Source organism: Enterococcus sp. C76 (assembly GCF_040886985.1).
GTDB classification, from domain to species: Bacteria; Bacillota; Bacilli; order Lactobacillales; family Enterococcaceae; genus Enterococcus_B; species Enterococcus_B lactis.
The window spans coordinates 115,343-173,013 of the sequence record NZ_JBFOEY010000006.1; the positions used below are offsets into that span (position 1 = coordinate 115,343).

53 protein-coding genes, 1 riboswitch and 1 other annotated feature (2 of these 55 running past the window's edge) are annotated in these 57,671 nt (G+C 39.8%); of the genes, 43 read left to right on the plus strand and 10 right to left on the minus strand.

Annotated features, from left to right (window positions below; genetic code table 11):
* Nucleotides 1-849, plus strand: partial view of an SDR family oxidoreductase gene (locus tag AB3I00_RS09400; RefSeq protein WP_368025110.1) — the 3' portion only. It extends 3 nt beyond the left edge of the window; only the last 849 of its 852 coding nucleotides appear in the window; its start codon lies off the left edge, out of view; it ends in the stop codon at nt 847-849.
* 335 nt (nt 850-1,184) lie between these two features.
* Here the strand turns inward: AB3I00_RS09400 and nagE are convergent, their stop codons facing one another.
* Nucleotides 1,185-3,143, minus strand: a complete 1,959-nt coding sequence (gene nagE, locus AB3I00_RS09405; protein WP_368025111.1) for an N-acetylglucosamine-specific PTS transporter subunit IIBC — start codon at nt 3,141-3,143, stop codon at nt 1,185-1,187.
* A complete protein-coding gene (locus AB3I00_RS09410; RefSeq protein WP_002310480.1) occupies nt 3,140-4,012 on the minus strand; it encodes a PRD domain-containing protein in 873 nt (290 codons plus the stop codon). The genes nagE and AB3I00_RS09410 overlap by 4 nt, the downstream gene beginning before the upstream one ends.
* Before the next feature lie 353 nt (nt 4,013-4,365).
* Between AB3I00_RS09410 and AB3I00_RS09415 the strand changes: the two genes are divergently transcribed.
* Entirely contained in the window at nt 4,366-5,634 is a 1,269-nt protein-coding gene (locus tag AB3I00_RS09415; RefSeq protein ID WP_002343128.1) for a glycoside hydrolase family 73 protein, read from the plus strand.
* A 539-nt stretch (nt 5,635-6,173) separates the two neighbouring features.
* Here the strand turns inward: AB3I00_RS09415 and AB3I00_RS09420 are convergent.
* A complete protein-coding gene (locus AB3I00_RS09420; protein WP_368025112.1) occupies nt 6,174-9,302 on the minus strand; it encodes a glucosaminidase domain-containing protein in 3,129 nt (1,042 codons plus the stop codon).
* A 148-nt stretch (nt 9,303-9,450) separates the two neighbouring features.
* Between AB3I00_RS09420 and AB3I00_RS09425 the strand changes: the two genes are divergently transcribed.
* The 4 genes from AB3I00_RS09425 to AB3I00_RS09440 all read left to right on the plus strand — a co-directional run bounded on the left by AB3I00_RS09425 (nt 9,451) and on the right by AB3I00_RS09440 (nt 12,853).
* The gene (locus AB3I00_RS09425) at nt 9,451-9,915 is read left to right on the plus strand and encodes a MarR family winged helix-turn-helix transcriptional regulator (protein WP_002315865.1); all 465 of its coding nucleotides are present in this window, start codon (nt 9,451-9,453) and stop codon (nt 9,913-9,915) included.
* Nucleotides 9,899-10,528, plus strand: coding sequence for a nitroreductase family protein (locus tag AB3I00_RS09430; RefSeq protein WP_368025113.1), 630 nt, complete (start codon nt 9,899-9,901; stop codon nt 10,526-10,528). The genes AB3I00_RS09425 and AB3I00_RS09430 overlap by 17 nt, the downstream gene beginning before the upstream one ends.
* A 353-nt stretch (nt 10,529-10,881) precedes the next feature.
* Entirely contained in the window at nt 10,882-12,360 is a 1,479-nt protein-coding gene (gene msr(C) / locus AB3I00_RS09435; RefSeq protein ID WP_368025114.1) for an ABC-F type ribosomal protection protein Msr(C), read from the plus strand.
* Nucleotides 12,361-12,406: 46 nt separating this feature from the next.
* Nucleotides 12,407-12,853, plus strand: a complete 447-nt coding sequence (locus tag AB3I00_RS09440) for a DUF2798 domain-containing protein (RefSeq protein ID WP_002310470.1) — start codon at nt 12,407-12,409, stop codon at nt 12,851-12,853.
* 200 nt (nt 12,854-13,053) lie between these two features.
* Here AB3I00_RS09440 and AB3I00_RS09445 read toward each other — a convergent pair whose 3' ends face one another.
* On the minus strand, nt 13,054-13,569 hold the full coding sequence (locus tag AB3I00_RS09445) for a PadR family transcriptional regulator (RefSeq protein ID WP_002310468.1): 516 nt from the start codon (nt 13,567-13,569) through the stop codon (nt 13,054-13,056).
* A 116-nt stretch (nt 13,570-13,685) separates the two neighbouring features.
* On the opposite strand from AB3I00_RS09445, the gene AB3I00_RS09450 reads away from it, so the two are divergent.
* Nucleotides 13,686-14,888, plus strand: coding sequence for an MFS transporter (locus AB3I00_RS09450; RefSeq protein WP_368025115.1), 1,203 nt, complete (start codon nt 13,686-13,688; stop codon nt 14,886-14,888).
* Between the two features lie 494 nt (nt 14,889-15,382).
* The gene (locus AB3I00_RS09455) at nt 15,383-15,709 is read left to right on the plus strand and encodes a hypothetical protein (RefSeq protein ID WP_368025116.1); all 327 of its coding nucleotides are present in this window, start codon (nt 15,383-15,385) and stop codon (nt 15,707-15,709) included.
* A 115-nt stretch (nt 15,710-15,824) separates the two neighbouring features.
* Here the strand turns inward: AB3I00_RS09455 and AB3I00_RS09460 are convergent, their stop codons facing one another.
* The 3 genes from AB3I00_RS09460 to proB all read right to left on the minus strand — a co-directional run bounded on the left by AB3I00_RS09460 (nt 15,825) and on the right by proB (nt 18,295).
* Nucleotides 15,825-16,169, minus strand: coding sequence for a hypothetical protein (locus AB3I00_RS09460; RefSeq protein ID WP_368025117.1), 345 nt, complete (start codon nt 16,167-16,169; stop codon nt 15,825-15,827).
* 75 nt (nt 16,170-16,244) lie between these two features.
* On the minus strand, nt 16,245-17,492 hold the full coding sequence (locus AB3I00_RS09465) for a glutamate-5-semialdehyde dehydrogenase (protein ID WP_002329828.1): 1,248 nt from the start codon (nt 17,490-17,492) through the stop codon (nt 16,245-16,247).
* Complete coding sequence (gene proB / locus AB3I00_RS09470; RefSeq protein ID WP_002287451.1) at nt 17,489-18,295, minus strand: glutamate 5-kinase; 807 nt, start codon at nt 18,293-18,295, stop codon at nt 17,489-17,491. The genes AB3I00_RS09465 and proB overlap by 4 nt, the downstream gene beginning before the upstream one ends.
* A gap of 229 nt (nt 18,296-18,524) precedes the next feature.
* Here proB and AB3I00_RS09475 point away from each other — a divergent pair, with 229 nt between their 5' ends.
* The 12 genes from AB3I00_RS09475 (at nt 18,525) to AB3I00_RS09530 (ending at nt 28,907) form a co-directional block, all read left to right on the plus strand.
* A complete protein-coding gene (locus AB3I00_RS09475) occupies nt 18,525-19,052 on the plus strand; it encodes a dUTP diphosphatase (RefSeq protein ID WP_002315871.1) in 528 nt (175 codons plus the stop codon).
* A 62-nt stretch (nt 19,053-19,114) separates the two neighbouring features.
* Nucleotides 19,115-20,485, plus strand: a complete 1,371-nt coding sequence (gene radA, locus AB3I00_RS09480) for a DNA repair protein RadA (protein ID WP_002293096.1) — start codon at nt 19,115-19,117, stop codon at nt 20,483-20,485.
* 33 nt (nt 20,486-20,518) lie between these two features.
* Nucleotides 20,519-21,676 (plus strand): PIN/TRAM domain-containing protein, encoded by a 1,158-nt coding sequence (locus AB3I00_RS09485; protein ID WP_002287448.1) that lies wholly within the window; start codon nt 20,519-20,521, stop codon nt 21,674-21,676.
* A gap of 169 nt (nt 21,677-21,845) precedes the next feature.
* Entirely contained in the window at nt 21,846-23,306 is a 1,461-nt protein-coding gene (gltX, locus tag AB3I00_RS09490) for a glutamate--tRNA ligase (RefSeq protein WP_368025118.1), read from the plus strand.
* Nucleotides 23,303-23,543: a binding site (T-box leader), on the plus strand. It overlaps the preceding gene by 4 nt.
* 85 nt (nt 23,544-23,628) lie before the next feature.
* Nucleotides 23,629-24,165 carry a serine O-acetyltransferase EpsC gene (gene epsC, locus AB3I00_RS09495; RefSeq protein ID WP_002293094.1) on the plus strand — a complete coding sequence of 179 codons (537 nt, stop codon included), beginning with the start codon at nt 23,629-23,631 and terminating at the stop codon, nt 24,163-24,165.
* Nucleotides 24,162-25,574, plus strand: a complete 1,413-nt coding sequence (gene cysS, locus AB3I00_RS09500; protein ID WP_368025119.1) for a cysteine--tRNA ligase — start codon at nt 24,162-24,164, stop codon at nt 25,572-25,574. The genes epsC and cysS overlap by 4 nt, the downstream gene beginning before the upstream one ends.
* On the plus strand, nt 25,571-25,966 hold the full coding sequence (locus AB3I00_RS09505; RefSeq protein ID WP_002293091.1) for a Mini-ribonuclease 3: 396 nt from the start codon (nt 25,571-25,573) through the stop codon (nt 25,964-25,966). Before cysS ends, AB3I00_RS09505 begins: the two co-directional genes overlap by 4 nt.
* The gene (gene rlmB / locus AB3I00_RS09510) at nt 25,959-26,819 is read left to right on the plus strand and encodes a 23S rRNA (guanosine(2251)-2'-O)-methyltransferase RlmB (RefSeq protein ID WP_002314322.1); all 861 of its coding nucleotides are present in this window, start codon (nt 25,959-25,961) and stop codon (nt 26,817-26,819) included. The genes AB3I00_RS09505 and rlmB overlap by 8 nt, the downstream gene beginning before the upstream one ends.
* Before the next feature lie 3 nt (nt 26,820-26,822).
* On the plus strand, nt 26,823-27,353 hold the full coding sequence (locus AB3I00_RS09515; protein ID WP_002293089.1) for an NYN domain-containing protein: 531 nt from the start codon (nt 26,823-26,825) through the stop codon (nt 27,351-27,353).
* A gap of 76 nt (nt 27,354-27,429) precedes the next feature.
* Nucleotides 27,430-28,008, plus strand: coding sequence for a sigma-70 family RNA polymerase sigma factor (locus tag AB3I00_RS09520; RefSeq protein ID WP_002293088.1), 579 nt, complete (start codon nt 27,430-27,432; stop codon nt 28,006-28,008).
* A 114-nt stretch (nt 28,009-28,122) separates the two neighbouring features.
* Nucleotides 28,123-28,368, plus strand: coding sequence for a Veg family protein (locus AB3I00_RS09525; RefSeq protein WP_002287434.1), 246 nt, complete (start codon nt 28,123-28,125; stop codon nt 28,366-28,368).
* Between the two features lie 92 nt (nt 28,369-28,460).
* Nucleotides 28,461-28,907 carry a GNAT family N-acetyltransferase gene (locus tag AB3I00_RS09530; RefSeq protein WP_002315876.1) on the plus strand — a complete coding sequence of 149 codons (447 nt, stop codon included), beginning with the start codon at nt 28,461-28,463 and terminating at the stop codon, nt 28,905-28,907.
* 59 nt (nt 28,908-28,966) lie between these two features.
* Here the strand turns inward: AB3I00_RS09530 and mscL are convergent, their stop codons facing one another.
* On the minus strand, nt 28,967-29,428 hold the full coding sequence (gene mscL / locus AB3I00_RS09535) for a large conductance mechanosensitive channel protein MscL (protein WP_010733126.1): 462 nt from the start codon (nt 29,426-29,428) through the stop codon (nt 28,967-28,969).
* 250 nt (nt 29,429-29,678) lie between these two features.
* Between mscL and AB3I00_RS09540 the strand changes: the two genes are divergently transcribed.
* The 7 genes from AB3I00_RS09540 to rny all read left to right on the plus strand — a co-directional run bounded on the left by AB3I00_RS09540 (nt 29,679) and on the right by rny (nt 38,850).
* Nucleotides 29,679-30,947, plus strand: coding sequence for a M16 family metallopeptidase (locus tag AB3I00_RS09540; RefSeq protein ID WP_368025120.1), 1,269 nt, complete (start codon nt 29,679-29,681; stop codon nt 30,945-30,947).
* The gene (locus tag AB3I00_RS09545) at nt 30,940-32,226 is read left to right on the plus strand and encodes a pitrilysin family protein (RefSeq protein WP_010733128.1); all 1,287 of its coding nucleotides are present in this window, start codon (nt 30,940-30,942) and stop codon (nt 32,224-32,226) included. Before AB3I00_RS09540 ends, AB3I00_RS09545 begins: the two co-directional genes overlap by 8 nt.
* Nucleotides 32,227-32,594: 368 nt before the next feature.
* On the plus strand, nt 32,595-33,518 hold the full coding sequence (locus AB3I00_RS09550) for a RodZ domain-containing protein (RefSeq protein WP_368025121.1): 924 nt from the start codon (nt 32,595-32,597) through the stop codon (nt 33,516-33,518).
* A 208-nt stretch (nt 33,519-33,726) separates the two neighbouring features.
* Nucleotides 33,727-34,305, plus strand: a complete 579-nt coding sequence (gene pgsA, locus AB3I00_RS09555; protein ID WP_002293081.1) for a CDP-diacylglycerol--glycerol-3-phosphate 3-phosphatidyltransferase — start codon at nt 33,727-33,729, stop codon at nt 34,303-34,305.
* Between the two features lie 170 nt (nt 34,306-34,475).
* Nucleotides 34,476-35,717 carry a competence/damage-inducible protein A gene (locus AB3I00_RS09560; protein WP_368025122.1) on the plus strand — a complete coding sequence of 414 codons (1,242 nt, stop codon included), beginning with the start codon at nt 34,476-34,478 and terminating at the stop codon, nt 35,715-35,717.
* Nucleotides 35,718-35,825: 108 nt separating this feature from the next.
* Nucleotides 35,826-36,875 carry a recombinase RecA gene (gene recA / locus AB3I00_RS09565; RefSeq protein WP_002293077.1) on the plus strand — a complete coding sequence of 350 codons (1,050 nt, stop codon included), beginning with the start codon at nt 35,826-35,828 and terminating at the stop codon, nt 36,873-36,875.
* A gap of 418 nt (nt 36,876-37,293) precedes the next feature.
* Entirely contained in the window at nt 37,294-38,850 is a 1,557-nt protein-coding gene (gene rny / locus AB3I00_RS09570; RefSeq protein WP_002287336.1) for a ribonuclease Y, read from the plus strand.
* A gap of 81 nt (nt 38,851-38,931) precedes the next feature.
* On the opposite strand, the gene proC is transcribed toward rny, so the two are convergent.
* Nucleotides 38,932-39,735, minus strand: a complete 804-nt coding sequence (gene proC / locus AB3I00_RS09575; RefSeq protein ID WP_002341381.1) for a pyrroline-5-carboxylate reductase — start codon at nt 39,733-39,735, stop codon at nt 38,932-38,934.
* Between the two features lie 140 nt (nt 39,736-39,875).
* Between proC and mprF the strand changes: the two genes are divergently transcribed.
* The 9 genes from mprF (at nt 39,876) to thiT (ending at nt 50,687) form a co-directional block, all read left to right on the plus strand.
* Nucleotides 39,876-42,449, plus strand: coding sequence for a bifunctional lysylphosphatidylglycerol flippase/synthetase MprF (gene mprF, locus AB3I00_RS09580; RefSeq protein WP_368025123.1), 2,574 nt, complete (start codon nt 39,876-39,878; stop codon nt 42,447-42,449).
* A gap of 153 nt (nt 42,450-42,602) precedes the next feature.
* A complete protein-coding gene (gene ispE, locus AB3I00_RS09585) occupies nt 42,603-43,454 on the plus strand; it encodes a 4-(cytidine 5'-diphospho)-2-C-methyl-D-erythritol kinase (RefSeq protein ID WP_002293073.1) in 852 nt (283 codons plus the stop codon).
* 246 nt (nt 43,455-43,700) lie between these two features.
* On the plus strand, nt 43,701-44,639 hold the full coding sequence (locus AB3I00_RS09590; RefSeq protein WP_368025124.1) for a metal ABC transporter substrate-binding protein: 939 nt from the start codon (nt 43,701-43,703) through the stop codon (nt 44,637-44,639).
* A 21-nt stretch (nt 44,640-44,660) separates the two neighbouring features.
* Nucleotides 44,661-45,341 carry a metal ABC transporter ATP-binding protein gene (locus tag AB3I00_RS09595; protein ID WP_002315885.1) on the plus strand — a complete coding sequence of 227 codons (681 nt, stop codon included), beginning with the start codon at nt 44,661-44,663 and terminating at the stop codon, nt 45,339-45,341.
* A complete protein-coding gene (locus AB3I00_RS09600) occupies nt 45,314-46,138 on the plus strand; it encodes a metal ABC transporter permease (protein WP_002287344.1) in 825 nt (274 codons plus the stop codon). Before AB3I00_RS09595 ends, AB3I00_RS09600 begins: the two co-directional genes overlap by 28 nt.
* Nucleotides 46,139-46,304: 166 nt before the next feature.
* Nucleotides 46,305-47,123, plus strand: coding sequence for a pur operon repressor (gene purR, locus AB3I00_RS09605; protein WP_002287345.1), 819 nt, complete (start codon nt 46,305-46,307; stop codon nt 47,121-47,123).
* A gap of 382 nt (nt 47,124-47,505) precedes the next feature.
* On the plus strand, nt 47,506-48,879 hold the full coding sequence (gene glmU / locus AB3I00_RS09610; RefSeq protein WP_002315886.1) for a bifunctional UDP-N-acetylglucosamine diphosphorylase/glucosamine-1-phosphate N-acetyltransferase GlmU: 1,374 nt from the start codon (nt 47,506-47,508) through the stop codon (nt 48,877-48,879).
* 93 nt (nt 48,880-48,972) lie between these two features.
* Nucleotides 48,973-49,944: a ribose-phosphate diphosphokinase gene (locus AB3I00_RS09615; protein WP_002287347.1), complete on the plus strand. Its 972-nt coding sequence runs from the start codon at nt 48,973-48,975 to the stop codon at nt 49,942-49,944.
* Between the two features lie 5 nt (nt 49,945-49,949).
* A riboswitch (TPP riboswitch) is annotated at nt 49,950-50,052 on the plus strand.
* Between the two features lie 65 nt (nt 50,053-50,117).
* The gene (gene thiT, locus AB3I00_RS09620) at nt 50,118-50,687 is read left to right on the plus strand and encodes an energy-coupled thiamine transporter ThiT (RefSeq protein WP_368025125.1); all 570 of its coding nucleotides are present in this window, start codon (nt 50,118-50,120) and stop codon (nt 50,685-50,687) included.
* 82 nt (nt 50,688-50,769) lie between these two features.
* Here thiT and AB3I00_RS09625 read toward each other — a convergent pair whose 3' ends face one another.
* The gene (locus AB3I00_RS09625) at nt 50,770-51,543 is read right to left on the minus strand and encodes a hypothetical protein (protein WP_002293067.1); all 774 of its coding nucleotides are present in this window, start codon (nt 51,541-51,543) and stop codon (nt 50,770-50,772) included.
* A 256-nt stretch (nt 51,544-51,799) separates the two neighbouring features.
* On the opposite strand from AB3I00_RS09625, the gene AB3I00_RS09630 reads away from it, so the two are divergent.
* From AB3I00_RS09630 to priA, 7 genes are all read left to right on the plus strand, one after another.
* Entirely contained in the window at nt 51,800-53,500 is a 1,701-nt protein-coding gene (locus AB3I00_RS09630) for a patatin-like phospholipase family protein (RefSeq protein ID WP_368025126.1), read from the plus strand.
* Nucleotides 53,470-53,688 carry a YdbC family protein gene (locus AB3I00_RS09635; protein WP_002293064.1) on the plus strand — a complete coding sequence of 73 codons (219 nt, stop codon included), beginning with the start codon at nt 53,470-53,472 and terminating at the stop codon, nt 53,686-53,688. The genes AB3I00_RS09630 and AB3I00_RS09635 overlap by 31 nt, the downstream gene beginning before the upstream one ends.
* 19 nt (nt 53,689-53,707) lie before the next feature.
* Entirely contained in the window at nt 53,708-54,598 is an 891-nt protein-coding gene (locus AB3I00_RS09640; protein WP_002315890.1) for a YicC/YloC family endoribonuclease, read from the plus strand.
* A gap of 17 nt (nt 54,599-54,615) precedes the next feature.
* Nucleotides 54,616-54,900, plus strand: coding sequence for a hypothetical protein (locus tag AB3I00_RS09645; RefSeq protein ID WP_033650092.1), 285 nt, complete (start codon nt 54,616-54,618; stop codon nt 54,898-54,900).
* Nucleotides 54,901-55,235: 335 nt separating this feature from the next.
* Entirely contained in the window at nt 55,236-55,850 is a 615-nt protein-coding gene (gene gmk / locus AB3I00_RS09650) for a guanylate kinase (protein WP_002293062.1), read from the plus strand.
* Nucleotides 55,851-55,854: 4 nt separating this feature from the next.
* On the plus strand, nt 55,855-56,160 hold the full coding sequence (gene rpoZ, locus AB3I00_RS09655; protein WP_002287365.1) for a DNA-directed RNA polymerase subunit omega: 306 nt from the start codon (nt 55,855-55,857) through the stop codon (nt 56,158-56,160).
* A gap of 252 nt (nt 56,161-56,412) precedes the next feature.
* Nucleotides 56,413-57,671, plus strand: the 5' portion of a protein-coding gene (gene priA / locus AB3I00_RS09660) for a primosomal protein N' (RefSeq protein WP_368025127.1). It continues 1,150 nt past the right edge of the window; only the first 1,259 of its 2,409 coding nucleotides appear in the window; the start codon lies at nt 56,413-56,415; the stop codon falls past the right edge of the window.

Below are 57,671 nucleotides of genomic sequence, written 5' to 3' on the forward strand. Positions count from 1 at the left end.
CATTATTTAGTAACAGGAGCAACTGGAGGTTTTGGTGGTTATGCGCTGGAATTCTTAAAAAAGATGGTTCCACAAAATGAAATCTATGCACTAGTACGTAGTGAAGAAAAAGGAGAAGCACTGAAAGAAGCTGGATTTAACATACGTATTGGTGATTATGATGATTTAGATTCAATGAAAGAAGCGTTGAAAGGAATAGATCGATTGCTTTTTGTCTCTGGCGTTCCAGGAAATCGCCAAGCCGAACATGAGAATGTAGTGAAAGCAGCGCAAGCAGCCGGGGTATCTTATATCGCTTATACAAGTTTTGCAGATGCCGATCACTCAATCAGTGTATTAGCGCCAGATCACCAATTCACTGAAAAAACGATTAAGGATTCAGGTATTCCCCATACATTTTTACGGAACAATTGGTATGTAGAGAATGAATTACCTATCATTGGGCAAGCTTTAAAAACTGGTCAATTCGTTTATGCTGCAGGAAATGGAAAAACAGGTTGGGCATTGAAACGGGAATATGCAGAAGCCGCAGCAAAAGTACTAGTAGAGAATGACTCCCCAGAAATCTTAGAATTATCCGGCCATCTAACTGACTATGAAGAATTAGCCAAGGCATTAGAGCGTGCGACAGGTAAAGAGTTAGAAATTATTGAAGCAAGTGATGCAGCGTTTGTCGAAAATCTAAAAGAAGCCGGATTCCCTCAAGAAGCAGCTGACATGTTTTTAGCGATCCAACATGATATCAAAAAGGGTCAGTTAGCTGTTTCTTCTGATGATTTAGAAAAAGTTTTGGAAAAACCATTAATCTCTCTTGAAGCAGCATTGAAAGAAATATTGGATCAGGAATAATGGATGATATAAAGAGGTTGTGAAAAAGCCGCTTAGTTTTGAGTATGAAGAAAAATTTTATGAAAATGGCTTTCCACATTTTTGCATAAATTTGACTTCATGCCGATAAACTGGTTTTTGAACACCGTTTACCAGAGGTTGTAAAAAAGCTGTTCTGCATCAAGTAATAAGAAGAGTCAAATAAAAAATAGCTCTTCATATGTTTCGTTTGGCTGGACTTATTACCGCGGAGTTGGCAGGAGAACGCCGTTTTTATTCAGAAAAAGAAGCTGAGACAAGATTTTTGTCTCAGCTTCTTTTGTTTATCGATAAAAAAGTCTGGGGAAGACGATGGCTCAGGCTTTGTTGGAAACAGAGCCGATTTTATCATTTGCTTTTACATCACGTGCGGGTTTAATTTCTAGGTTTTGGACTTTGTCGCCATTTGTGAATACAACGACCATATCCGTGTTTTTGCCTGCAGATTGAATAGCAGCAAGATCAACTAAAGCAATCAATTGACCTCTTGCGACTTTTTGACCTTCTTCTACATATAAAGTGAATGGTTCGCCTTTTAAGTCAACAGTGTTGATGCCCATATGAAGCAAGACTTCGATACCAGAATCAGTTTGGATACCAACGGCATGTTTCGTTGGGAAAATGTTTGTGATTGTACCAGCGATTGGAGAGAAGATTTCTCCATTTTCTGGTAATACAGCATAGCCGTCACCCATCATTTTTTCTGCGAATACATCATCTGAAACTTCAGTGATTGGAATCAGTTTCCCATTTGCGATAGCGTAAATATCTTGTTCGATCGTTCCACCGGCAAATGTCTCTGTTTTAACCACAGTGTTTGTTTGTGTAGGTCGTGCTGCAGCGCCACCATGCAATTTTGCCATCTCATCTGCAACGAATTGTACTTCTGTACCTACGATGACTTGCGCATTTTTCCCATCAATGATTTTCATTCCAGGTACGCCAGTGGCTTTGATTTTGTTTTGATCGATCAGGCCTGTATCTTTGACTTGCAAACGAAGACGTGTAGTACAGTTGTCGATTGAAGTTACATTGTCAGCTCCGCCTAATGCAGCGTAGATTTTGTTTGCTTGTGCAGCATATTTATTGTCTGAATTAGTCGCTGCAGTATCGTCATCTGAAAGATCTGCTTCCTCGCGGCCAGGAGTCATCAGATGGAATTTTTTGATAGCAAAGTTAAAGCCAAAGTAGTAAATCACTGCTGTTACTAATCCTTGGACAATCAACATCAAAGGCTGATTCGCAATCGGATTTTTCAAAGATAGGAAGTAATCGACAAATCCGGCACTAAAGGCAAATCCTGCTGTCCAATGGAAGAATGCACTCACTGCTAAAGAAATCCCAGTAAAAATGGCATGCAAGACATATAATGGCCAAGCAACGAACATAAATGAGAATTCAAGTGGTTCTGTTACACCAGTAAAGAATGAAGCAAAAGCTGCTGCTAACATCAATGAAGCTGTTTTTGCTTTGTTTTCTGGACGGGCATTTCTGTAAATAGCATATGCTCCTGCTGGAAGCCCGAACATCATGATTGGGAAAAATCCAGCTTGATACATTCCTGTTACGCCTTTTGTTCCTTCAGAAGCCAAGAATTTACCGATATCATTGATTCCAGCTACGTCAAACCAGAACACGGAGTTCATTGCTTGATGCAATCCTGTAGGGATCAGTAAACGGTTGAAGAAGCCATAAAGACCTGCACCAACCCAGCCTAAGCTCAAAATGAATTTAGCAAAAGAAACTAAAGCAGAGTAAACCGGAGGCCATACGAGCAGTAGCACTGCACTGATCAGCAGCATGACGAAGGCAGCCAAGATTGGCACTAAACGCTTGCCGCTAAAGAAAGATAAAGCCATCGGTAATTTTGCTTCGTGGAAACGATTATAAAGAGCTGCCGCAATCAATCCGGCAATAATACCAATAAATACGTTACTGATCTGAGCAAAAGATGGATCAACTGATTCTGGTTTGATATTCAATAAAGTAGCTACTGAATCAGTTTTTAAAACATTTACTGGAACTTCAAATGCAACCAAACCTGCCAAGGCAGCAGCACCTGATTTGTCCACTGACATCCCTAGTGCTAACCCAACAGCAAACAGCAAAGGCAATTGACCTAAAACTGCGTTACCGCCAGCTTGTAAAAAATGAGCGACAATGTCGTTACTATAAGATGCCCACCAGTTTCCGATCCCTACTAGCAAAGCAGCAGCAGGTAAGACCGCAACTGGGAGTTGAAGGGAACGTCCCATTCGTTGTAGATATGCTTTCAATTTTTTTCCTCCTCATGATTGTTAACATTTGTTTGTACGATTGCGCTTCTTAAACGCTCGATATGGATGGCCAAGTAACCCAGTTCTTCTTTCGTGATCGCGAGCTGGTATTCTTTGGTCAGCAACACACGGATTTTTTTAGAAATCTTATAGCTTTCTGGGTATTTTCGTTTGACCATTTCTACGATTTCCGTATCCAAGACAGCATATTGTTGCGCATGGGTTCGTTGTAGAAGCAGTCGTAAATGATTCACCAGTCTTGAATAATTCAGTGAAAATGGTTCTGAATGGATATCTGTTTCCAATTCTGATTCCACTAAATGGATGATATCAGATACAATCGTCACTTCACGGATACTGCGATGGTTATTATTTCGACCGCTTCGTCCGCTGTGGATATGGATTGCGATATATCCTGCTTCGTCATAAGTGTATGGAATCCCAAGCTCTTTTGTCAGATATTCTACTGCCCATTGAGCAATACTGAATTCATCACTGTAAAGCACTTCGATTTCTCTCAAAAGCTTGTTGCGGATGACGATACCGTTATTGATATTCTCCGCAGAAAAAGCAATGTGGTCGGTCAAAGCGATCAACACATGTTCATTCAGTTTCTCCATCAAGACAGTTTCCGCATGATCGATGATTGTTTCTGCTGCAAACAAAAAGCGTTCATCGATCTGATTGAGTAGATTTTGCAATTTGATTTGTCCTTCTGGCTCCATGACGAATATCCGCTCAATATCACGATCAAAGATCAAATCATTTCTTTTTCTGTCAAATCCAATTCCTTTTCCAATAGCTACTTTTTCCTGCCCACCGTCATCTACCAATACTGCATTTTGATTAAAGATCTTTTTGATTTTCATGCGCGCACCCTTTTTGAAGATTTGGTTTTCATGTCTGCTAGACCAGTTGATTGCGGCCAAACAAAAATAGACACGAAAAACCTCCTAGGGAAACCATGTTCCTCAGAGATTTTTCATGCCTAGTATGATCTAGTCACATGAAACGAATTATTGTTAACGTAATCATTTTATATAGACAGTTATGTTTTGTCAATTCTTTTTTTATAATTATAGTAATTTAATAGAATATATGAGGATCATTGAGAGCACAAAATAAAGAAACGTATGTTATTTAATTATGAGCATTGACTTACTTTTACTTTTTTAGTTACACTGTTATTTAGGTAAAGTTTCATATTTAAAGGAGAAAAAGAATGAAAGCAAGAAATTTATTATTTAGCGTTATTCTTTTAGGAAATCTAGCAGTTGCCAACACAACCGTGCTAGCTGAAGAAACGACAGGAACAGTCACAGCTCAGACAACGAGTTCTTCAGAAATAGGAATTGAAAACGATACAGAAAGTACGTTGCAGTCAGCTACTGTCTCCGAAAATACGGTTTCAACTGAAGAATCAACAACAGGGACAACAGAACAACCGCAAACGGAAGAAAGCACATCAGCAGAAGCTCAGAAAAATCCAGAGAATGCGGAAGAAATCACGAACCAATTGACAGATGGACAAACATTGACACATACCCATCAAGCAGATTTGTCTGAATTCGAAAACTATACTGGCTACGCTTTTTCTGCCCGCTCATCTGCTAATTCTCAACAAGCATTCATTGATAGTATTGCATCCACTGCACAAAGCTTGGCAAGTGCCAATGACTTATACGCATCAGTCATGATTGCACAAGCAATCGTTGAAAGCGGCTGGGGGAACAGTGCCTTGGCTTCTGCTCCTAATTACAATCTATTTGGAATCAAAGGAAGCTATAATGGTCAATCTGTTACGATGCCTACTTCGGAATATGTCAATGGACAATGGATTACGGTAAATGCTGCTTTTAGAAAATATCCTTCGTACAAAGAATCATTACAAGATAATGTGACGGTATTGAAGACGACTTCTTTCCAGCCGGGCGTGTATTACTATTCTGGTGCATGGAAAAGCAATACGAACTCTTACAAGGATGCTACAGCTTGGTTGACCGGTCGTTATGCCACTGCGCCTAATTATGGTGCTACACTAAACAATGTAATCGAGACTTACAATCTGACGCAGTATGATACAGCACCAACTTCAACTTCTCCAATGTATCGTTTATATAATCGTCATACAGGAGAGCATTTGTATACATTGAATGCCGGCGAAAAAAATTATCTGCCAACTGTAGGCTGGGAATATGAAGGAATTGCTTGGCAAGCACCAAACAGTGGACAGCCTGTCTACCGTTTATACAATCCTTACAGCGGAGACCATCATTACACAATGGCGCAATCTGAGATCAACTCCTTAACAAAAATCGGTTGGCGCTATGAAGGTCTAAGTTTTTACTCTGGTGGTTCCAAGCCAATCTATCGACTATTCAATCCAAATGAAAAAACTGGTACCCATCACTATACCTTAAGTGCGAAAGAAAGAGATTGGCTAACGCCAATGGGCTGGAGATATGAAGGAATAGGATTTTATGGTTATTAAAAAGAGGTTGTGACAGAAGTGGTCAGCTTCAAGAAATAAGAAGGAATTGACGACAATTGTTTCTCCAATTTTTGTGAGATTTCGGCTTATTCTCGAAGAAGGTACTTCTGGAACACCATGTATCAGAGGTTGTGAAATCAGCGTCCTGACCTGAGTATTAGAGAAACAAACGGAAAAATAGTTCTTCATATTTTGCCGTTTTTTGAGCTAATACCGAGGGTCAGCTGATTGAACACCGTTTACCAAGAGGTTGTGAGCCTGCCGTTTAACTCTGAGTCACAAGAAACAATTTCAAAAAGCAGCTTTTCATGTTTGATGAATATTGTGACTTGTGACCGAGGAGTTGGTAGGAGAACACCGTTTAAGGAAGAGGTTGTGAAAAAGCTGTCCTGCATCAAGTAATAAGAACAGCCAAACAAAAGCAGTTTCTCATGTTTTTCGTTTGGCTGGACTTATTACCGTAGATGCAAGTTTTTGAACACCATTTACTCAAAAGAGGTTGTGACAACATTCTTGTCACAACCTCTTTTTATACCCGTTCAATCAAATTGATCCAGCTTCCAATATTCGATCAGATTATTCAATTTTTGACCGTAATCAGGATCTGTCGCGTATGTTCCTGTTAATGCACGGGTAGCATCTCTGTAAGAACGTGCATTGACTTTCCATGTCCCCGCATATCGGTTTGGGTCCCAAGAAACACCATATCTTAATTTTAAGGCGTTATCTAAGAAGGATTGGTCAGTAGACTGATAGACCCGAAATTTTGAATTGACAGGGACAACGACACCATTGATCACTTCGTTAGATATATGCCAGATATAGCCATACTTTCCTTCATCTTCGCCGTCTTTGAATTTCATCCCAAAGAAGTTATTCGCGTGCTGAGCTAGATAGCTTGTGCCATATCCTGTTTCTAGGATCGCTTGAGCCAACATGACAGAAGTATACAAGCCATGAGCAGGCGCGATACGATTCGCACTTTGGCTGACAGAATTGATGAATCTTCCCTGAGGTGTCTGATCATTCACTTGTCCTAGAATCGTCAGTTGGTTTGGCTGATAGCCGCTTGGCCGCCGGTCGTTTTCAACAATGGTTAGCTGGATACCTTCAACAGGCAAATTCATTCTGACAGAGCCTGCTTTTTGTCCATTTGATGCCCAGCCTAACCAGCCTCTGGAACGAACAAAGGCACGATAATAAATATCATAGTTTTCAGCAAGTTCTCCTGTTAACTGAAAGGAAAAGGCTTGAAGAGAGCGATTTTGTCCAGTCGTTCCTGAGATCGCTCCATTGGATACAGTTCTGGTCCAACCGCTGTCAGCTATGTGTGAATCATATTGGATACCGCCAGTATACCTTGATGTTCCTAAATTTGCGCGAATCGCTTCAAATTGTCTTCCTTGATTTGCGTAGCTGATCGAGTTGTTCAGGCTCGTTTGGCTTACCCAGCCAATATTCGATACATGTCCTTGCAACGTGATTCTAGGTGGAGCTATACGAAAGGCGCGAGTAGTTGCACCAGGTGCGGCTCCTCCTTTCCTTACTAATACAATTTGAATCGCTTCTGCACGGTAAGCATAGCCTTGTGTACCAGCTGATTCACCGTTCTTTGCCCAGTTCATCCAGCCGAATTCTTGTGCATGTACACGATAATAAACGTCATATCGGGTGCTGATTGTGCCAGTCAGATTGATGCGGATCGCCTCAATAGGCAGATTTTGTCCAGTCGTACCAGAAATCGTGCCATTTTGTGCCCAGTTGGTTTCCCAACCTTTGTTAGCGATATGGGATTGATAAGTGATACCGCCACCAATTGTATTTTCAGATAAACGCAGTTGCATTGCTTGAAGACTTAACCGTTGGCCAGTCGTACCAGCTTGAGTAGCAGCATCTGTCTGGCCTAACCATCCTCTGTTAGTTACGTGAGTATTCGCCAATACGGATGGTTCCTTTTCGATATAAGAAATACCGTTGGTAGCAGGGCCGGAACTGTTTTTGTCCAATAATTGGATTTCAATTGCTTCGATTTGATGACCGTATCCAAGTGTTCCGGAAGGATTTTCGTTCATTGTCCAAGGAAGCCAGCCAAAATTTCGTACATGGACTCTATAATAAACATTGTAAGTTGCTGCTAATTGTCCAGTTAATCGAATATTGATTCCTTCAATCTGTTTGACTTGTCCAGTCGTTCCAGAAATAGCGCCGTTAGCTACCCAATTTTGCCATCCTGAACCTTGGACATAAGAGGTGTATTCAATAGCACCAGAGAGGGAGGATGAAAGATGGATACGAAAAGCTTCTACTTGTAAAGATTGACCTGTTGTTCCTGAAAGTTGACCGCTAGAAACATTTGGCAGCCAACCACGATTTTTGACATGTGTACTATAAGTAATAGATGGATGTGCAGTACGCAAGGTAGATTCATCTGTCTGTGGCACTTTGTTTTGCGGCTGGAAAGAAGAATCAGTTGTTTCTTTTGAATCAGATGCTGTACTTTCAGCTGTTCCTATCTGTTCATTTGAGGAATCAGTCTCTGCTGATACTGGATCCGCTGGTTGGAATTCTTTCTGTGAGACAAAAACGATTGAAGAATCCTTTGCTGTCAGCACATAAAACACTTGATCGCTGATTTGGACTGCTCTTTGTACGTAATAACTTTCTGAATGTGAAATGGGTCCCTCTGATTGTTCTAACCAAGCTTGATCAAGTGACAGAGAGGCAACGGCTGATTCAGAAAGCTGACCTTGTGATGCTTCAACTGGAACTGTTTTTGGCTCATGAGCAGTTACAGAGTTTGCTGCTACCCATCCTTCATAGTTTGCTGTTTGGATATGTACCCAAGTTGTTTGATCCGATAACGCTACTTTATCCGTGATGAGGGCTGGTCCAGATATTTTTTGATGTTCTTCTTGGCGATAGAAGGTAGGATAAATATCTGTTTCATTCAGAGTCGTATAGGTTTCTGTCATACTTATATGTGTTTGAATGATAGGACCAGCTGCAACTTCTGAGTAATACGCACGTACGGAAGAAAGAAAATGCTCCTTGTCTAGAGTAATCGAATCGTCAAACATCAAGAAATCTGCTGATTTTTCCAAGGGTAAAGAATAGGTTTTGATTTTTTTTGCTACATAATAGGCCAGATAATTGGTGACTTGTTCTGTTGGCTCTGTTGGTATGACTAGTTGGATCGTTCCTTTATCCACCCATTGTCCATCGGGTAGCTGGACATCAGTAGAGACGATCTCATACACACCTTGCGTATCAATGTAGCTATGAGCAGATTGCTGCTGAATGAACGATTCCTTTGTTTGTTTTGAAGCTGAAAGGTGGATTTTATCAGGTTTCATTTGTTCAAATCTACCATTTGCTCCTTGCAAAGAGGGATTTCCAGAGATTTTTGGCGGTGTAAAATTTTCTACTGCAGAAGAGCTGTCTTCTAGATTTTGATAGGAATTCTCTCCAGATAGGCTTGATTGGGATGGTGCGCTTTCATCTTCTGATAGGGTAGATGTTTCTGTTGTTTGAACATTTGCCAAAACGGTATCAGCAAATACGAGACTATTAGGTAACAATGTCGCATTCACTAAGAGAAATACTGCGGCTACTATTCTTTTTCTCACATCATTATCCTCTCTTTCTTTTTTATTGTTCCTTCTTTTCATTCTACAAGAGATTTCTTTTATTTACACTCATTTCTATTGAAAGCCTTTGTTTTTTAATTTCACAGCTGATTCTTTGACTTTTTTCTTTTTTTATTCTATTATTGACAAGTCAATCGTTGACTAGTCAATTATTAGAGAGGAGGAAATTATGTCTTTAGAAGAGATTAGCCACCTTTTATATCAAATCAAATTAGCCGATCAAAAAATCGTCCAGATCTTTGAGGAAAATATCGGTATAAGTCTTACTAGATACGAGATCATGATGAGACTGAAAGAAGAAAATCCATTGCTGCAAAGCAGTTTGCAAGAAAAGTTGCAGATTGATCAAGGAGCAGTTACTCGTCATCTGAAGGTTTTAGAAGCAAACGGCTATGTTTCGCGTCAGAGAAATCCTCAGAACAATCGGGAAGTGTACGTAGCACTGACAGAAAAAGCCCAGCAGAAAATCGAGCATTGTGAAATGGACCATAAAGATACAGGTTCCGTGCTGTCCCCAGCTTTCAGCGATGCAGAAATGAAACAATTCCTAACACTTTTAGATAAATTGAATACCCAACTTTGCAATATAACAACAGAAACGAAAGAGGTTAATAATAATGGAACAAAAAAATGATTTTTCAACAATTATGACTGGTAGAAGATCCGTTCGCGTATATGATGAAACATACAAAATCCCACACGAAGAAATGCTGGAAATGATCAAAGAAGCGACGACTGCTCCTTCTTCTGTGAATATGCAACCATGGCGCTTTGTGGTCGCTGAAAGCGAGGAAGCAAAAGAAATCTTGCGTCCTTTGATCCGTTTCAATACGAGACAAAATGATACTTCTTCTGCAATGGTCATAATTTTTGGCGATATGCAATGTTACGAATATGGCGAAGAAATCTATAACCAAGCTTACGAATCAGGGAAGATGCCAAAAGAAGTCAGAGATCAACAATTAGCTGCGATCATTCCTTATTACAAGAGTTTTTCAAGAGAAGAAATGAACGATGTAGTCAAAGTCGATTCTAGCTTAGCGGCTATGCAATTCATGTTAGTTGCACGTGATCATGGCTATGAAACAAATCCAATTGGTGGATTCGAAGCAGATCAGTTGGCAGAGGCATTTGGTTTGGATAAAGACCGCTATGTTCCAGTTATTATTTTATCAATAGGAAAAGCGGTAGAAGAAGGTTATGAGTCTGTTCGTTTAGCACCAGAAAAGATCACTACGTTCAAATAAAAGGTTTTCAGTTACTATTCAGTAGCTATTGCTTTTTTTGAATCGTGTGTGGTAACCTAATAAAAAAGGAGGTCGGAAAAATGACTGCATCGATGAAATTACGTTTTGAACTTTTGAATAACAACTAAATAAATTCAAAAGACATGTATAAACAACAATTTCATGGGTGGAGTATGTCCATTTTTTCGAACGACAGTAGAATAGGTGAAAGCTATGACAGATTTGATGATTTAGTCATAGTTATTTCGTTCAGAGTAGGAAAAGATGTTATGCAGTTTTTTTGCAAACAGATTTTTCTGCTCTTTTTTAGTATCGATAATTGTTGTTTTACATGAAATAGGAGTGTAAAACATATGGAAAATTTAGCAATAAATATAACAAACCTGCAAGTTCGTTTTGGTAACCAGTTAGAATTATCTATTGATTCTCTTCGTGTCTATCAGCAAGATCGGATAGGAATCATAGGAGAAAATGGAGTCGGTAAATCAACGTTGCTGAAACTGATAGCCGGAGAACTTATCCCCAATCAAGGGAAAATCCAAACAGAGATCACTTTCAACTATCTGCCTCAATTAACCTATCTTGCTGAAACAAAGGATCTGAATTTGGAATTAGCCAGTCATTTCCAGTTAAAACTGGAAGAAACTTCGGAACGGAAATGGAGTGGAGGGGAAGAACGAAAGATCGAGTTGATACGTCTTCTTTCTTCTTATGAACAAGGGATGCTTCTAGACGAGCCGACGACCCATCTAGATAGAAAAAGTGTGGATCGACTGATTGAAGAGCTTCGTTATTATTATGGCACGCTGATTTTTGTTAGTCATGACCGCTATTTTCTAGATGAGCTGGCAACGAAAATCTGGGAAGTAAAAGACGGAGAAATCCGAGAGTTTTCGGGGAATTATAGTGCCTATCTCACTCAAAAGGAATTGGAGAAAAAGACTCAGCTACGAGAAGCAGAGTCGATCATGAAAGAGAAAAAACGATTGGAAAAATCGATCCAAGAAAAGAAAAAACAAGCGGAAAAGTTGGAAAAAGTGTCTAGTAAAAAGAAAAAGCAACAAATCAGACCGGATCGGTTGTCTTCCTCTAAACAAAAAGACAGTGTACAAAAAGCCATCCAAAAGAATGCGAAAACATTAGAGAGAAGACTCCAAAAAATAGGAGAAACAACTAAGCCGCAACAGATGAAACAAATCCGTTTTCCAGTACCAAAATCTCTTGCACTCCACAATCGTTATCCAATCATGGGACAAAATATCCAATTGGAAAGAAACGGAAGAATATTACTGATAAATAGCGATTTTCAATTTTCTTTAGGTAAAAAAATCGCGATTGTCGGCGAAAATGGTTCAGGTAAGACAACCTTATTGGAACATATCCGCAAACAAGGAGAAGGAATCCTTCTCTCTCCGAAAGTAAGCTTTCAAGTCTATCAGCAAAAGGATTATCAAATGACATCTGAAGAATCCGTCATTCGTTTTGTCATGAGACAAACAGAGTTTTCGGAATCGCTTGTCCGTAGTTTGCTGAATCACTTAGGGTTTGCTCAGGAAACTTTGATGAAACCGTTGTGTACGTTAAGTGGGGGAGAAGCGACCCGTTTGACGATTGCTTTGCTTTTTACTAAGCCAAGTAATGTATTGCTGTTAGATGAACCGACTAATTTCATTGATATGGCAACGATCGAAGCTTTAGAGCAGCTGATGCAAGTATATCCGGGAACGATTTTGTTTACTTCTCATGATTCCTACTTTGTCGAGCGTACGGCTGATGAAGTTTATGAAATAAAAGGGCAGAAAATAAAAAAAGTACTTACGAGAAATTTTTAAATGTGCTACGATGATTTTCGTGACAAATTTAAAGGAGTGGTACAGATTGCCTACAAATAAAAAAGAAGGAATAATTTTTACAACAATGATGTGTTTTTTGATGGTCTTGGGGATGAGCGCGTATAATTTATGGCTGCATCAAGATCTTCATTTATCAAGTTTGTTGATTGGTCTAGTGCCTGGATTCGTGGTGGCTTTCATTTTGGATGTCTTCATCATCGGTGTGCTGGCGAAAAAAATTGCCTTTAAACTACCAGTAAATCCAGAAAGCAAGATCCAAATGATCTTAACTATTTCCTGCTTGATGGTTTTAGGAATGGTCACATGTATGTCTTTGTTTGGTGTGATCATGGAACAAGGAATACCTGATCAATTATTCTCTGCTTATATGAATGCTTGGAAAATGAATGTGATTGCCGCTTTACCGTTGCAGTTGATCATCGTTGGCCCACTTTCAAGAAGTGTGTTGAAAGCCATTCAAAGCAATGAATGATGGAACACTGTTTATTTGAAAAAAAGGTTGTGACCTGCTTTTTGTCACAGTCCCTTCAATGCAGTTCTAGAAAGAAAAACGATCCGAACGATAGGTTTTTGCCTGTCTTTCGGATCGTTTTTCTTTTTCAGCTGTATCGTTCTTTTAGTGAAGAGGATTCGTTGCTTAATAGATAAATCTAGAAAGATTCTGTTTATCCATTACTCAAAAAACGGCTGCATTTGTTCTCTTACTTGCTGACACCATTGGAGTTCCTGCTGACAAAGCATGATTCGGCGCTGGATCACAACATAACGCCCAAATTCTTGTCTCTTGTCTAGCGAGAGGTCATTCAATTTTTTTTGATTTTTTTGCATGATTTTGTTCAGCTGTTGTTCTCTAGTGAATAGCAGTCCAGTAGCTGTTGTTTTGTCGAGTGTTGAAAAAGCATAGATTTTTGCTAAAAATTCATCTTTTTGCGTAGGAGCTGGGGTCTCCTCTTTGATCCATTCCTCTACAAGGGCACGTCCTTCATCAGTTAAGTGGTAGATCTTTTTTTGAGAGTGCTCGTCTTTGTCCAAAACGGTCACATAACCCTGCTGATCTAACTTGGCAAGCGTCGTATAAATCTGACTGTGATGAGCTTCCCAAAAAATCGTGATCAGCTGCTTCAATTCATACCCAGAACGCGGTTTGGATAAAAGCACGCATAATAATATATAGGCTAAAGTATTCATAAAAATCCTACCTCTCGTCTTATTTTCTTTATTATATCACAGTAAAATTTCCATGTTTTACATGTGCATATTGACATGTAAAATAAATCATGTATGATGCTAATAGAGAGAAAGGGATGGAAATATTGGAGAATCAAATAGATATACAAAAACAAACAAATGAAGAAACAAAGGGAAAAAGTTCGGCGCTAGTTGTAGCAGCTACCTGTATAATCGCTTTTATGGGAGTGGGCCTAGTAGACCCGATCTTAAAAACGATTGCTGCACAGTTAAACGCTACGCCAGCTGAAACAACCCTGTTATTTACTAGTTACATGCTAGTCACTGGTGTAGTGATGCTATTTACAGGTTTCCTATCTAGTCGGATTGGCTTGAAAAAAACATTGATGACCGGATTGTTTATCATCGTTGTATTCGCTGGTCTTGGTGGATTATCTGGCAATATCGGTATGTTGATTGGGTTACGTGCTGGCTGGGGAGTCGGGAATGCTTTATTTGTCTCTACTGCTTTAGCAACGATCGTCAGTATTTTAGTCGGTAACACAGAAAAAGCAATCATGATGTATGAAGCAGCTCTTGGCTGCGGAATGGCTGTTGGCCCGCTAGTCGGTGGGGTCTTGGGCAGCGGTTCATGGCGTTATCCATTTTTTGGGGTAGCCTTTTTGATGTTTTGCGGTTTTATAGCCCTAGCGGTACTTTTACCTGAAACTGAGAAACCAAAGAGAAAAGTAGGCCTTTGGGAAGGTGTCAAAGCGTTAAGCAATCATAAACTTCGTTCAGTTGGACTGATCGCATTGTTATATAATTTCGGATTCTTTACTTTACTTGCGTATGCGCCATTTTTATTGATTGGCTATTCTGAATTAGAAGTCGGTTTTGTATTTTTTGGCTGGGGTGTGCTTCTGGCTATTGCTTCGATTTTCGTTGCACCGGCTCTTGAGCGGAAGTTTACGACTTATCGGACGATTTTAGCTGCATTTGTCTTATTCATTATTTGTTTGCTGTTATTAGGAGCTGGAACTTCTATGCCAGTCCTTGTACCGATCAGCATTGTGTTAGCAGGATTTTTCCAAGGAATCATCAATACATTGTTGACGACGATTGCTATGGAAATACCCGGTCTGCAACGAAACGTTGCTTCTTCCAGCTATAGTTTTGTCCGCTTTTTCGGTGGAGCTTTAGCACCATTTATTGCAGGTGTGATCGGCGAACATATTGGTGAAAGCTATGCGTTTTATTTTGCAGGTGCCATTGTTCTTATCAGTGTATGTTGTATCATTTATCACCGTAATTATTTTGCTACAAATGAAGAAGAATAAGAAATCAGAGGTTCTGAAAAAGCTGTCCTGCATCAAGTAATAAGAACAGCCAAACAAAAATAGCTCCTCATATTTTTCGTTTGGTTGGACTTATTACCGCAGATGCAAGCTTTTGAACACTGTTTAAGGAAGAGATTGTGAAATCAGCGCTTTGACCTGAGTATTAGAGAAGCAACGGAAAAATAGTTCTTCATATTTTGCCATTTGTTGAGCGAATACCGAAGGACAGCTGATTGAACACCGTTTAAGGAAGAGGTTGTGAAAAAGTCGTTTAGTTTCAAGTATTAAGAAAAATTTTGTGAAAATGGCTTTCTACATTTTTGCATAAATTTGGCTTAATACCGAGAAACTGGCTTTTGAACACCGTTTATTCGGAAAAAGGGAATGTGACACGATTTTTGTCACATTCCCTTTTTTTCTCAAAATAATGAAACTGGAAAATTTTCAGTAGGTAAGCTAAAATTCATTTAAGAAAAAGAATGGGGGGATAATAGATGCTGGAAGAATATTTTCAGGAAGTCGGGTTGACACTCGTTGAATTACCCATTGAATTTTCAGATGATCGGTTGATTTATCGTGGCTATATCAAAGAATTGCCAATGATCAACGCGGAAGGTGAAACTAGAAAAGCGATGCAGCAAAAAATAGCTGGTATGTATCAGGTGTATCGGGAACAGGTATTGGCAGAATCAGCGGAAGAAGAAAAAGAAAAAACGATGAACTTGTCCATGGATGAGCTGCTTCGTTATTATGATGGCGAAACATTTGACGGATTTTCACTTCTTAACGAAGAGGAAACAGATTTACCAGGCAGCTGGTAGGAGAACACTGTTTATATGGAAAAGGGGATGTGACAAAATCTTTGTCACATCCCCTAAAAAGTTCGGCAGTTTTTTTCCGATGTTCAAGGCACCCTACTTATCGTACGGATATTTTTTAGCGGAAAGTCCGATTCAAGTGGTTTTTATTCAGCTGATATTTATAAGATAAGTGAAAGATCCCAGCAATCAGCAACGTAATCGTATAGGCAATTGAATGATCGAAAAAAGAATAGTAATTGACTCCAGCTAACAGGCATAATGCAACCATGTAGCTGATGTGTAAGCGAGCAACCAAACCTTTTGGCCCAATTTTGTCAAAATACTGCGTCCATTTTTCCCGTTGACTCCCTATGCTTCGTTTTTTGAACTGAAAAAAAAGGGATAAAATACCGACTCCTAGAAAAGCAGCGATATTCAGAGAAATAAGGTAAATAAAAAAAATCATTAAAATTTCAAACATATTGACACCTTTCTAATTGGATAGAACCTTTACAGTAAAAAGGCAAAAGGCGTGAATAATGTTTCACACGAAACATTATTCGCGGATTTGTCCATCGCCATAAATGATATATTTTGTGGAAGTTAATTCATTTAACCCCATTGGACCACGGGCATGTAGCTTTTGAGTGGAGATGCCGATCTCTGCACCAAAACCAAATACCGATCCGTCTGTAAAACGAGTGGAGGCATTGACATAGACAGCCGCCGCGTCCACTTCATTCAAGAAACGCTGACTAGCCGAATAGCTATCTGTCACGATTGTTTCTGAATGCTTGGTGTTATGTCGGTTGATATGCGCAATTGCTTCACTTAAAGAATCGACTACTTTGACGGCAAGGATATAATCTAGATATTCAGTATCCCAATCTGCCTCTTCTGCTAAAGCAGCTGTCTCTAGATATTCTAACGCACGAGCATCCGCACGTAAAGAGACGCCGTGTTCTACCAGTTCTTTTTCAATGGCTGGTAAGAAAAAGGGTGCGATCTCAGAATGGATCAGTAATGTTTCTGCCGCGTTGCAGACAGAAGGACGGGAAGCTTTTGCATTGACGATGATTTTCACTGCCATAGACAACTGTGCTTCTTTATCGATGTATACGTGATTATTTCCTGTACCTGTTTCAATGATAGGTACCGTTGCCTGTTCTTTGACTCGTTGGATCAATTTTGCTCCGCCTCGAGGGATCAGCACATCTAAGTATTCTGTCAATCGCATCAACTGTCCTGCAGTTTCGTGAGAAGTATCATCGACAAACTGGATGGCATAAGGAGATTCGCCAGCACTGACCAGTACTTGCTGCAATAGTTGGACCAGTAATTGGTTCGAGAAGAATGCTTCTTTGCCACCGCGAAGGATAACGGCATTCCCTGATTTGAACGCTAGACTGGCTGCATCAGTCGTGACATTTGGACGAGATTCGTAAATGATACCGATCACGCCGAGGGGCACGCGCTTTTTGCCGATTCTCAATCCGTCGGTGTTCGTCCACATCTCATCTACTTTTCCAATAGGATCGTCTAACGAAGCAATCTTTTCGATCTCTGCAGCCATGGCATTGATTCGCTCAGGTGTCAGCTGCAAGCGGTCTTGCATCGTTTCACTGATATTGTTTTCGACTGCTTTTTCTAAGTCTTTCTGATTTGCTTCGATGATCGCCTGTTGATTCTTTTTGATGGTTTTCGCCATCTGAACAAGTAGCTCATTTTTACGGTTTGTAGGCATAAGTGCTAGTTGTTGCGCACTATCTTTTGCCTGTTGCCCTAATTGCATCAAATCAGTCATTTCAAGTCCTCCTTAAATAAAGTACCTACTTCTTTTCCTGCAAGAATATCAAAAATGATTGCCGGATTTTTCCCATTTGCTAAAATCATTGCACTGTTTGCTTCAAATATCCTGGAAGCTGCTTTTAATTTACTTTGCATACCGCCTGTTCCAAAGGTGCTGCCTGCACCACCTGCTTGTGCCAGAATCTTTTCATCGATTTTATCGATATAGCGATACATCTGAGCCTCGGGATTTGTAGTCGGATTATCTGAATAAAAACCGTCGATATCAGAAAGAACGATCAAAAGGTCTGCCGCGACAAGTTTTGCCATGATTGCTGACAGCTGATCATTATCGCCAAATTTGGTCAGATGATCTAATTCATCTACTGCGACAGTATCGTTTTCGTTCACGATAGGAATCGTATCCATGATCAAAAGCTGTTCCAATGTATTCCTCACATTTTTACGACTTTCAGGGTAATCTACCACGTCTCTTGTCACGAGGATTTGTGCTGTCTGCTGATTATATACACTGAATCTTTGATTATAGATATTCATCAATTCGGCTTGACCAACAGCCGCCGCAGCTTGCTGTTCAGGGATCAAAGTCGGACGTTCTGACAAATGTAATTTATGCATACCGACGCCTACAGCCCCTGATGAGACTAGGATCACTTCCTTTCCACGATTTCTAAGATCGGAAAGGACAAAAGCTAACTGATCAATCGCTGCAAGATTGATGTTTCCATTGGGATAGATCAATGTACTTGTTCCTACTTTGACAATAATTCGTTTTGCATTTTTTATTTCTTTACGCATGTGACACCTCAATCAAATATCCACTCATTAATTTCGTTCTATTCTACTTGTTTTGACGAGTAAAGTCATGTAAAAAATAGTTTTTTTGTACAACTTGCAGTTGTTCGGTAAAAGAACGCGTTAATGGTTGACTTTAGGATAGCAGAATTTCTTGAAGAATTTGTAAAGAGAGTCTTTTATAGCCTCGAATATGTTAGAATAGGAGTAGTTTATTTAGGGAGGAAAACCGGTGAGAAAAAGAGGATTTGAAGTTATTTCTAAATATAAAGAGCAAAATATCAATCTACCGCAGCGCGCTACACATCATGCTGCTGGCTATGATTTTGAAGCAGCAGAAGAGGTCGTGATTCCAAGTATCTGGAAAGCAGGCTGGAAAAAAGGATTGGAAACCGTCGCAGATACATTGAAAAAAGACGTATCAGAAAATGAAAAACAGTTGAAACCGATCCTCGTACCTACTGGGATCAAAGCCTACATGGGAGAAGATGAATTTTTGCAGCTTGCTAACCGTTCAAGCAATCCGTTGAAGCGGTTTTTAGTGTTGACGAACGGCGTGGGTGTGATTGACAGCGATTATTACAATAATGAGGCAAATGAAGGCCATATCATGTTCCAATTCACCAACTTTGGTTTCAAGGATGTAGTGATCAAAAAAGGTGAGCGTATCGGTCAAGGGATCTTCTTGCCATTTTTAAAAGCAGATCAAGATCAAACGACTGCTCAACGTCAAGGCGGATTTGGTTCTTCCAGTAAATAAAACGATAAAGAAATTTAAGCTTGATTTAATGTCTCATGGTTAGAATAAAAGGAGGCGGTACAATGGCAAAAAAATCAAAAGTACAATTTGTTTGCCAAAATTGCGGGTATGTGTCGCCTAAGTTCTTGGGACGCTGCCCAAATTGCGGAAAATGGAATACGATGGTCGAAGAAATCGAACAAGATACAACAGACCGCAGAACGCGAACCAGTTTGACAGGAGAAAAAGCGAAACCAACAAAAATCGCAGACGTCGTCCCTAAAAAAGAACCTCGGGTCAAAACGAAATTAGAAGAACTGAACCGTGTGCTAGGTGGAGGTGTGGTACCGGGATCCATGGTCTTGATCGGTGGAGATCCAGGTATTGGTAAATCCACTTTGCTATTACAAGTTTCTCAGCAATTAGCAGCCATAGGCGGGAAAGTCTTGTATGTATCCGGCGAAGAAAGCGCAGAACAGATAAAATTACGCGCGGAGCGCCTCGGAAGTATCAACACAGAATTTTATCTATACGCTGAAACAGATATGAATGAAATCAGTCGTGCCATCGAACATATCTCCCCTGATTATGTTATTATTGATTCCATCCAAACGATGACGCAGCCAGACATCACAAGTGTGGCAGGAAGCGTCAGCCAAGTAAGAGAAACCACTGCAGAATTACTCAAAATCGCTAAAACAAATGGGATTGCCATCTTTATCGTCGGTCATGTTACGAAAGAAGGTTCGATCGCCGGTCCAAGAATGTTAGAGCATATGGTGGATACAGTGTTATATTTTGAAGGTGAACAACATCATAGTTTCCGAATTTTACGAGCGGTAAAAAACCGATTTGGCTCAACGAACGAGATTGGGATTTTTGAAATGCATGAGCATGGATTGGAAGAAGTCGCTAACCCTTCACAGATTTTCTTAGAAGAACGCCTAGACGGTGCGACTGGCTCTGCTATCGTTGTAGCAATGGAAGGAACACGTCCAATTTTGGTAGAGATCCAAGCATTAGTCACACCTACTATGTTCGGAAATGCTAAGCGAACAACAACAGGTCTTGATTTCAATCGTGTATCTCTGATCATGGCAGTGCTGGAAAAAAGAGCTGGACTACTTCTTCAGAATCAAGATGCTTACTTAAAAGCTGCAGGTGGGGTAAAATTAAATGAACCAGCGATTGATTTAGCTATCGCTGTCAGTATTGCTTCAAGCTACAAAGAAAAAGGAACACAGCCGACGGAATGTTTCATCGGTGAAATCGGACTGACTGGAGAAATCAGACGTGTCAGTCATATTGAACAACGGGTCAAAGAAGTCCAAAAACTCGGCTTCACAAAAGTTTACCTGCCTAAAAACAACTTAGGCAACTGGGAAGCGCCAAAAGGAATCGAGATCGTTGGAGTAGCAACTTTGGCTGAAACGTTGAAGCGTGTGTTCCGCTAAATAATAAATGATTGTCGAAACGGAGGAAAAACGATGCAAAAACGTGTCATTACGTTGCTGATGATCATTGTCGGCGCAAGCTTGGGTATTTCATTTTTACCCTCAGCTTGGCAGGCAATCGGTCAACAGTCAAATGGGTGGCTGAATAATACATTTACCAACAGCTTGTTAGGCGCACTTATTTTCTTTTTATTATCTTTGCTGTTGGCCAAACATATCTCAGCTATTATCAAACAAGTAGAACAAAAACTAAGCGAGGTCAGTTTGACTTATCTTCTCTTCGGTGCGATCGGTGCGATCATCGGATTGACTTTAGGCGTTGTGATCTCAACCCCTCTTTACAATATGGAAATTCCATTCGTCAATAGTGTATTGCCGATTTTACTGATGATCATCTTAGGTTATTTGGGATTGAGAATGGGAACGACACGAATCGAAGAATGGAAGAAAGTCTTTGGTTCACGAAGTAAAAAAATCGAGCAAGAAACAGCTAGCCAAGTGGAGAGCCAACTGTTAGAACGAAAATCAGGAGAAAATTTCCATAAATACAAAATCTTGGATACAAGCGTGATCATTGATGGTCGGATTTATGATATTACAAAGACTGGATTCTTAGAAGGAACCTTGATGATCCCTAATTTTGTTCTTTACGAACTACAATACATCGCGGACTCAGGGGATAGTTTGAAACGTGTGCGTGGTCGTCGCGGATTAGATATCTTGAATGCTTTGCAAAAAGAAGAAGGTATATCTGTCGAAATGTACGATGGAGACTTTGAAGATATCAGCGAAGTAGACAGCAAATTGATCAAATTAGCCAAACTTTTAGACGGTGTCATCGTAACCAATGACTATAACTTGAATAAAGTCTCTGAATTCCAAAATGTACCTGTTCTTAATATCAATGCGTTGGCAAATGCCGTGAAACCAGTCGTCATTCCTGGCGAAACGATGAATGTTCTAGTAGTAAAAGCCGGAACAGAACGCCAGCAAGGGGTAGCCTATCTTGATGACGGCACGATGGTTGTCGTAGAAGATGGACAGCATTACATGAATGAACGTATCGAAGTCGTTGTGACAAGCGCCCTTCAAACAGCTGCTGGACGCATGATCTTTGCTAAACCTGCCCATGCAGGACGTGGGATCGACAATAAAAAAGAGACAGAGAAAAAGACAAAACAATCAAAATAAAAAAGAAATTCAGCCAACTGGTAAGGAAATTCAACCAGTTGGCTTTACTATTTACCTTAGAAAAGGTAAAATTTGTGCTGAGTGGCTTTAAATAAATGATATTTGAGAAGCCGTAACTGACGGAATTTTTACTGTTAGTCAAAGTCTAGTTTGAAAGAAGAGGAAGAAAATGACGAAAGTACGCGTACGCTATGCACCAAGTCCAACTGGGCACCTGCATATTGGAAATGCAAGAACTGCATTGTTCAATTATTTGTTTGCCCGCCACAATGATGGAGACTTTATTATTCGTATTGAGGATACTGACCAAAAACGTAATATCGAAGATGGCGAAAAAAGCCAGTTGGAAAACCTTGCTTGGTTGGGAATGGATTGGGATGAATCTCCTGAAAATCCTGGAGAATACGGCCCTTACCGTCAATCTGAACGTAAAGAAATCTATCAACCGCTGATTGATCAGTTACTTGCTAGCAATCGAGCATACAAATGCTATTGCACAGAAGAAGAATTAGAAGCAGAACGGGAAGCACAACGCGCAAGAGGAGAAATGCCTCATTACGCAGGAACATGTGCGAACTTGACACCTGAAGAACAAGCAGAAAAAGAAGCACAAGGTCTAGAATCTGTTGTACGTTTCCGTGTGCCTCGCAATACAGAATACGCATTTACAGATATGGTAAAAGGCGCTATTTCGTTTGAATCCGATAATATCGGCGGCGACTTTGTCATCCAAAAGCGCGATGGTATGCCAACCTATAACTTTGCTGTTGCGGTCGATGACCATTTGATGAAAATCACTCACGTTTTACGTGGAGATGACCATATTGCCAATACACCAAAACAACTGATGATCTATGAAGCATTTGGCTGGACGCCACCAACATTCGGACATATGACGTTGATCATCAACAGTGAAACAGGCAAAAAACTAAGCAAACGTGACGAATCAATCTTACAATTTATCGAACAATATCGCGAATTAGGTTATCTACCAGATGCAATGTTCAACTTTATTGCATTATTGGGCTGGTCACCTGTGGGCGAAGACGAAATCTTCGATCACCAAGAATTGATCCAAATGTTCGATCCAAAACGCCTAAGTAAATCACCCGCAGCTTTCGATGCGAAAAAACTGCAATGGGTAAACAACCATTACATCAAAGCAATGGATCTAGATGCATTTACTGACATGTGTCTGCCTTATCTAATCGCTGATGGACGTGTAGCAGAAAACCCAGATGAAAAGACAATCGAATGGGTGAAGAAGATCGTTAGCCTGTATCAACCTCAAATGAGCTATGCTGCAGAAATCGTTGATCTGTCTACGCTATTTTTCAATGAACATCCTGTATTGAATGAAGCAGCAAAAGAAGTACTTGCTGGTGAAACAGTTCCTACTGTTCTCCATGCATTTAAAGCACAGCTAGAACAAATGGAAGTAGTAGATGCTCCAACTGTAAAAGCTGCCATCAAAGCTGTTCAAAAAGAAACTGGCGTAAAAGGGAAAAATCTTTTCATGCCGATCCGTGTAGCTGTATCAGGACAAATGCATGGCCCAGAATTGCCTGAAACGATCGAATTGCTTGGTCGTGAAAAATCATTAGCACATTTAAATCAAGTACTGAACTAAACACGATGAACAGAAAAAAGTAAGCAGCTGATCATTACAAGAGAGATACCGGGTGGTGCAAGGTATCAATGAATGGTTGCCGAAATGCCTCTGGGAGTGGTCTTGGCGAAAACACAGAAAACAGGAAAAACTGTTTTACAGGAAACGAAGTAGCCAAGAACGTATAACAGGCGTTAGCTGTCAGAGATAATCATTGATTATGAAGAAAAGTGGAACCACGCGGAAAGCGTCTTTTGATAAGGAAACTTATTTAAAAGGCGCTTCTTTTCTTTATAAGAAGCTGTTTTCCTACATAAAATACTTACGAAAGGAGTGGAAAGTCATGAGTTGGTTTGCCCGAGCGATTGATGCAGCAAAGAGAAACGATCCGGCTGCACGTTCGACAGCGGAGATCGTTTTGACCTATCCTGGTTTTCATGCCTTGTTTTGGCATCGTTTCTCTCATTTTTTATATCAGCATCGGCTCTTTTTATTGGCGAAGATCAATGCTCAATTTTGGCGATTCCTGACAGGTGTTGAAATCCATCCAGGAGCAACGATTGGAACAGGTGTGTTCATCGACCATGGAATGGGGATCGTCATTGGCGAAACTGCAGAAATCGAGGATGATGTGATTTTGTTCCATGGCGTAACATTAGGCGGTACGGGAAAAGAAACAGGTAAAAGACATCCAACGGTCAAACAAGGAGCCATGCTCTCTGCGAATGCGCAGATATTAGGACCGGTAACGATCGGAAAAAACGCAAAAATCGGTGCAGGTGCCGTTGTGTTGAAAGATGTTCCAGACGATGCTACAGCGGTAGGAGTACCAGCAAAAGTCGTTCGAATCAAAGGAGAAAAAGTGAGGAGATCAGAATGATAAAAATCTACAATACATTGACCAGAAAAAAAGAAGAATTCATCCCTATACAAAAGGGACATGTCGGTATGTATGTCTGCGGACCGACTGTGTATAATTATATCCATATCGGAAATGCTCGTAGTACCATTGCTTTCGATACGATTCGACGCTATTTTGAATATCGAGGCTATAAAGTCGATTTTGTATCGAATTTCACGGATGTAGACGATAAAATCATCCGTACAGCAAACGAATTAGGCATCACAGCACCAGAAGTCGCTGATCGTTTCATCCGAGCATTTGAAGAAGATACGAAAGCGTTGAATGTCGAGCCTGCTACACTGCATCCAAGAGTCATGGACCATATGCCAGATATTTTAGCATTTATTCAAGTGTTGGTTGAAAAAGGCTATGCTTATGAATCTTCAGGTGATGTGTATTACCGTACCCGTAAATTTGAAAACTATGGGAAATTAAGTGACCAATCCATCGATGAATTGGAAGTCGGCGCAAGTCAGCGTACTGGTGAAGAACAGCAGCAAAAAGAAGACCCATTAGATTTCGCTTTGTGGAAACAAGCAAAACCAGGCGAGATTTCTTGGGATTCGCCATGGGGCAAAGGACGTCCCGGTTGGCACATCGAATGTTCCGTCATGGCAACAAAACATTTAGGCGAAACGATCGATATCCATGGTGGCGGGCAAGATTTGGAGTTTCCTCATCACGAAAATGAAATCGCACAAAGTGAAGCGAAAACAGGGAAAAAATTCGCTAATTACTGGATGCACAATGGCTATGTAACGATTGGCGAAGACGATGAAAAAATGAGTAAATCTCTAGGGAATTTCATCACTGTGCATGAAATGATCCAAAACGTCGATCCACAAGTCTTGCGTTTCTTCATGGCGACCACACAATACCGTCGTCCGATCCGTTACAGTGAAACGACGATGAAAGAAGCAGCCACCAATTTACAACGACTGAAGAATACGTTTGACAATTTGAAATTCCGCCAAGAAACTGCCTCAGAGAATTTGGCAGATGATGCGGATAAAATCGCTTTGTTAGAAAATTTGGAACAGCGATTCATCGAAGAAATGGACGATGATTTTAATGCAGCAAATGGGATCACAGTGGTCTATGAGCTTGCTAAATGGCTGAACACTTATCTAGACCAGCCGGAAGTTTCTGCCACTGTCTTGGCACAGGGAGAAGCTTTATTCTCGCAATGGCTTTCGATCTTCGGTATTTTATTTACAGCAGAAAAATTATTGGATGAAGAGATTGAACAATTGATCGAAGAACGAAATCAAGCAAGAAGCAATCGTGATTTTGCCCGAAGCGACGAAATCCGTGATTTGTTGAAAGAAAAAGGGATCTTATTAGAAGATACACCCCAAGGAACTCGATGGAGAAGAGAAGCATGAGAGATTACACACAATTGAACGGTTTAGCCTTGGCTTACGTGGGAGATGCGATTTACGAAATCTATGTTCGCGACCACCTGATCGATCAAGGAGAAACAAAACCCAATAAGCTGCATCGTGCGGCAACGAATTATGTTTCTGCGAATGCACAAGCTTTTTTGATTCAGCAAATGCTGGAGGAACATCTTTTGACAGAAGAAGAAGAGCTTTATTATCGCAGAGGAAGAAATGCCAAAAGCCATACGAGTGCAAAAAATGCTGACGTTACGACTTACCGGGTCGCAACAGGGTTCGAAGCACTGATGGGTTATCTGCATTTGACAAAACAAACCGAGCGGATGGAAGAATTGATCCGCTGGTGTATTCAGAAAGTTGGTGAAAAAAATGGGTAAAGAAAGAACAAACAAACATCAATCGAAACGTGGATTTGAAGACAAAAAACAAAATAGATATCCAAATAAAAAGCAAACTGGACGAAATCAGTCAGTTTCTGATCAAAATGAAGAAGCATTAGAAGATAATTTCGTCTTTGGACACCATGCCGCAGTAGAAGCGCTACAACAAGGGCGAGGGAATAAACTCTTTCTTCAAGAAGATTCACGAGGAGAAAAAGTAGAAGAACTGAAAGAAATCGCACGTGAGCAAGCTGTACCGGTCAAATGGGTCCCTAAACAAAAATTAGAAACTTTGAGCGATCATGGCGTGCATCAAGGAGTCGTTCTTGCGATTACACCTTATGAATATTTATCCCTTGACCAACTGATTGAACGAACAAAAGAGAAAAAAGAAGACCCCTTCTTTTTGATTTTGGATAGCATCGAAGATCCACACAATTTTGGGTCGATTTTACGGACAGCAGACGCAAGTGGCGTTGATGGTGTGATCATACCAAAACACCGAGCAGTTGGAATCACGCCTATCGTAACAAAGACTTCCACTGGTGCAGTGGAATATGTGCCTGTTGCACGTGTGACGAATTTGGTACAAGCTGTGCAACAGCTCAAAGAGACAGGATTTTGGGTATTTGGCACAGATATGACCGGCACAAACTTCCAAAAATGGAATGCCAAAGGATCCATTGCTTTAGTCATTGGTAATGAAGGCAAAGGAATGAGTCCAGGATTGAAAAAAGAAATGGATGAATTACTGACGATTCCAATGACTGGGCACGTCCAAAGTTTAAATGCCAGTGTTGCCGCTGGATTGCTGATGTATCAGGCTTTTTCCCAACGTCAGGGGGAGTAGGTCATGAAAAAACAGCTGTTGATTGTAGATGGCTACAATATGATCGGTTCGTGGCCGGAACTGGTCCAGCTTAAAAAGCAGGACAAAATGGCAGATGCAAGAGAAGCTCTTTTGCATCGTTTATCAAATTATGCGAAATATGAAGGACTGGAAGTCATCGTTGTCTTCGATGCTCAATTAGTACCGGGCATCCAGCAAAATTATAGGAAATATCAGTTGGATGTTGTTTTTACGAAAGAAGATGAAACGGCTGACAGTTATATCGAGAGAATCGCTGGGCAGCTGAATGATCGTTTGACACAAGTAACAGTGGCGACAAGCGATCTAGCAGAACAGTGGATGATTTTTTCTCAGGGGGCGTTGCGAACTTCTGCTTACGAGTTATATAAAACGATTAAAAAAACGGAAAAAACAATAGCCCAAGAAAATAAAGATATGCATTTTGTTGATTTCCGACGTAATTCTCCGTGGAATGAAGAGCAGTTAAAAAAATTGTCCCAAAAATTGGACGATTTAATGAGAAAAAATAAATAACATATCGTTCTAATCAGTTCGATGAATCATTGATGATAAGATTCCTCCATAAACGAATTTATGGAGGAATTATTTTATGTCTGAGGAGTTATTGCGCGCTGCACGTAATGGTGACGAAGAAGCATTTGCTGCCCTGTATCAAAAATATTTTCCACTCTTACTACGTTTGAAAAACACTTACTATTTAAGAAATTATGTTACTGAGGATTGGGAACAAGAAGCGAGGATCGCTTTATATCAGGCATTGAGAACTTACGAAAAAAGCAAAGGAGTCAGCTTTGGAAGTTATTATAAAAGTATCATAAGCAATCAAATTTATTCTTTATTGAGAAAACAGAACGCGCTGAAGCGCCGTGACCAAAAAGACGAAGTCTCGATCGACCAAAAAATAGAGACAGAAGGACCAGATTTTTTAGCAGAGATCACCTTGCAGGAACCTTTAGCGATTCAGCATCTTTTGTTAAAAGAAGCAATCGAAAATTGCGAGATCCGATTTTCAAAAAAAGAAGCACAAATTTTTCATTATTACATGCAAGGGGTTGATTTTGCGGAGATGGCTGAATGTTTGTCAATGGATCACAAGCAAGTGATGAGTGCATATGGAAGGGTAAAACTCAAAATAAAAAAACACTTAAAATTTTATAATGAGGAATAATTTAGAAAAATCTTAATGAGCTTCTTACTTATTTTTATTGCATTTCTTTTTTTTTTATGGTAAACTTGAAAATTTTAAAAATATGTGGTATAGTTGGTAGTAGAGGTGAACTGTATGCCAACAACTTTAGCTTCAATCAAGAAAGATTTAGAAGGTCGTATCGGCAGCCCAATCATGTTGGTTGCTCAGACAGGAAGAAAGCGTCAAACAGAACGCCGCGGCGTTTTAACAGAAACCTATCCTTCAGTATTCGTTGTTGACTTGGATCCTGAAGAAAATTCTTTTGAACGAGTATCTTACAGCTATTCAGATGTACTTACTCGGACAGTTGAGATCGAATTTTTAACTGAAGCAGTTTAAAAAGCAAACGAGCCTGAGATTCGTAAGGTTCGTTTGCTTTTTTGTGTATGAATCGGTATGCTAATAATAAAAAAGTAGGAGGCGTTTACTTAGTGGAATATCAGGTAAAGAAATTTGAAGAATTGTCGACAGCAGAGTTTTATGCAATCGTCAAAGAACGGATTGCAGTCTTTGTTGTGGAGCAACAGTGCCCTTATCAAGAAGTTGATGATATCGATGGACAAGCTTGGCATACGTATTTCCAAGATACTGATGGGAAGATCCTTGCCTACACGCGGGTATATGAAGAAGCAGAGAGCATCCATTTTGGTCGCGTTCTTGTTCATCAAAATAACCGTAAAGACGGCTTAGGAAGAAAGATTGTCCAAGAAACGATCAACATGATCCAGAAAAAATTTCCAGAAAAACCAATTGTGATCGGTGCACAAGAATATCTACAGGCCTTTTATGAGTCTTTTGGATTCAAGGCAATCTCAGATGTGTATTTGGAAGATGATATTCCGCATATCGACATGAAAAAAGAACAGGTAACAAGTTAAGAATCTAAAAAAAAAGAAAGCCGACACTGAAAATCGGCTTTCTTTTTTTAGATTCTTCATTATTTAGAAGTATCTGAAAGATTTGTTTGCTCTACCGGATGCGTATTGTCTTCTGCCACTTGTTTGGCAAGAAGATCGCGTATGTCACTAAGATAATCTTCTGCAGTAGGTGTTTCTTCCACTTCTTCTTCTGCTTCTTTGGCGCGTAAATTCTTCGCACGGTTTGCCGCTTTGACAACTAAGAATAAGACAAAACCAGTAATCAGGAATGTAATGATAGCACTAATAACGTTACCAAACGCAAACGTGACACCTTTTGTCGGCGACCAGTCAAGAATTGAAAGTGCTCCTTCTAAATCAGAAGTTCCTGTGATCATAGCGACAATCCAACCAATTAGCGGAGTGATTAATCCTTGTACCACTTGGTTTACGATACTTGTAAACGCACTCCCGATAACAACACCGACAGCAAGATCCAAGACATCTCCACGCATGATGAACTCTCTGAATTCTTTGATCATGAATGACCCTCCCTTCTTTTGTATGTCTTTAGTATATCGAAAAATAAAAAATAAAAAAACGATATACGCTTTTAGCCGTCTGTCCCTTTTGATAAAAAACTTCTATGCTATACTATAAAGTGTAACATCATTTAGAAAAATCGGCGAATTGCCTGAACTTATATATTTCAAGCAGATGCATAAGTAAAAAAGGCCGATTGTCCTACTAAAAGAGTAAGAGGCAATCATCTATGAAAAGGAGCATATAAATATGGTGTATCAATTGGCAGAAGGCGTGAATCTTCATGTCTTACCAACAAAACAATACAAAACGATTCGGATTTTTATCCGTTTTACTGCACGTCTGCAACAAGAAGTCATTACAAAACGTTCACTACTCAGCAGTATGCTGGAAACAAATAGTTTGAATTATCCGGATCAGACAAAGTTAAGTGCGAAACTTGCTGAGCTTTATGGTGCAAGCTTCGGACTATCAGTAAGAAAAAAAGGGAACTTGCATTGGCTAAACGCAGGAATCAGCTTTGTGAACGGCGAATATGTCAATGATTCGAACCTTTTCTCTCAAGCGGTGGATTTTTTAAAAGAAGTTTTATTTTATCCAAATATCAAAAATCAACAGTTTGATCAGTTGACGTTTGACTTGGAAAAGAACAATCTGCGTCTCTATTTGGAAAGTTTGAAGGAAGATAAACAAACTTTTGCTTCCTATGCACTGCAAGAACTTTATTTTGAAAACAGCCCGGAACAAAAAATCCCAAGTTTAGGCGTAGTGGAAGAACTAGACAAGATCACTGCTCGTTCGCTAGCGGCTTACTATCAAGAAATGATGGCGAACGATCAAATTGACATTTTTGTTGTCGGCGATGTTGATCCGGACAAAGCAGCCGAAGCTGTGGGGCAATTACCATTTGAGCCGCGTGAAACAGCTCATCCAGAATTGTTTTATACCCAGCCTCAAGTGAATATCGTCAAGGAACGACAAGTCCGTGAGCCAATCGTTCAAGCAAAGCTGAATCTAGCTTATCAGACAAATGTGTATTATGATGAGCCAGAACGTTTTGCGCTAATGGTCTTCAACGGTTTATTTGGCGGGTTTCCTCACTCCAAACTGTTCATGAATGTGAGAGAGAAAGAAAGTCTAGCTTATTATGCCTCTAGCAGTGTGGATACATTCCGAGGGTTCATGAGTGTCCAGACCGGTATCGATGAAAAAAACCGAAATCAAGTACTTCGCCTGATTCACGAGCAATTAGAAAGCTTGCGAAACGGTGAAATAACAGATTTGGAACTAGCTCAGACAAAAGCGATGCTAAGAAACCAATACCTGCTTTCTCTAGACTCTCCGCAAGCGGCAATCGAAGCTTCTTTTTTAGACAGCTGGCTGCCGGAAACAAAATTATCTGATGAAGAATGGTTGAAACGTATGGAGAGTGTAACGATCAAAGAGATACAACAAGTAGCTGAGCAAATCGAATTGCAAGCAATCTTCTTTTTATCAGGAGGAAATGCAAATGAATAAAACAGAATATGAGCAAATCAATGAAACGCTTTATCATGAAGTACTGCCAAACGGTTTGACCGTGTATTTGTTACCTAAAAACGACTATCACAAGACATATGGTTTGTTCAGTACGAATTATGGTTCGATCGATAACGAATTTATTCCCTATGGTGAAAAAGAAAAAGTGAAAGTCCCAGATGGCATCGCTCATTTCTTAGAACACAAGCTGTTTGAAAAAGAAGACGGCGATGTTTTTCAATTATTTGGACAGCAAGGTGCTTCCGCTAATGCTTTCACGAGTTTCACGAAAACTAGTTACCTGTTCTCTACGACTGATCAGGTAGAAAAGAATCTGACGACACTGATCGACTTCGTACAAGCACCTTACTTTACAGAAGAAACTGTAAACAAGGAAAAAGGAATCATCGGTCAGGAAATCCAAATGTATGAAGACGACCCTAACTGGCGGATGTTTTTTGGTATACTAAATAACTTGTATCCTGCACACCCGTTGCATATCGATATTGCGGGCACGGTTGAAAGTATCGACAAAATCACAGCTCAAGACTTGTATACGTGCTATCGGACGTTTTATCAGCCAAGCAATATGGTTTTATTTGTAGTTGGTAAGATGGAGCCTGAGAAATTGATGAAACTTATTCGGGAAAACCAAGAAGCAAAAAATTTCCCGCCAAAGCAAGAAATTGTACGGTATTTCCCAGAAAACACAAAAGAAATCATCAAACAAAGTGCATTGGAAGCAGCCATTACACGAGATAAATTTGTACTTGGTATTAAAGGATTAGACACATTGCCGCAAGAAGGAACAGAACTACTACGTTATAAAACAGCTATCAATCTGTTGTTCCAAATGATTTTAGGTAATACTTCTCGAAACTATCTAGCTATGTACAATCAAGGAATTATCGATGACAGCTTTGGTTTTGAATTCAGCTTGGATCGTGAATTTCACTTTGCGGACTTCAGCGGAGATACGGATGAACCAGAGAAAGCAGCAGAAAAAGTCAAAGAAATCATTCTTGGATTCGCTGATGATCCTGAAGTGTCAGAAATGAATCTCGATTTGCTGAAGAAGAAAATGCTTGGACAATATTTCCAATCATTGAATTCAATCGAATATATTGCTAATCAATTTACGCAAAGTTTATTTGGTGATCGAACATTATTTGATCTTCCTGAAATCATCGATTCGATCCAAATGAAAGACGTACTGGCAGCTGGAGAAGCATTTATAAGTGAAGAGGCCTTCAGTGAGTTTTATATGAGACCAAAATAAACCAGTATTTTATGGAGAAAAGTCTTAAATTTCGTTTTAGACTTGTAGCAGGAACCTCCTCCAAAACCAGCTTTTATGGTATTCTTAGATGTGTTGGAAATATTAATGAGAAAATAAAACAAATCATGCTCTCTTTTAATCAACTTATATTAAAATAAAATCAAACGAAGTAATCAAAGAGGTTGTGACAGAAGTGGTCAGCTTCAAGAAATAAGAAGGAATTTATGAAAATTGCTTCTCAAATTTTTGTGATATTTCGGCTTATTGCCGAAGAAGCTACTTCTGGAACGCCGTTTATACGGAAAAAGGAGCTGTGACACGACTTTTGTCACAGCCACCAAACATAACGTCTTTCGTTGCAACAGCAGATGCTTCGGAGAATCAAACAGACTGGAGAAGATGAACGAGTGGCTTTTGAAACCATCGGAGAAAAATTACGGCAAGCACGCCTGAATAAAAAGATATCTTTAGATGAATTACAGCAGATTACAAAAATTCAAAAACGTTATTTGGAAGCAATCGACAATGATGATTTTGATCAATTGCCTGGTAAGTTTTACGTACGGGCGTTTATTAGGCAATACGCTGAAGCTGTAGGAGAAGATGGAGACCATTTAGTCGATGTTTTTGATGGAAAAAGCAAATTGACAGGATCGGTCCCTGAACGTCCGCAGCCTGAAACAGTAAGTACTTCCAGAAAAGCAATACATCAAGAAGAATCGCATCCAAGTCGTTTTTGGACAAGTCTTCCTGTCATTTTATTAGGATTGGTTGCTTTGGCGATCGTCGTTGTCGTAGGCTATATGACTTGGCAAGATCGTCAAGCTGATCCAATAATCGGCGATACAGCTTCTTCGCTCAAAGTAGAAGGATCAGTCGAGGAGTCCTCTTCCTCAGAGAAAAGCACGCAGACCCAAGAGTCTTCTACAGTAGAGTCAACAACAGAATCAAGTGAAGAAAAGAAAATGGCAATAGCTGCAGGAGAGGATTCCGGTAGTGCCATCGCAGTAAATATTACAGATGCTACCAAGCCTGTCACTCTTGAGTTTACCGCTGTCAATCGTGTGTGGATCGGTGTGCTAGTAGACAATGCTTATGTTTATCAAGGCACACTGGCAGCAAATGAAACACAAAGTACCGTGTTACCGGAAACAGCGGCCAATGCGACCATTACGATCGGTGCAGCAAGCAATGCGACGATCAAAGCGAATGGAGAATCCGTACCATTTAATCCAGGGGAAAACAATCAGAGTCCTAAAAATGTGAACCTGACTCTCCAATATGTAGAGTGATCGTATAAATGAGTTTATTCATCTATTTACTTGTAGGCATAAAAAAGAAGGATCGTGACAAACCTGTGTCGCGGTCCTTCTTCGTTATTTCCAAAAGATCAATTTCAATAAAAATGCTCCGTTGAATAAATTCGTTCGGAAAAGTAAATAATATCGGTGGAAACTTCGCGGATAGTCACGTAGAATAGGGAAGAAAGGAGTCGATAATGTGAATTTACCAAATAAATTAACTGTACTTAGAATTTGTATGATCCCGATTTTCATTTTGGTTGTAGGATTACCGTTAGATTGGGGACAACTTAACGTAGGGGACACCACACTGGCTGTTACGCAGCTAGTAGGCGCAGTTATTTTTGCATTAGCCAGCATCACAGACTGGTTAGACGGAAAAATTGCCCGTGCACGAGGTCTTGTCACTAACTTTGGCAAGTTTGCGGACCCACTGGCAGATAAAATGCTAGTTATGACCGCTTTTATCATGTTGGTTGACCAGGGAAAGGCCCCAGGTTGGGTAGTCGCGATTATTGTCTGCCGCGAATTAGCCGTCACAGGCTTACGTTTACTACTTGTCGAACATGGAGAAGTCATGGCTGCTGCTTGGCCGGGAAAAGTCAAGACGGCTACACAAATGGTTGCTATTATCTTGCTGTTTATCAATAATATCCCATTCAATCTGATCGGTATTCCAGTAGACCAAATCATGCTTTATGCTTGTCTGATCTTTACTATCTATTCAGGTGCGGATTACTTCATCAAAAATAGCGGCGTGTTCAAAGGATCAATGTAGGTATTGTTTTGTGGATGGTCAGATTCGTCGGTTCTTGATAAAGCGAAAATAATTTGATCATATAATGAAAAAAGAACTGGGGAGAGGCTGGTCCATGGATCAGCCTTGCCCTCTTTTTAAATAAAAAAATATATAAGTACAGCGTATACTATATAAGGGAGCGGGAAGTAATGAAAGCAGAAATAATAGCTGTCGGAACAGAACTTTTACTAGGACAAGTCGTGAATACGAATGCCACTTTCTTGTCAGAACAGCTAGCTGATCTAGGTATCGAAGTTTATTATCAGACAGTCGTAGGAGATAATCAGCAGCGTTTAGAAGAGTTGATTGCTCTAGCTGAAACAAGAAGTGAACTCATACTCTTATGTGGCGGATTAGGGCCGACAGAAGATGACCTGACAAAAGAAGCAACTGCGGCTCACCTCGGTAAGTCTCTCATACAAAATACGGAAGGATACAAAAAATTATTGGCATATTTTGAAACAACCCATCGAAAAATGACCAAAAACAATCTGCAACAGTCTCAAATCATCGAAGGCGGGGTTCCTCTACCAAATCGTACAGGGCTTGCTTTAGGGACTTTTTATCAAACAGATACACATGCATATATCCTTCTTCCCGGTCCGCCTAATGAGTTGAAACCAATGTTTGTGGAACAAGTACGTCCTTTACTAGAGGAACGTTTTCCTTCTGAAGAAAAACTGATTTCTAAAGTTTTGCGCTTTTATGGGATTGGTGAATCGCGACTGGTCACTGAACTAAAAGATCTGATCGAGACACAGATCAATCCAACGATCGCTCCTTATGCCAAACCAAATGAAGTGACATTGCGTCTAACAGTGAAAACAAAGGATGTTCAGGCAGGAAATCAAGCTCTTTTAGCATTGGAAGAAAAGATTCAAGAACGAGTAGGAGAATATTTTTATGGATATGGCGATGATAATTCGTTAGCAAAAGTCGTAGTGGAACTGCTGAAAGAAAACAAGCAGACTGTAACAGCGGCGGAAAGCTTGACAGCCGGTGCCTTCCAAGCCGCATTGGGCGATATTGCTGGTGTATCTGAAGTATTTCCAGGCGGCTTCGTTACCTACTCGTTCCAAACAAAAGCTGGTTTTCTGGAGATTGATCCGGAGCTATTAGCAAAATATGGAACAGTCAGCAAAGAATGTGTGGAGCAGATGGCCATTCAAGCACGTGAGATAGCAAGAACAGATTACAGTGTAGCTTTCACCGGAGTGGCTGGACCGGACATGTTAGAAGGTCACCCTGCAGGAACAGTATGGATCGCAATTTCATCTAAAGATGGCGTGGTTTCAGAAAAATATCACTTTGCCAGAGACCGTGCGGCTATCAGATATAATGCGGTTATGCAAGGATTTGATCTTTTGAGAAAACAGCTTTTAAGAAAATGATAAATGCGAATATTTGTTCGGTTTTTTCTTGCTTTTTATTACTAAAAACGATATGATAAGGATAATGAAATGTTGCTCTGATTTGTAAATATAAGGAGGATTATCGTATTGGCAGATGATCGTAAAGCAGCCTTAGATGCTGCACTGAAAAAAATTGAAAAGAGCTATGGTAAAGGCTCTATTATGAAATTGGGCGAAAAAATCGACCAACAAATCTCTACAATTCCAAGTGGCTCTCTTGCGTTAGATGTCGCTTTAGGTGTCGGCGGTTACCCCCGTGGACGTATCATCGAAGTATATGGACCTGAAAGTTCAGGTAAAACAACAGTGGCGCTACACGCTATTGCAGAAGTACAAAAAAATGGCGGAACGGCCGCTTTCATTGATGCTGAGCATGCGTTAGATCCGCAATATGCACAAAAATTAGGTGTGAATATCGATGAACTACTTCTTTCACAGCCTGATACAGGAGAACAAGGTCTGGAGATCGCTGATGCTTTAGTATCAAGTGGGGCTGTAGATATCGTAGTAGTCGATTCAGTTGCTGCTTTAGTTCCACGAGCAGAAATCGACGGCGAAATGGGTGACTCACATGTCGGGTTACAAGCACGTTTGATGTCTCAAGCATTGCGTAAACTCTCTGGTTCGATCAACAAAACAAAAACAATCGCTATTTTCATCAACCAAATCCGTGAAAAAGTAGGCGTGATGTTTGGGAATCCAGAAATCACTCCTGGAGGACGCGCATTGAAATTCTACGCAACGATCCGTTTAGAAGTACGTCGTGCAGAACAATTGAAACAAGGAACAGATATTGTTGGTAACCGTACAAAGATCAAAGTCGTAAAAAACAAAGTAGCACCTCCTTTCAAAATCGCTGAAGTAGATGTCATGTATGGTTTAGGGATCTCACAAGAAGGAGAACTTCTAGACATGGCAGTAGAAAAAGACATCGTTGATAAAAGCGGTGCTTGGTACTCTTATAAAGAAGATCGGATTGGTCAAGGACGAGAAAATGCTAAAATCTATATGGCTAATCATCCTGAAATGATGGCAGAAGTTTCTGCTCTAGTTAGAGCAGCTTATGGCATTGGTGAAGAAGTGGCTGTCCCAGAAGATACAAAAGGCCAAGAAGAATTACCTTTAGAAGAAGAATAATAAACAACATAAATAAAAACGGCTGGTCTGAAGAGTAGATACTCTCCTTGACCTGCCGTTTTTTTATTGAATAAAGAACAAAGAAATCTTGAGCTATTTAATCATACGAGTAGCTACATAAAACAAAAAATATCTATTCGACTACAAAAAGTAATTTAGTGAAAAAGTTTCTCAACTTAAAGGTTTACTTATATGAAACTAGTGTCATTTATTCTAAAAACCACCGTTTAATGAATGAACGGAAAGCCGTTTCTTTGTTTATTTAAAGTTGACACTACGGGGTACAAACATTAGAATAAAGTTGTGCATGTTTTTTGTACACATATATGCGAAGATGCATATTGACAAGTTTAGAATAATTTATCATAGAAGCTGTATAGATGATAAAAATGAAAAAGATAGTATGGAGGTGGATTTTATGGTATTCAACATTCTCCTCGCTATCATCGGTTTAATTGTCGGTCTTGGTTTAGGGTTTATGGTCGCAAAGTCACGTCACGAGAAAGAAATAGCTGGTGCACAATCATCAGCTGCTGGGATCATCGATAGTGCAAAGAAAGAAGCAGAAACTCTAAAAAAAGAAGCATTGTTAGAAGCTAAGGAAGAAAATCAGAAATACCGTTCTGAAGTTGAAAGTGAGCTGAGAGAGAGTAAGTTAGAATTAAAATCTCAAGAGAATCGTTTGATTCAACGCGAACAAACGCTGAATCGTAAAGATGACTCGTTAGAAAAACGCGAGAACTCACTTGAAAGTAAAGAAGAAGCACTTAGTTCAAAACAGCAATTAATTGAAGAGCGAGAAAAAGACGTTGAAAAAATGATTGAAGATCAACAAAAAGAACTAGAAAAAATTGCTGGTTTATCAAAAGAGGACGCACGAGATGTCATCATGAAATCGACTGAAGAAGAGCTGAATCATGAGTTAACTCTAATGGTAAAAGAATCTGAACAGCGTGCCAAAGAAGAAGCAGATCGCAAAGCGAAAAACTTATTATCATTAGCGATTCAACGCTGCGCAGCAGATCAAGTTTCAGAAACGACTGTTTCAGTCGTTACCCTTCCGAATGATGAAATGAAAGGTCGTATCATTGGACGAGAAGGTCGTAATATTCGAACACTTGAGACGCTGACTGGTATTGATTTGATCATCGATGACACACCTGAAGCAGTTGTTCTTTCCGGATTTGATCCAATCCGAAGAGAAATCGCACGAATGACCTTGGAAAAACTGATACAAGATGGACGAATCCATCCAGCACGAATCGAAGAAATGGTCGAGAAATCTCGTAAAGAAATGGATGAACGTATTCGTGAATACGGGGAAGAAGCAGCATTTGAAGTCGGTGCCCATACACTTCATCCAGATCTAATCAAGATCATCGGACGTCTGAGATTCAGAACTAGTTACGGACAAAACGTCTTGAAGCATTCGGTCGAAGTTGCAAAATTAGCTGGTATCTTAGCAGCAGAACTTGGCGAAGATATCCAATTAGCAAAACGTGCCGGATTGCTCCATGATATTGGAAAAGCACTTGACCATGAGATTGAAGGATCTCACGTTGAGATCGGTGCGGAATTAGCTGCCAAGTACAAAGAAAACCCAGTAGTCATCAACGCAATCGCTTCTCACCATGGCGATGTGGAAGCGACTTCTGTTATCTCTGTCCTTGTAGCTGCAGCAGACGCGCTTTCTGCAGCAAGACCTGGTGCGCGAAGTGAATCATTGGAAAACTACATCCGTCGTTTAAGAAGTCTGGAAAATATTTCGAACAGCTTCGCCGGTGTAGAATCAAGTTACGCAGTTCAAGCTGGACGCGAAGTTCGGGTAATGGTCAAACCAGAAGAAATCTCGGATCTGGACGCTGTTCGTTTAGTACGCGATATTCGTAAACGAATCGAAGAAGAGCTGGATTATCCTGGACATATCAAAGTAATCGTTATTCGGGAAACTCGCGCAACTGATTATGCTAAATAAGAGTAAACAAAAAAGAAGAGTCGCGGCAAAAGCCGCAGCTCTTCTTTTTTTGTAAGGCACGAAAAAACATTGCTATTATTATTATTTATTCAACATCTCAAGATCTTTCTCGATCGTCGTATTGATTCCTTTGATGATTGCTGGGATGAATCCTGCTTCTTCTAGGGCAACTACACCGGCAACGGTCGTACCACCAGGAGAAGAAACTTGGTCTACAAGTTCCCATGGATTTTTATCACTTGAAAGGAATTTTTGACAAGAACCCATGATTGCTTTTGCAGCAATTTCAGTTGCTGTTTGTTTGGACAAACCATTTAATACACCAGTCCGTCCCATCGCATCGATCAGCATATAAATGAATGCGGGCGAGCTGCCAGCAAGGCCGATGAATGTACTGAAATCTGCTTCTGCTAAAGGATAGACGCTACCGATTGCTTCAAAAATTATCGTGGCTTGTTGAAGCTGTTCATCCGTGGCAGCTTCATTTTTGCAAATCGCAGAAACGCCTGCTCCTACGCTGACATTGACATTCGGCATCACACGTACGATGGAGGCCTGAGGATCTTCAAGCGCTGTTTCTAAATCTGTTAATGATTTTCCTGAAGCAATAGAAATGAATAAGACCTTCTGGCTGTATTCTTTTAGTTCTTTCAATACTTTTTCAATGATTTTTGGTTTTACGGCTAAAAGAACGATATCTGATTTTGATGCAACTTCCTGGTTGCTTTTGCACGCATGGACGCCAGTTTCAGCAGCGAATGTTTGTGCATTTTCAAAATGACCACTGGAAACGAACACTTCTTCTTTCGAGACTGTTCCTGTTTTCAATAAACCATCAATAATAGCTTGTGCCATATTCCCTGTACCGATAAATCCTACTTTCATGTTATCCTCTCCTTTAGCATTAGGATATCTTTCTTTTTCTATGATCGCAAGCAAAGAACAGGTCTAAAGTGGAAAAATTAAAATAAATAAGATAACATTGGGGTATAACACAAAAGTATACAAGTTAGGAATGGGAAAATGTGAAAAATAAACGATACTTGATGCTGCAATGGATAAAGGAACATAGTCTGATTTTAAAATTGATTTTTTTCGGCTCCGTGTTAGTCTTTGTGGCAAATCAAGTCGCAAATATTGCTAATGGCATGAGTTGGCAAGATATTTGGCAAAGGATGGGACAACAAAGCCATATGACGATCCTGCTCATGATTCTGGCTGGACTGCTGGGTGTCATTCCGATGTTGTTGTATGATTGGGTGACGATCAGAGTCTTAGAAAAACAAGGAAAACCAAAAATGGAAAGAAAAGAGTTTCTTCTTGCTGCGTGGGTAACAAACACGCTCAACAATCTCGCCGGTTTTGGTGGTGTGGTAGGAGCAAGTCTTCGGGCTAGTTTTTATGGAAAGCAGACAAATAGGAAAATGGTGTTAGTGACTGTTTCAAAAGTCGCACTATTTATGCTGACTGGTTTGTCTGTATGGTCATTTCTTACATTTATTGATGTCTTTTTTATTCAGTCAGAAAGTATTTTTCGGAGCTATTGGATCTGGCTTTTCGGCGGTAGTTTTTTAGCGCCAGTCATTTTCTTTTTTGCTTACCTAAAGAGAAAGACCTTGTTCTCTGAGTTTTATCTAAAAGGCTTGCTTGGTCTGCTACTGGCATCCTTTGGACAATGGACGGGGGCACTTGCAGTATTTCTGACTATCGGCAAGTTGATGAGAATAGATATTTCCATGTTTTCGATCTATCCTATGTTCATGATTGCGACGCTGATAGGAATGTTGACAATGGTCCCAGGTGGAATGGGGACTTTTGATGTTTTGATGATCTTAGGAATGAGTCAATTGTCTGTTCGGCAAGACGTAGCAGTAGTTTGGTTGTTATATTATCGGTTGTTTTATTATGTCCTGCCTTTTTTGACGGGACTTCTATTGTTCATCACACATACAGGAGTCAAAATCAATCGATTTTTAGATAATATACCGCGATTATTTTTCCAAAAGGTTGCGCATATCGTGCTCGTAAGTGCTGTATATTTTGCAGGGATCATGATGGTACTCCTGTCAACGATCACTAATCTGTCTGCAATCAGTCGGCTGTTTCAGGTATTATTGCCGTTCTCGTTCAACTTTTTAGACCAGACATTGAACCTATTAGTGGGCTTTTTATTGCTCGGTCTTGCTCGAGCGCTTTCAGTAAAAGTCAAAAAGGCATTTCTACCTACGATCGCTTTACTAGCTTTTGGTATTTTAAATACGATCACACGTACATTATCTTGGCAATTGTTATTGGTATATGTCTTGATTCTATTGGCTGTGTGGTTATCTAGAAAAGAATTTTATCGAACAAAATTCGTTTATTCTTGGGGAGCTATACTCTTTGATGCTAGCTTGTTCGGTTTCTTGTTTATTGTTTACGCAATTGCGGGTTATCATAGTGGACGCTTTTTAGTTGGACGGATAACAGGTAACCATTTTATTTTGTTTCCTTCAGATGATGTGTGGTTCTCAGGGCTCATTGGTTTGGGCATCTCATTGCTAGCTTTAGTGGCGCTTTATCAATACTTAGCAGAAGATCCTACGACGCTTGGCAGTGAGTACGAAAAAGAACGTTTTGACCGTTTATTGGAAACATACGGAGGCACAGCTACAAGCCATCAGCTTCGCTTGCCAGGATACAGTTATTTTTATTACCAAAAAGATGACCAAGACCAAGTCGTTTTTGGTTATCAAATCAAAGGGAACAAATGCTTTGTTTTAGGAGATCCAATTGGTAATCCCAAAATGATGCGGGCAGCAACGAATCAGTTCATGAAACGAGCAGATTGTTTAGGTTATCAGCTTGCTTTTTATAAGATATCAGAAAGCTACGTAGTGATGCTTCACGAATTGGGCTTTCATTTCACGAAAGTAGGTGAAGCAGGAATTGTTGATCTAGCGACAGAAGACTTGTCTCGGCTGAGTCAACAACTTGAATATCAACGTTTGATGAAAGAAGGATACCATTTCACTTGGTATGACCAACTACCAGAAGAATTACATCAAGCTGTAAATGAAGTTTCACAAAAATGGCTTCACGGGGCACGAGAAAAATACTTTTCTGTGGGACGATTCGATGAATCCTATGTATTGTCTAGTGGCGTCGGTATTGTCCGTAAAGATCAAAAAGTCGTGGGCTTCATCACCGCTCAACCGATGACGAAGGAGCAAGCGGGGTATGATTTGTTGCGAATCTTGCCTGAAGAGCCTGAAGAATTAGCGGATTATCTATTAGCTAATTTGTTCATTGTATACGAGAAAATGGGCTATCTGGAAGCAAATCTGGGATTAGCTCCTTTAGCAAATGTTGGAGAAACAGATTTTTCTTTCTTTCAAGAAAAAGTCATGCATATCGTATATAATTATGGTAATTTTTTCTATTCTTTCCAGTCTGCTTATGAAAAGAAATTGAAATATGTCGATCATTGGGAAGGTCGCTACTTTGCATATCGGAAAGGAAGTAATTTCGGATTTGCTACCATGCAGCTGCTCAGTCTGATAGGGAAAGAAAAAGGAAATGTGCCGAGTTTGGCAGAAGAAGTGCTCACAGAATTATAAGAATCACTAGAGTTTATTTGGATTATGAAGAGAAAATTCTATGAAAGCTGTTGAAACGATGACAAAATCAACAGCTAGGCGGACATAAGCTATACTTTTATTTTTCCCTATGATAGAATACTTGCGACTTAGACTTTTCGAATGGGTGAGAGGATGGAATTGATTGAAAAAGCGCCAGCCAAGATAAATTTAGGACTGGATGTATTATATAGACGGCAAGATGGGTATCATGAGTTGGAAATGGTGATGTCGAGCGTAGACTTGGCAGATCATCTATTTTTTGAAGAAATAGCAGAAGACAAAATCATTGTAGAAACAAATAAAGCATTTTTACCGGTAGATGAGCGTAACAATGTTTATCAAGCTGCTTTATTATTAAAAAACAAATACAATATCAAAACCGGTGTCAAGATCTTTGTTAAGAAGAATATTCCAGTAGCCGCTGGATTAGGCGGAGGAAGTACAGACTGTGCAGCTGCTTTAAGAGGGATCAACCAATTATGGAATCTAGGTTGTTCATTAGAAGAGCTAGCAGAGATCGGTTTGGAAGTTGGTACAGACGTTCCTTACTGTGTATATGGAAGTACGGCTTTTGTCGGAGGTAAAGGGGAAGAAATCCAAGTATTACCTTCTATGCCGCAGTGCTGGGTTGTGTTGGTCAAACCAAGAATGAGTGTTTCCACACGTACAGTGTTTAGGGAAGTAGATACGCAAGCTATCCAACATCAAGATATCCACGGACTTGTTGAAGCCATCCGAGAGCAAGATTATCAGCAGATGATCAAAAAAATGGGAAACAGTTTAGAAGATGTCACGGGAAACCGGCATCCAGTCATCCATCAAATCAAAGAGCGTATGGTCAAGTACGGAGCAGATGCTGCATTGATGAGTGGAAGCGGACCAACCGTTTTTGCCTTGTGCCAACATTATTCAAGAGCGCAGAGAGTATATAATGGGTTAAAGGGTTTTTGTGAAGAAGTTTATTTAGTACGAACCTTGCAATAAAAATAGAAGAAGTAAAACAGGTAAGGAAAGACTGAGGAGTCCTAAAATGGGATTCTTCAGTTTTTTTATTGTAATGAACAGCTTAAACATGAGTGTTAACTCATCCATTTTACGATTTAATCAGAATATCCACGTTTAAATCAGAAATTGATGGATTTCTATTGACGGCGTTTTTTTATTTTGATACATTAGTTCACGTTGGTAAATCGTAAAATTACGATTTGTTTATTTGAAAGGAGCATATAGATGAAAAAATATCTTTTGACAGCTACGGTAATGATAGGTGCTTTATTGTTTGCAGCATGTGGAAATACGAATAAGGAAGCAGATAAAAAAGAAGACTTGACGATCGTTACGACATTTTATCCGATGTATGATTTTACAAAAGAAATCGTAGGGAACGAAGGAAACGTGAAACTTTTGATCCCTGCCGGAACGGAGCCTCATGATTTTGAACCAAGCGCAAAAGAAAGAGCAGAAATTTCCGATGCAGATGTTTTCGTGTATAATAGTTCAGACATGGAATTTTTCGTGGATTCGTTGAAGGATTCAGTGGACAGCAAACAGACCTTGATGATCGAAGCAGCTAAAGGAATTGACCGCTTAGAATCTCAAGAAGCAGATGAACACGAAGAATCAGAAGAAGGACATGATCATGCGCATGAATATGATCCCCATGTTTGGCTCGATCCGGTATTAGCTATAAAAGAAGTCAGAACAATTGCTGGAGAATTAGGCGAAAAATATCCAGATAAAAAGGAAATATTTACGAAGAATGCTGATGCTTATATCAAAAAGCTTGAAGCACTGGATCAAAAATACTCCGAAGAACTCAAAAATGCGACAAACCGCACATTCGTCACTCAGCATGCTGCTTTTGCTTATTTAGCGAATCAATACAACTTAGAACAAGTGGCGATTTCAGGTGTTTCGCCAGATCAGGAACCAACACCAAGCCGCTTAGCTGAACTAAAAGAATTTGTGAAGAAAAACAACATCAAAGTGATTTACTTTGAAGAAAATGCCTCTTCGAAGGTGGCAGAGACATTATCGAATGAAACGGGTGTGAAGTTAGAGGTGTTGAATCCTTTAGAAAGCTTGACCAATGAACAAATCAAAGCAGGCGAAAATTATATTTCTGTCATGGAAAAAAATCTGGAAGCTTTAAAAGAAAGTATCAATTAAGTCTAGAATGGAGGTTATAAGGTGCGTTACATCGAAATATCTGATTTGACCTTTTATTATGATGATGAACCAGTACTAGAAGATGTCTCCTATCATGTAGACGCGGGTGAATTTGTCATTTTGACTGGAGAAAATGGAGCAGCCAAGTCAACCTTGGTGAAAGCATCGTTAGGATTACTGAAACCTTCAAAAGGAACGATAAAGATTGCTGAGAAAAATCAAGAGGGAAAAAAATTAAGTATCGGCTATATTCCCCAACAAGTTGCATCTTTCAATGCAGGTTTTCCAAGTACGGTGATCGAATTAGTCCGATCAGGAAGATACCCAAGAGGCCGCTGGTTCAAGCGTCTCTCTGAAAAAGATCATCAACATGTACAGCGGGCTCTAGAAGCTGTTGGGATGTGGGATATGCGAAACCGGCGGATAGGTGAATTGTCTGGCGGACAAAAGCAGCGGATCAGCTTAGCACGTATTTTTGCTACTGATCCTGACTTATTTGTCCTTGATGAGCCAACAACAGGAATGGATGAAGAGTCTCGAAATGAGTTTTATCGCCTTCTTCGACATAGTGCCCATGTCCATGGGAAATCAGTTCTAATGATCACTCATGATCATGAAGATATCAAACAGTATGCGGACAGACAGATCCGACTGGTGAGAAAGGAGGATTCTCAATGGCGTTGCTTTCATATGAATTCATGAGAAGAGCTTTTCTTGCGGCTATCTTCATAGCGGGGATCGCCCCGATGCTAGGTGTGTTTTTAGTGATCAGAAGACAATCGCTGATGGCTGATACACTTTCTCATGTCTCTTTAGCAGGGGTAGCGTTAGGATTCTTTTTGAACCTTAATCCTACACTTACGACCATGCTAGTCGTTGTGCTAGCAGCTGTGATATTGGAATATCTGCGAACGATCTACCGAACCTATTCGGAAATCTCCATTGCCATTTTAATGGCTGGCGGTTTAGCGCTAGCTTTAGTATTAATGAATCTGAGTGGCGGGAATTCTGCAACAAGCATCCAATCTTATCTGTTTGGTTCGATCGTGACCATTACTTGGGAGCAAGTCATCTTTTTAGGAATCTTATTCGTTGCGATCGGTATATTGTTCTTTTTATTCAAACGTCCGATGTATGTTCTGACTTTTGATGAGGATACCGCCCATGTGGATGGATTACCCGTTCATTTGATGTCAATGATGTTCAATGTGATTACTGGTGTAGCTATTGCTGTGATGATCCCGATTGCCGGTGCACTTTTGATATCCGCAATCATGGTTCTTCCTGCAGCAATCGGTATGCGGTTAGGCAAAAGTTTCAATGTTGTGATTGCTATCAGTGTTTGTGTCGGATTTCTAGGGATGCTGTCAGGATTGACTAGCTCGTTTTATCTAGATACCCCTCCAGGAGCAACAATCACATTAGTCTTTATTGCTTTGTTCCTGATTGTAAATATCATCAAACGAATATTGGTTGCCTTTAGAAGAAAAAATAACTGAATGATAAAGAAAAGAAGCCTGATAAAAACGAAAAATTTTTTATAGGCTTCTTTTTATTTTAATAAATACCGAACTATTTTCTTATTTTTTCATAAAATGCTCGAATTTTTGAAGAAAAACTTATATAATGTAAAACGATAAAATTTCTTAAAAGGAGTTGGAATAGGTGAAAGTACGTCGCAGTGAACGTCTGGTTGACATGACACAGTATTTATTGAATCACCCGCATGAATTGATTTCCTTAACAAGCTTTGCCGAACGTTATGAATCTGCTAAATCTTCCATCAGTGAAGATTTGGGAATCATCAAGAAAACATTTAAAGAACGAGGGTATGGTACCTTGGAAACAATCCCAGGTGCTGCAGGTGGTGTATTGTTCATCCCTGAAATTTCATATGAAGAGGCGAAAAAATATATTGAATCTCTAGCAGAACGTCTATCAGAACAAGATCGTCTGCTTCCAGGAGGATATGTTTATCTCTCTGATTTGTTAGGAGAACCTGAACTGCTGCGTCAAGTTGGGAGAATCATTGCTTCTAAATACCTTGGTGAAAAAATCGATGCTGTAATGACTGTAGCCACAAAAGGCGTACCTATTGCCCAAGCTGTGTCCTATTATCTGAATGCACCATTCGTTATTGTACGCCGAGACTCAAAAATAACAGAAGGATCAACAGTAAGTGTCAACTATGTGTCCGGTTCTTCTGAAAGAATTGAAAAAATGGAATTGTCTAAGAGAAGCTTGAAACGTGGTTCACGTGTCCTTGTAGTGGATGATTTCATGAAAGGCGGCGGAACAGTCAACGGAATGAAGAGCTTGATCGAAGAATTCGAATCAGAACTTGTTGGCATCACTGTATTTGCCGAATCGAAATTCAACGGACATCGCGCTATCGATGATTATACGTCACTGCTTTATGTCAAAGATGTAGATACTCAAACGAAAAACATCACAGTTGTGCCGGGAAATTATTTTTCAGAATAAGAGGTTGTGAAAAAGCCGCTTAGTTTCGAGTAGTAAGAAAAATTTTGTGAAAATGGCTTTCCACATTTTTTCATAAATTTGGCTTAATACCGAGAAACTGGCTTTTGAACACCGTTTATACCAAGAGGTCGTAAGCCTACCGTTTAACTCTAAGTCACAAGAAACGATTTCAAAAAACAGCTTTTCATGTTTTATGAGTAGTGTGACTTGTGACTGAGGGGTTGGTAGGAGAGCACCGGTTACCCAATAGATAGGCCCTTTATGGTCTATCTATTTTTTTATCCAAAGAACACCGTGGTGAAAGAAAATCACTTGTTTTGTTGAAAAAATGGGTATACTGGGATAAACTGAAATCAGCAAACTATATTTAGGAGTGACGCAGTTGGACGCACGTTATGCAATTATTTTGGCGGCAGGGAAAGGTACCCGCATGAAGTCAAAATTATATAAAGTTTTACATCCCGTCTCTGGTAAACCTATGGTAGAACATATCATCAATCGGGTCAGTGAAACGAAACCAGATGAAGTGATTACCATCGTTGGACACGGAGCAGAACAAGTCAAAGCACAACTAGGAGAGCGCAGTAAATATGCGTTACAGGCGGAGCAATTGGGAACAGGACATGCTGTTTTGCAAGCCGCTTCTTTCTTGGAAGGAAAAAAAGGAACGACGTTAGTTATCAGTGGCGATACACCATTATTGACTACTGAAACGCTGAACAATCTTTTTGAATATCACCAAGGAAAAAATGCAAGTGCGACGATCTTGACGGCACAAGCAGAAAACCCAACAGGATATGGTCGGATCATTCGTGATCATATTGGGATCGTAGAAAAAATCGTGGAACAAAAAGACGCAACACCAGAAGAAGCACTTGTACAAGAAATCAATACAGGAACATACTGTTTTGACAACGAAGCTTTGTTCGATGCGTTAAGCAAAGTCGGAACAAACAATGCTCAAGGTGAATACTATCTGACAGATATCATCGAAATATTAAAAGAAGAAGGCAATACAGTTGCTGCTTATCAAACAGATGATTTCGAAGAATCAATGGGAGTCAATGATCGGATCGCGTTAGCTAAAGCAAATGAGATCATGAGAAAGCGGATCAACCAGATGCATATGGTCAATGGCGTAAGCTTTGTCGATTCAGCAACGACATACATCGATGCAGGCGTAGAGATTGGTCCAGACACATTGATCGAAGCAGGTGTACAAATCCAAGGCAATACAGTCATCGGTTCTGATTGTGTCATCGGGGCACATTCAAAAATCGTAGACAGTAGGATTGAGGATCACGTCGTCATTGAAAACTCAGTCATTGAAAGCAGCCATGTCAAGAAACATGCAGATGTGGGACCTTATGCACATTTACGACCAAAAGCTGAAATTGGCGAAAACGTCCATATCGGAAACTTTGTGGAAGTGAAAAATGCTCAAATCGGCAAAGGAACGAAAGTCGGTCACTTGACTTATGTTGGTGATGCTACGTTGGGAGAAGAAATCAATGTCGGATGTGGTGTTGTCTTCGTCAACTATGATGGAAAGAACAAGCATCATACGACTGTCGGCGACCACAGCTTTATTGGTTCTAGCACGAATATCATCGGACCTGTCGAGGTAGCTAAAAACAGTTCGATTGCTGCCGGGTCAACAATTACAGACGATATTCCAGAATATGCGCTGGCAATTGCGAGAGCAAGACAAGTCAATAAAGAAGGATATGCAAAAAAACTCCCTTATCTAAACTAAGACTTTTGCAAAATCACTTGATTTATTTAAAAAATATGACTACTATTTATTAGGTAGAATTCTAGAGTTGTGAAAAAGAAAGTGGAGGTCCCCATGTCAAAACATTACTTTGACCCAAGATTAAAAATTTTTGCGTTAAATTCCAATCGCCCATTAGCAGAGAAAATTGCAGCAGCAGTCGGTGTCGAGTTAGGAAAATCATCTGTTACTCAATTTAGTGATGGAGAAATTCAAGTAAACATTGAAGAAAGTATTCGTGGATCGCATGTCTATGTGATCCAATCAACGAGCAGCCCAGTCAATGATAACTTGATGGAGTTGCTGATCATGATTGATGCACTGAAACGAGCAAGTGCAAAAACAATCAACGTAGTCATGCCTTATTATGGTTATGCGCGTCAAGATCGTAAAGCACGTGCACGGGAACCAATCACAGCGAAATTAGTAGCAAACATGATCCAAAAAGCCGGTGCAACACGAATGCTGACTTTGGACCTTCATGCAGTCCAAATCCAAGGTTTCTTTGATATTCCAGTCGATCATTTGATGGGTGCGCCACTTATTGCTAATTATTTCTTGGAAAAAGGAATCAAAGGCGATGATGTTGTCGTTGTTTCACCAGACCACGGTGGCGTTACACGAGCACGTAAATTAGCGGAATTCTTGAAATCTCCGATTGCGATCATCGACAAACGCCGTCCAAAAGCAAATGTTGCAGAAGTAATGAACATCATTGGACAAGTCAAAGGCAAAACTTGTGTACTGATCGACGATATGATCGATACAGCAGGTACGATCACATTGGCTGCCAATGCTTTGAAAGAAGCTGGTGCAACAAGTGTGTATGCTTCATGTACCCATCCAGTATTATCTGGTCCTGCTTTACAAAGAATAGAAGATTCAGCTATCGAGCGACTAGTTGTCACAGACTCGATCTATCTTCCAGAAGATCGTAAAATCGATAAAATCGATGAAGTAAGTGTTGGCGGACTAATGGGAGATGCAATCAAACGTATCCATGAAAACAAACCAGTTAGTCCATTATTTGAAACAAAAAATAAATAATAAATAAACTCACAAAGGGGAGTCCAATTGGGCTGAGATTGAATCTACTTCTAAACCCTTCGTACCTGTTTCGGTTATGCGAGCGTAGGAATTGTGAAAAAACAGCTGTTTGAAAATTTTCGAAAGCTGCTTCCTCCTTTGTGACTTTTTTATTCAAAGGAGGAAGTTTTTTTATGGGAAAAAATAGAGTTTGGGCAGAAGGAACGATTGTTGCAGCGTTAGCGATGGTGCTGTCATTGATACCAATCCAGATCGGCAGCAGCTTTTCTATTTCATTAGGGCAGATTCCGTTGACGCTTTTTGCGTTAAGAAGAGGGACAAAGGCAGGGATGCTGGCAGGTTTCATTTGGGGGATCTTACACTTTCCGTTGGGACAAGTTTATTATTTAAGTGTCGTTCAAGTGTTGATTGAGTATCCGATTGCTTATACTTTTGCAGGTGCAGCAGGGCTCATGGCTTCAAATGTCCAAAAAAGCTATGCAGATGGAAATACGAAACAAATCAGAAAAAACATAGTGTTTGGTGCATTGATTGGCGCACTTTCCAGATATTTTTGGCATTTTATTGCGGGAGTTGTTTTCTGGGGAGCCTATGCACTATGGGGGATGAATCCTTGGCTCTTTTCTTTCGTAATGAATGGTGCTAGCGGGTTGAGCACAGCGATTGTGACGATGATCGTTTTATTAGGGATCCAACAAACGATTCCATCGCTTTTTGTGCCAGATAAACGACAGAATCTTTAAATAAAAAAGGAAACAAAAAACTTGAGACAGAATCATGTCCTAAGTTCCTTGTTTCCTTTTTGTTTTTCGGTAAGAAATAGATTCACTTCAATGGCAGATAAGAAAGACCGGCATCTTCTACCAATTGCCAGCGCCGATCGTTGACAGAGTAGATTAAAGTAGCGACGACTTCTTCTTCCCGATACCGAGTACCTTTCAATTTCCAAATATAGTCCTCAATCACATAAATAGGAATACGGTATTCGTCATCGATCAAACCAACTTGATCAAAAGAAAAAATGATCCCTTCCTGCATTAAATTACGCATTTCTTTCAATAATTCCACACTGATTTTTTCAACAGGAGTTTCCTTTTTAAAAAAGGATTTTTTTACATTGATCTTATCTGACAGGATAGAACTTAATTTACTAGCAAAAATCCTGTAAAATTCATCTAAATAGCGATAATAAATTCGGTTCAATTGATCGTTCAGATCGAAGTACACGAAATTATTTTGTAGTTTATAAAAAAATGGTGAGTGGAGATGTGTTTTCATATGGCCAAAATATAACAATTCTGAAATTTCTAAAGGTGTCAATTCTTTCAGCATCGTTAAATCAGTAAAGTCGATCCATTTCAATTCATCGAATCCACGCCTGTTTCGAGAAGAGGAAAAGAAACGCTGGATATTTTCTGTACCACGGATTACTTTCAGTCCTGTATGAGATTCGTATTCTCCAGCAGAAGCAGATGGATCAAGCAAAAGCAAGTTTTGAGGAAAATGCACGATACTGTTTGCAAAATCAGTAGCAGTCAGTCCTTTTGTTAAAACAGCATTACTTGTGGTATCAATATGTACATAAACTGACTCAGTCATCATGTTCCTCCTCTTATTTCCTCTTCATCTCTTTTATTTTACAACATTTGCATAAAAAAAGCTTGTTTCTTTTATTTTAAAATTCCATTACAAAATCACGTTTTCATTGAAAATACTCTCATTTTCAATTAATTTTTGTATTTTTTATTTAAAGGTGGTTTTATGAATTGTTTTCTTATGGAATATCCAAAGTCGAATACGATACTCATGAACTTTTTTCGACGTACTGGTATACTTGAAGAAAAAGGAGAAAGCGATGGAGATAAAAAAAGTTTACTTTTCACAGAAAATGTCGCTGTATTCGCGTATCAACCAAGCAAAACAACCTCTTCCGTTTTTTCAAAGCCATCAAGAAAGTAGAGAAGCATTTTGGCGTTCTGCAAAAAAGCAATGTGCCTTTGAAGCAGTATCAAAAAAATATACCATCTATTTTACTATTGATAAAAGTAGAGAAGATGTTATTTTTAATAACTTGCTGATCGAAGGCGAAACTTTTGAATGGCAAAAACTTTTCCAACATATGGAAGCTTGCGCTCGTTTTTTTATTAAAGAAAACTGTTGTTTTTTATTTCAATCTCCTCTATCAGAAGAATGGTTGCGTATTTTTCATAAAAACGGCTATCAAGGAATCATGCAACTAAATAAAAAGCTGGTCTATCACACAGCACTTGTATTAGGAGGAGGGGGAGCACACGGTGCCTATCAGATTGGTGTATGGCAGGCGCTGAAGGAACATAACATCCAATTTGAAATCATCACTGGGACCTCGGTAGGTGCGCTGAACGGCGCATTGATTTTACAAGGAGACATGGAAAAAGCTGTGGGTTTATGGAAAAAGCTATCAACCAGACAAGTGCTTGCGTTACCAGAAATGGCTGACGTAGAAGACTTGCGTGAACGTTTCTATCAAGAAAGACGCCAAATGACGAAAACGGCACTAGTTGAAGGTGGGGTTTCGTCTGCGCCATTGGAAAAGCTGGTCAAGGAAAATTTAGATTTGTCTTTGCTCAAATACAATTCCAAAATACGTTTATACACGGTGTCTACTAAATTGCCAGAACTAGCGGAAGTAGTGACTGCTATCCAACAAACAAAAACAGAAGAAATACCAGATTGGATACTTGCCTCTGCTTCATTTTATCCTGCTATGGCTTACCGAAAGATCGGAAAAAATAAATATGCAGATGGTGGATATCGTAACAAAATTCCTATTGACATCGCGATTAACGAAGGCGCAACAGAGGCGTTTGTCGTGGATGTGCAAGGACCAGGGCCAGCGAAAAGAATCCGTGTGCCAGATACGTTTATCCATTGGAAATGTCAAACATTGTGGACGCTTGGCAGCTTTCTGCTTTTTGATAGCCAAAGAAACCAATTAAATTTACAATTAGGCTATCTGGAAATGAAAAAACGATTAGGCTGTTACTACGGGAATTGGTATACATTTGATTCTGTCAAACAAGCAGGAACATGCTGGCGTGGATTTTTATCTTACTTAATAAAAGAACTTCAGTTAGAGCTATCTTTTTTCAAAACCATAAAATTTTGGCAAAAACTGCGTAATATATATAAGAACAGGGTCGAACCAGAAACATGCGGACTGGCGATGCTGGAACTTTTAGCAAAAAAACATTTTTTATTGCCAAACAAAGTCTATGAAGTAGATTGGATGTTTCAAATGATCTGCCAACAAGATAGAAAAAGTATGCCAGACGATTTATTGGCACAAGTTGGTCAATTAAGTACAGAAGAATGGCGGAGGTATCGAAAATATCAGCAGAAAATACAAAATGAACGCACGAAAGCCGTTTATTTTGAAAAACTGCTGCAAGAAAAATGTAAGGATCGTTTGCAGCGTGAACTGCTTGAACAGCCAGTTGACACATTACTGATCCTATATTTATATTATCTCAAGGAGGAACAACCATGGCACAAGAATTTTCATATGAAATCGTAGAAGAAATCGCTGTTTTATCAGAAAACAACAAAGGATGGCGTAAAGAGCTGAACTTAGTCAGCTGGAATGGTCGTCCGCCGAAATTCGATCTTCGAGATTGGGCACCCGACCATGAAAAGATGGGGAAAGGGCTGACACTGACGAACGAAGAGTTTGAACAACTGCAAAAAGCAATAGAAAATATGTAATGAGGAAGGACCCTGTCGAATGAAAAGTATGACTGGTTTTGGCAAAGCCATCCGCGAAACAAAAGCATATCAGCTAGATATCGAAATAAAAAGTGTCAATCAGCGTTTTCTAGATGTCCAAATACGAAGTCCTAAAATCCTGAACTTTATTGAAAACGATTTTCGTCAGCTTATCAAACAGCAGTTAAGCCGCGGACGGATCGAGGTATTTGTGAATCTAGCTTATATTGGCAAAAATGAAAAGCAGATCGTCATCAACTGGGAATTGATTGATTCACTTATCACCCAATTGACAGACGGGATTCAACAACGATACGGGAGTCAAAATCAAGTGTCAATTCGTCGGCTGGCGGAACGCTTCGCGCTGGATGAAAACTTTGTAACGGTAGAAGAAAAACCGGAAGAGAGCATGGAAGAATTGGCACAGTTAGCTCTAGATACATTGAAAAGTGCACTTGATTCTATTGAAGCCAGTCGAGAAAAAGAAGGACAAGCCTTAGCTTCAGTGCTGAAAAAGAACACGGAAGAATTCAAACAAGTACTAAAAAAACTCAATAGTTTTGTAGACATCTATGAACAGGAATTTCAATTAAGGTATCAAAAAAAGCTGGAGGAATTTCTTGGAGCGAAAGTGGATGAGCAACGGTTGCTGACGGAGTTGGCTATCTTGCTGGAACGTGGAGATATCCACGAGGAACTGGACCGTTTGGCGATCCATGTCCAAAAACTAGATGAACTTATCGAGGCGCAATGTCCTGTAGGGCGAGAATTAGATTTTTTGATCCAGGAAATGAATCGGGAAATCAACACGATCGGTTCCAAATCAAATGCAATCGAAATTAAAAATCAAGTCGTCCAATCCAAGACGATCTTAGAAAAAATCAGAGAACAGGTCCAAAATATTGAATGACGAAAGAGGTAGAGACAATGAAATACTATGACGTAACGTTCCACGAATTAAGTGGAAAAACTGTTGTTAAACGGGATATCCCTTCTGAAAAAAACGGCTTTGACGTATGGAAAGATGCCTGTGCAGACTATACTGAGAACGAACTGTTTATTTTGATCAACGACGGTGCTTACGTGACGATGAATCGGAAATTTATTGTTCGAATCGACACAGAAGAGGTAGAAGATCCGACAGAAAAAGCACGTTCTCGAAAAGATGAGATCATGGGTGTAGTGAATACTTTGTCCAATATGGGCTTTTAGCAAGGACGTTGAACAAAGAAATACAATAAATAATCAGAATTGCATTTCTACGCTTAGCTTCTTTGCTCTAGGAATACATTTAAAGGTTGTGACAAAATTCGTGTCACAACCTTTTTTTATTTTGAATAAGTGATGTTCAAAAACCATTTTCTCGGTATGAAGCCAAATTTATGCAAAAATGTGAGAAGCCATTTTTATTTGGCTGTTCTTATTACTTGATGCAGGGTAGCTTTTTTGCCAATTTCTAGCTATAATTAAAGATAACCTTGAAAGTTGCAGAAAAAAAGTGCAAAATAAACGATAAGTACAAAAAGACTAGTTGAAAGGACGTCGTCATGTCAGAGCGTGGATTATTAATCGTGTTGTCTGGTCCATCCGGTGTAGGAAAAGGCACAGTACGAAAAGCAATTTTTGAGAGTGAGGATAATGATTTTCAGTATTCAATCTCAATGACTACCCGTAAAATGCGTGAAGGGGAGGTCGAAGGCGTTGATTATTTCTTCCGAAGCAAAGAAGAGTTTGAATCAATGATCGAAGCTGGAGAGATGCTGGAATACGCAGAATATGTCGGGAATTATTATGGAACGCCTTTGTCATATGTCAACAAGACATTGGATGAAGGAAAAGATGTTTTCTTGGAGATTGAAGTCCAAGGAGCAAAACAAGTCAAAGAAAAAGTGCCCGATGGTGTATTCATTTTTTTGACTCCGCCAGATTTAGCGGAATTAAAATCACGGATCGTAGGCCGAGGAACAGATGCAGATGAAGTAATCGAAGAACGAATGAAAGTTGCAAAAGAAGAAATCGAAATGATGGCTCTTTACGACTATGCTGTTGTAAATGATGAAGTGCCGCTAGCAGTTGAACGAATCAAACACATTATTGCCAGTGAACATTTTCGAGTAGATCGCGTAATCGGTAAATATATTAAAATGTTAAAGGAGATGTAGTCTTATGATGTTAAAACCTTCAATTGACTCACTATTAGATCGTGTAAATTCAAAATATTCTCTAGTAATTTTAGCAAGCAAACGCGCGCATGAGTTGGATGCAAGTGCACAACCTACACTAGATTCTTTTGATTCAGTAAAAAGCGTTGGTCAAGCTTTAGAAGAAATCGATGCAGGGAATGTAGTCAATGATCCCCATCCTGAATTAAAACGTGAACGTTTGAAGATGGAAGAAGAGGAACGTCAAGCTCAAAAAGAGCGTGAACAACACGAATTGGAATCACGTATCCGCGAAGAGCAAAAAATGTAATAAAGAAAAGTAGAGCGAGCATCTAAAAAGAAAAGCAAACCCAGCTGTTTCCTTTTCAAACATTCGCCTCTTATTGTCTGGTAGAAAAGGCTGTGTCTGAACTTTTTGACACAGTTCTTTTTTTTCTTATCCGCTGTTAATTTTTTGTTAGGATTTGGCAGAAAATAAGACAAATCCAGCGATCTCTAGTAAAATAGGCAAGGAACTTTTTGTCGCTTGATATGAAAAGACAAAAAAAGGAGGAAACGAACCATGACATTAACAGCTGAAGTCATTGTGGACGTACCTACTATGCAGACCGATCAGCCATTCACCTATCTGGTTCCCTCTGAAATGGAAACAGCTTTGCAAGTCGGGATGCGGGTAGAGGTCCCTTTTGGTAATGGCAATCGTCATGTCCAAGGATTTGTTATGGCTATCCAAAAATCAGAAGAATCAGCTAACCCATCGTTGAAGGCAGTGATCCGTTTGCTGGACCTTGCCCCAGTGGTCAATGAAGAATTACTTTCATTAGCTGATTATATGAAAAAGATCACTTATGCATTCAAAATCACTTGTCTACAAACGATGCTTCCGAGTGTGATGAAAGCAGAATATGATAAATTGATCTATCCTTTGGCAGATACACCAGAAATTCAGGCATTGTTTGGTCAACGGGAAGTGATTTCCTGGAAAGAAGCAGAAGAAGAAGGCAGCCTTTCTCAGTTGATTCGTTGGCGCCAAGAGCAATTAGTAGATATCAAATACGAAGTCCATACACGAAATAAAGTAAAAACGATTCGTTTGGTCCGTTCCCTATTAACTGAAAAACAAATCGAAGAAGAATGGGCAAAATTACGGCAAAATGCCAAGAAACAAAAAGAGCTTCTTTTGTGTTTATCTGAACTGAGCCAAGAAGAACCAATCGCTTATTTCAAAGATAAAGAAATCAGTACTGCTGTCTTGAATCAAGGAAAAGAAAAGGGCTGGCTGGAGTTTGTAGAATCAGAACGTTATCGCGACCCTTATCAGGACCGAGTATTTGACCAAACGACGGCATTGGAACTGAATGCAGAACAAAAAAATGCTGTCGAACAAATCATCACAGCAGGTCAGCAACAAAAAGATCAGGTCTTTTTGCTAGAGGGAATCACCGGTAGTGGAAAAACAGAAGTATATCTTCAATCAATCGCTGATGTTTTGTCAGAAAATAAAACGGCTATAATGTTAGTGCCTGAAATCGCATTGACTCCGCAAATGGTCGAGCGATTCAAAGGACGCTTCGGTGAATCAGTTGCGGTCTTACATAGCGGACTTTCCCAAGGTGAAAAATATGATGAATGGCGCAAGATCGAGCGGGAAGAAGCACAAGTAGTAGTAGGCGCACGCTCTGCTATTTTTGCTCCGCTGAAAAATATAGGATTGATCATTATCGATGAAGAACATGAATCAAGTTATAAACAAGATGAGACGCCGCGTTATCATGCGAGAGATTTAGCTATTTGGCGCAGTAAGTACCATCATTGCCCAAT

Bases quoted from the DNA above. Each gene is read 5' to 3' on its own strand.
- thiT (WP_368025125.1), top strand. From the start codon at position 50,118: ATGGGAAAAAATAGAGTTTGGGCAGAAGGAACGATTGTTGCAGCGTTA.
- proB (WP_002287451.1), bottom strand. From the start codon at position 18,295: ATGCGTAAAGAAATAAAAAATGCAAAACGAATTATTGTCAAAGTAGGA.
- AB3I00_RS09455 (WP_368025116.1), top strand. From the start codon at position 15,383: ATGCTGGAAGAATATTTTCAGGAAGTCGGGTTGACACTCGTTGAATTA.
- AB3I00_RS09515 (WP_002293089.1), top strand. From the start codon at position 26,823: ATGAAAAAACAGCTGTTGATTGTAGATGGCTACAATATGATCGGTTCG.
- cysS (WP_368025119.1), top strand. From the start codon at position 24,162: ATGATAAAAATCTACAATACATTGACCAGAAAAAAAGAAGAATTCATC.
- AB3I00_RS09465 (WP_002329828.1), bottom strand. From the start codon at position 17,492: ATGACTGATTTGATGCAATTAGGGCAACAGGCAAAAGATAGTGCGCAA.
- AB3I00_RS09560 (WP_368025122.1), top strand. From the start codon at position 34,476: ATGAAAGCAGAAATAATAGCTGTCGGAACAGAACTTTTACTAGGACAA.
- AB3I00_RS09545 (WP_010733128.1), top strand. From the start codon at position 30,940: ATGAATAAAACAGAATATGAGCAAATCAATGAAACGCTTTATCATGAA.
- gltX (WP_368025118.1), top strand. From the start codon at position 21,846: ATGACGAAAGTACGCGTACGCTATGCACCAAGTCCAACTGGGCACCTG.
- AB3I00_RS09430 (WP_368025113.1), top strand. From the start codon at position 9,899: ATGGAACAAAAAAATGATTTTTCAACAATTATGACTGGTAGAAGATCC.
- rpoZ (WP_002287365.1), top strand. From the start codon at position 55,855: ATGATGTTAAAACCTTCAATTGACTCACTATTAGATCGTGTAAATTCA.
- AB3I00_RS09615 (WP_002287347.1), top strand. From the start codon at position 48,973: ATGTCAAAACATTACTTTGACCCAAGATTAAAAATTTTTGCGTTAAAT.
- radA (WP_002293096.1), top strand. From the start codon at position 19,115: ATGGCAAAAAAATCAAAAGTACAATTTGTTTGCCAAAATTGCGGGTAT.
- AB3I00_RS09600 (WP_002287344.1), top strand. From the start codon at position 45,314: ATGGCGTTGCTTTCATATGAATTCATGAGAAGAGCTTTTCTTGCGGCT.
- AB3I00_RS09445 (WP_002310468.1), bottom strand. From the start codon at position 13,569: ATGAATACTTTAGCCTATATATTATTATGCGTGCTTTTATCCAAACCG.
- AB3I00_RS09450 (WP_368025115.1), top strand. From the start codon at position 13,686: ATGGAAATATTGGAGAATCAAATAGATATACAAAAACAAACAAATGAA.
- proC (WP_002341381.1), bottom strand. From the start codon at position 39,735: ATGAAAGTAGGATTTATCGGTACAGGGAATATGGCACAAGCTATTATT.
- AB3I00_RS09485 (WP_002287448.1), top strand. From the start codon at position 20,519: ATGCAAAAACGTGTCATTACGTTGCTGATGATCATTGTCGGCGCAAGC.
- rny (WP_002287336.1), top strand. From the start codon at position 37,294: ATGGTATTCAACATTCTCCTCGCTATCATCGGTTTAATTGTCGGTCTT.
- AB3I00_RS09460 (WP_368025117.1), bottom strand. From the start codon at position 16,169: ATGTTTGAAATTTTAATGATTTTTTTTATTTACCTTATTTCTCTGAAT.
- AB3I00_RS09640 (WP_002315890.1), top strand. From the start codon at position 53,708: ATGAAAAGTATGACTGGTTTTGGCAAAGCCATCCGCGAAACAAAAGCA.
- gmk (WP_002293062.1), top strand. From the start codon at position 55,236: ATGTCAGAGCGTGGATTATTAATCGTGTTGTCTGGTCCATCCGGTGTA.
- AB3I00_RS09590 (WP_368025124.1), top strand. From the start codon at position 43,701: ATGAAAAAATATCTTTTGACAGCTACGGTAATGATAGGTGCTTTATTG.
- epsC (WP_002293094.1), top strand. From the start codon at position 23,629: ATGAGTTGGTTTGCCCGAGCGATTGATGCAGCAAAGAGAAACGATCCG.
- AB3I00_RS09425 (WP_002315865.1), top strand. From the start codon at position 9,451: ATGTCTTTAGAAGAGATTAGCCACCTTTTATATCAAATCAAATTAGCC.
- AB3I00_RS09635 (WP_002293064.1), top strand. From the start codon at position 53,470: ATGGCACAAGAATTTTCATATGAAATCGTAGAAGAAATCGCTGTTTTA.
- AB3I00_RS09415 (WP_002343128.1), top strand. From the start codon at position 4,366: ATGAAAGCAAGAAATTTATTATTTAGCGTTATTCTTTTAGGAAATCTA.
- ispE (WP_002293073.1), top strand. From the start codon at position 42,603: ATGGAATTGATTGAAAAAGCGCCAGCCAAGATAAATTTAGGACTGGAT.
- AB3I00_RS09550 (WP_368025121.1), top strand. From the start codon at position 32,595: ATGCTTCGGAGAATCAAACAGACTGGAGAAGATGAACGAGTGGCTTTT.
- AB3I00_RS09410 (WP_002310480.1), bottom strand. From the start codon at position 4,012: ATGAAAATCAAAAAGATCTTTAATCAAAATGCAGTATTGGTAGATGAC.
- mscL (WP_010733126.1), bottom strand. From the start codon at position 29,428: ATGATCAAAGAATTCAGAGAGTTCATCATGCGTGGAGATGTCTTGGAT.
- AB3I00_RS09505 (WP_002293091.1), top strand. From the start codon at position 25,571: ATGAGAGATTACACACAATTGAACGGTTTAGCCTTGGCTTACGTGGGA.
- AB3I00_RS09420 (WP_368025112.1), bottom strand. From the start codon at position 9,302: ATGAAAAGAAGGAACAATAAAAAAGAAAGAGAGGATAATGATGTGAGA.
- AB3I00_RS09630 (WP_368025126.1), top strand. From the start codon at position 51,800: ATGGAGATAAAAAAAGTTTACTTTTCACAGAAAATGTCGCTGTATTCG.
- AB3I00_RS09625 (WP_002293067.1), bottom strand. From the start codon at position 51,543: ATGACTGAGTCAGTTTATGTACATATTGATACCACAAGTAATGCTGTT.
- AB3I00_RS09645 (WP_033650092.1), top strand. From the start codon at position 54,616: ATGAAATACTATGACGTAACGTTCCACGAATTAAGTGGAAAAACTGTT.
- AB3I00_RS09525 (WP_002287434.1), top strand. From the start codon at position 28,123: ATGCCAACAACTTTAGCTTCAATCAAGAAAGATTTAGAAGGTCGTATC.
- AB3I00_RS09540 (WP_368025120.1), top strand. From the start codon at position 29,679: ATGGTGTATCAATTGGCAGAAGGCGTGAATCTTCATGTCTTACCAACA.
- rlmB (WP_002314322.1), top strand. From the start codon at position 25,959: ATGGGTAAAGAAAGAACAAACAAACATCAATCGAAACGTGGATTTGAA.
- AB3I00_RS09520 (WP_002293088.1), top strand. From the start codon at position 27,430: ATGTCTGAGGAGTTATTGCGCGCTGCACGTAATGGTGACGAAGAAGCA.